The organism is Balneolaceae bacterium, assembly GCA_034521445.1.
Classification (GTDB): Bacteria; Bacteroidota; Rhodothermia; order Balneolales; family Balneolaceae; genus JAXHMM01.
Window position 1 is genome coordinate 338,795 of record JAXHMM010000005.1, and the last position, 57,671, is coordinate 396,465.

The 57,671-nt window shown below is 50.2% G+C and carries 51 protein-coding genes and 1 pseudogene (1 of these 52 cut by a window edge); 25 read left to right on the forward strand and 27 right to left on the reverse strand.

Annotation, left to right across the window (positions count from 1 at the left end; genetic code table 11):
- Positions 1 to 81: 81 nt before the first annotated feature.
- From U5K31_05550 to U5K31_05560, 3 genes are all read left to right on the forward strand, one after another.
- On the forward strand, positions 82 to 471 hold the full coding sequence (locus U5K31_05550; protein MDZ7772192.1) for a helix-turn-helix domain-containing protein: 390 nt from the start codon (positions 82 to 84) through the stop codon (positions 469 to 471).
- A 215-nt stretch (positions 472 to 686) separates the two neighbouring features.
- Positions 687 to 1,289 (forward strand): short chain dehydrogenase, encoded by a 603-nt coding sequence (locus U5K31_05555; GenBank protein ID MDZ7772193.1) that lies wholly within the window; start codon positions 687 to 689, stop codon positions 1,287 to 1,289.
- Between the two features lie 81 nt (positions 1,290 to 1,370).
- Positions 1,371 to 2,375 (forward strand): LLM class flavin-dependent oxidoreductase, encoded by a 1,005-nt coding sequence (locus U5K31_05560; protein MDZ7772194.1) that lies wholly within the window; start codon positions 1,371 to 1,373, stop codon positions 2,373 to 2,375.
- A 90-nt stretch (positions 2,376 to 2,465) separates the two neighbouring features.
- Here U5K31_05560 and U5K31_05565 read toward each other — a convergent pair whose 3' ends face one another.
- Both U5K31_05565 and U5K31_05570 read right to left on the reverse strand, forming a co-directional pair.
- Positions 2,466 to 3,305, reverse strand: coding sequence for an SDR family oxidoreductase (locus U5K31_05565; GenBank protein MDZ7772195.1), 840 nt, complete (start codon positions 3,303 to 3,305; stop codon positions 2,466 to 2,468).
- 160 nt (positions 3,306 to 3,465) lie between these two features.
- Complete coding sequence (locus tag U5K31_05570) at positions 3,466 to 3,636, reverse strand: hypothetical protein (protein ID MDZ7772196.1); 171 nt, start codon at positions 3,634 to 3,636, stop codon at positions 3,466 to 3,468.
- 445 nt (positions 3,637 to 4,081) lie between these two features.
- Here U5K31_05570 and U5K31_05575 point away from each other — a divergent pair, with 445 nt between their 5' ends.
- Complete coding sequence (locus U5K31_05575; protein MDZ7772197.1) at positions 4,082 to 5,137, forward strand: XRE family transcriptional regulator; 1,056 nt, start codon at positions 4,082 to 4,084, stop codon at positions 5,135 to 5,137.
- Positions 5,137 to 5,661, forward strand: coding sequence for a hypothetical protein (locus tag U5K31_05580; GenBank protein MDZ7772198.1), 525 nt, complete (start codon positions 5,137 to 5,139; stop codon positions 5,659 to 5,661). Before U5K31_05575 ends, U5K31_05580 begins: the two co-directional genes overlap by 1 nt.
- A gap of 186 nt (positions 5,662 to 5,847) precedes the next feature.
- Here the strand turns inward: U5K31_05580 and U5K31_05585 are convergent, their stop codons facing one another.
- Positions 5,848 to 6,114: a helix-turn-helix transcriptional regulator gene (locus tag U5K31_05585; GenBank protein MDZ7772199.1), complete on the reverse strand. Its 267-nt coding sequence runs from the start codon at positions 6,112 to 6,114 to the stop codon at positions 5,848 to 5,850.
- 516 nt (positions 6,115 to 6,630) lie between these two features.
- Between U5K31_05585 and U5K31_05590 the strand changes: the two genes are divergently transcribed.
- The 4 genes from U5K31_05590 to U5K31_05605 all read left to right on the forward strand — a co-directional run bounded on the left by U5K31_05590 (position 6,631) and on the right by U5K31_05605 (position 8,732).
- Positions 6,631 to 6,933 carry a HigA family addiction module antitoxin gene (locus tag U5K31_05590; protein ID MDZ7772200.1) on the forward strand — a complete coding sequence of 101 codons (303 nt, stop codon included), beginning with the start codon at positions 6,631 to 6,633 and terminating at the stop codon, positions 6,931 to 6,933.
- A gap of 199 nt (positions 6,934 to 7,132) precedes the next feature.
- Entirely contained in the window at positions 7,133 to 7,513 is a 381-nt protein-coding gene (locus tag U5K31_05595; GenBank protein MDZ7772201.1) for a DUF6088 family protein, read from the forward strand.
- Positions 7,452 to 7,730, forward strand: coding sequence for a DUF6088 family protein (locus tag U5K31_05600; protein MDZ7772202.1), 279 nt, complete (start codon positions 7,452 to 7,454; stop codon positions 7,728 to 7,730). The genes U5K31_05595 and U5K31_05600 overlap by 62 nt, the downstream gene beginning before the upstream one ends.
- A 3-nt stretch (positions 7,731 to 7,733) precedes the next feature.
- Positions 7,734 to 8,732, forward strand: a complete 999-nt coding sequence (locus U5K31_05605) for a nucleotidyl transferase AbiEii/AbiGii toxin family protein (GenBank protein MDZ7772203.1) — start codon at positions 7,734 to 7,736, stop codon at positions 8,730 to 8,732.
- 323 nt (positions 8,733 to 9,055) lie between these two features.
- Here U5K31_05605 and U5K31_05610 read toward each other — a convergent pair whose 3' ends face one another.
- The 5 genes from U5K31_05610 to U5K31_05630 all read right to left on the reverse strand — a co-directional run bounded on the left by U5K31_05610 (position 9,056) and on the right by U5K31_05630 (position 13,153).
- Positions 9,056 to 10,021 (reverse strand): WYL domain-containing protein, encoded by a 966-nt coding sequence (locus U5K31_05610; protein MDZ7772204.1) that lies wholly within the window; start codon positions 10,019 to 10,021, stop codon positions 9,056 to 9,058.
- Positions 10,022 to 10,581: 560 nt separating this feature from the next.
- Positions 10,582 to 10,860, reverse strand: coding sequence for a hypothetical protein (locus U5K31_05615; GenBank protein MDZ7772205.1), 279 nt, complete (start codon positions 10,858 to 10,860; stop codon positions 10,582 to 10,584).
- Positions 10,853 to 12,166 (reverse strand): ATP-binding protein, encoded by a 1,314-nt coding sequence (locus U5K31_05620; protein ID MDZ7772206.1) that lies wholly within the window; start codon positions 12,164 to 12,166, stop codon positions 10,853 to 10,855. The genes U5K31_05615 and U5K31_05620 overlap by 8 nt, the downstream gene beginning before the upstream one ends.
- 207 nt (positions 12,167 to 12,373) lie before the next feature.
- On the reverse strand, positions 12,374 to 12,949 hold the full coding sequence (locus U5K31_05625; protein ID MDZ7772207.1) for a type IV toxin-antitoxin system AbiEi family antitoxin domain-containing protein: 576 nt from the start codon (positions 12,947 to 12,949) through the stop codon (positions 12,374 to 12,376).
- 48 nt (positions 12,950 to 12,997) lie between these two features.
- Positions 12,998 to 13,153 carry a hypothetical protein gene (locus U5K31_05630; protein MDZ7772208.1) on the reverse strand — a complete coding sequence of 52 codons (156 nt, stop codon included), beginning with the start codon at positions 13,151 to 13,153 and terminating at the stop codon, positions 12,998 to 13,000.
- A gap of 82 nt (positions 13,154 to 13,235) precedes the next feature.
- On the opposite strand from U5K31_05630, the gene U5K31_05635 reads away from it, so the two are divergent.
- Positions 13,236 to 14,276: an AAA family ATPase gene (locus U5K31_05635; protein ID MDZ7772209.1), complete on the forward strand. Its 1,041-nt coding sequence runs from the start codon at positions 13,236 to 13,238 to the stop codon at positions 14,274 to 14,276.
- Positions 14,277 to 14,922: 646 nt separating this feature from the next.
- Here U5K31_05635 and U5K31_05640 read toward each other — a convergent pair.
- Positions 14,923 to 15,390 (reverse strand): hypothetical protein, encoded by a 468-nt coding sequence (locus U5K31_05640; protein MDZ7772210.1) that lies wholly within the window; start codon positions 15,388 to 15,390, stop codon positions 14,923 to 14,925.
- A gap of 1,529 nt (positions 15,391 to 16,919) precedes the next feature.
- Between U5K31_05640 and U5K31_05645 the strand changes: the two genes are divergently transcribed.
- The 6 genes and pseudogenes from U5K31_05645 (at position 16,920) to U5K31_05670 (ending at position 25,131) form a co-directional block, all read left to right on the forward strand.
- Positions 16,920 to 17,111: a hypothetical protein gene (locus U5K31_05645; GenBank protein MDZ7772211.1), complete on the forward strand. Its 192-nt coding sequence runs from the start codon at positions 16,920 to 16,922 to the stop codon at positions 17,109 to 17,111.
- Positions 17,112 to 18,819: 1,708 nt separating this feature from the next.
- Positions 18,820 to 19,360 (forward strand): annotated as a pseudogene (locus U5K31_05650) (DUF4007 family protein).
- Positions 19,361 to 22,867: 3,507 nt separating this feature from the next.
- Entirely contained in the window at positions 22,868 to 23,149 is a 282-nt protein-coding gene (locus U5K31_05655) for a phosphoadenosine phosphosulfate reductase family protein (protein ID MDZ7772212.1), read from the forward strand.
- 131 nt (positions 23,150 to 23,280) lie between these two features.
- Positions 23,281 to 23,421, forward strand: coding sequence for a hypothetical protein (locus tag U5K31_05660; GenBank protein ID MDZ7772213.1), 141 nt, complete (start codon positions 23,281 to 23,283; stop codon positions 23,419 to 23,421).
- 254 nt (positions 23,422 to 23,675) lie between these two features.
- On the forward strand, positions 23,676 to 23,978 hold the full coding sequence (locus tag U5K31_05665; protein MDZ7772214.1) for a hypothetical protein: 303 nt from the start codon (positions 23,676 to 23,678) through the stop codon (positions 23,976 to 23,978).
- A gap of 619 nt (positions 23,979 to 24,597) precedes the next feature.
- Positions 24,598 to 25,131: a hypothetical protein gene (locus tag U5K31_05670; GenBank protein MDZ7772215.1), complete on the forward strand. Its 534-nt coding sequence runs from the start codon at positions 24,598 to 24,600 to the stop codon at positions 25,129 to 25,131.
- Here the strand turns inward: U5K31_05670 and U5K31_05675 are convergent.
- Entirely contained in the window at positions 25,029 to 26,318 is a 1,290-nt protein-coding gene (locus U5K31_05675; GenBank protein MDZ7772216.1) for an IS256 family transposase, read from the reverse strand. The two genes, U5K31_05670 and U5K31_05675, sit on opposite strands and share 103 nt — an antisense overlap.
- A 110-nt stretch (positions 26,319 to 26,428) precedes the next feature.
- Between U5K31_05675 and U5K31_05680 the strand changes: the two genes are divergently transcribed.
- From U5K31_05680 to U5K31_05695, 4 genes are all read left to right on the forward strand, one after another.
- Positions 26,429 to 26,749, forward strand: coding sequence for a hypothetical protein (locus tag U5K31_05680; protein MDZ7772217.1), 321 nt, complete (start codon positions 26,429 to 26,431; stop codon positions 26,747 to 26,749).
- Between the two features lie 72 nt (positions 26,750 to 26,821).
- A complete protein-coding gene (locus U5K31_05685; GenBank protein ID MDZ7772218.1) occupies positions 26,822 to 27,517 on the forward strand; it encodes a hypothetical protein in 696 nt (231 codons plus the stop codon).
- Positions 27,518 to 27,549: 32 nt separating this feature from the next.
- Positions 27,550 to 27,792, forward strand: a complete 243-nt coding sequence (locus U5K31_05690; GenBank protein MDZ7772219.1) for an ATP-binding protein — start codon at positions 27,550 to 27,552, stop codon at positions 27,790 to 27,792.
- A complete protein-coding gene (locus U5K31_05695) occupies positions 27,744 to 28,208 on the forward strand; it encodes an ATP-binding protein (GenBank protein MDZ7772220.1) in 465 nt (154 codons plus the stop codon). The genes U5K31_05690 and U5K31_05695 overlap by 49 nt, the downstream gene beginning before the upstream one ends.
- 2,221 nt (positions 28,209 to 30,429) lie before the next feature.
- On the opposite strand, the gene U5K31_05700 is transcribed toward U5K31_05695, so the two are convergent.
- The 11 genes from U5K31_05700 to U5K31_05750 all read right to left on the reverse strand — a co-directional run bounded on the left by U5K31_05700 (position 30,430) and on the right by U5K31_05750 (position 43,344).
- A complete protein-coding gene (locus tag U5K31_05700) occupies positions 30,430 to 30,660 on the reverse strand; it encodes a hypothetical protein (protein MDZ7772221.1) in 231 nt (76 codons plus the stop codon).
- Positions 30,661 to 30,735: 75 nt separating this feature from the next.
- Positions 30,736 to 31,152 carry a hypothetical protein gene (locus tag U5K31_05705; protein MDZ7772222.1) on the reverse strand — a complete coding sequence of 139 codons (417 nt, stop codon included), beginning with the start codon at positions 31,150 to 31,152 and terminating at the stop codon, positions 30,736 to 30,738.
- Positions 31,153 to 33,295: 2,143 nt separating this feature from the next.
- Entirely contained in the window at positions 33,296 to 33,634 is a 339-nt protein-coding gene (locus U5K31_05710; GenBank protein MDZ7772223.1) for a DEAD/DEAH box helicase family protein, read from the reverse strand.
- 229 nt (positions 33,635 to 33,863) lie between these two features.
- Positions 33,864 to 35,462: a hypothetical protein gene (locus U5K31_05715; protein ID MDZ7772224.1), complete on the reverse strand. Its 1,599-nt coding sequence runs from the start codon at positions 35,460 to 35,462 to the stop codon at positions 33,864 to 33,866.
- A gap of 214 nt (positions 35,463 to 35,676) precedes the next feature.
- Complete coding sequence (locus U5K31_05720; protein MDZ7772225.1) at positions 35,677 to 39,108, reverse strand: glycoside hydrolase family 2 TIM barrel-domain containing protein; 3,432 nt, start codon at positions 39,106 to 39,108, stop codon at positions 35,677 to 35,679.
- Positions 39,109 to 39,665: 557 nt separating this feature from the next.
- Positions 39,666 to 40,727 carry a nucleotidyl transferase AbiEii/AbiGii toxin family protein gene (locus U5K31_05725; protein ID MDZ7772226.1) on the reverse strand — a complete coding sequence of 354 codons (1,062 nt, stop codon included), beginning with the start codon at positions 40,725 to 40,727 and terminating at the stop codon, positions 39,666 to 39,668.
- Between the two features lie 15 nt (positions 40,728 to 40,742).
- Positions 40,743 to 41,498: a DUF6577 family protein gene (locus U5K31_05730; GenBank protein ID MDZ7772227.1), complete on the reverse strand. Its 756-nt coding sequence runs from the start codon at positions 41,496 to 41,498 to the stop codon at positions 40,743 to 40,745.
- A 537-nt stretch (positions 41,499 to 42,035) separates the two neighbouring features.
- On the reverse strand, positions 42,036 to 42,377 hold the full coding sequence (locus tag U5K31_05735) for a DUF5615 family PIN-like protein (GenBank protein ID MDZ7772228.1): 342 nt from the start codon (positions 42,375 to 42,377) through the stop codon (positions 42,036 to 42,038).
- Positions 42,374 to 42,598, reverse strand: coding sequence for a DUF433 domain-containing protein (locus U5K31_05740; protein MDZ7772229.1), 225 nt, complete (start codon positions 42,596 to 42,598; stop codon positions 42,374 to 42,376). The genes U5K31_05735 and U5K31_05740 overlap by 4 nt, the downstream gene beginning before the upstream one ends.
- A gap of 117 nt (positions 42,599 to 42,715) precedes the next feature.
- On the reverse strand, positions 42,716 to 43,126 hold the full coding sequence (locus U5K31_05745) for a type II toxin-antitoxin system death-on-curing family toxin (GenBank protein ID MDZ7772230.1): 411 nt from the start codon (positions 43,124 to 43,126) through the stop codon (positions 42,716 to 42,718).
- The gene (locus tag U5K31_05750; GenBank protein MDZ7772231.1) at positions 43,123 to 43,344 is read right to left on the reverse strand and encodes an AbrB/MazE/SpoVT family DNA-binding domain-containing protein; all 222 of its coding nucleotides are present in this window, start codon (positions 43,342 to 43,344) and stop codon (positions 43,123 to 43,125) included. The genes U5K31_05745 and U5K31_05750 overlap by 4 nt, the downstream gene beginning before the upstream one ends.
- 590 nt (positions 43,345 to 43,934) lie before the next feature.
- Between U5K31_05750 and U5K31_05755 the strand changes: the two genes are divergently transcribed.
- The 3 genes from U5K31_05755 to U5K31_05765 all read left to right on the forward strand — a co-directional run bounded on the left by U5K31_05755 (position 43,935) and on the right by U5K31_05765 (position 49,059).
- On the forward strand, positions 43,935 to 45,485 hold the full coding sequence (locus U5K31_05755; protein MDZ7772232.1) for an alpha-L-fucosidase: 1,551 nt from the start codon (positions 43,935 to 43,937) through the stop codon (positions 45,483 to 45,485).
- Between the two features lie 102 nt (positions 45,486 to 45,587).
- A complete protein-coding gene (locus tag U5K31_05760; protein ID MDZ7772233.1) occupies positions 45,588 to 47,288 on the forward strand; it encodes a beta-N-acetylhexosaminidase in 1,701 nt (566 codons plus the stop codon).
- Between the two features lie 22 nt (positions 47,289 to 47,310).
- Positions 47,311 to 49,059, forward strand: a complete 1,749-nt coding sequence (locus U5K31_05765) for a carbon starvation protein A (protein ID MDZ7772234.1) — start codon at positions 47,311 to 47,313, stop codon at positions 49,057 to 49,059.
- Positions 49,060 to 49,129: 70 nt separating this feature from the next.
- Here the strand turns inward: U5K31_05765 and U5K31_05770 are convergent, their stop codons facing one another.
- The 4 genes from U5K31_05770 to rsmA form a co-directional block, all read right to left on the reverse strand.
- On the reverse strand, positions 49,130 to 49,513 hold the full coding sequence (locus tag U5K31_05770) for a DUF488 family protein (GenBank protein ID MDZ7772235.1): 384 nt from the start codon (positions 49,511 to 49,513) through the stop codon (positions 49,130 to 49,132).
- A gap of 596 nt (positions 49,514 to 50,109) precedes the next feature.
- Positions 50,110 to 51,792: a chaperonin GroEL gene (gene groL, locus U5K31_05775; GenBank protein MDZ7772236.1), complete on the reverse strand. Its 1,683-nt coding sequence runs from the start codon at positions 51,790 to 51,792 to the stop codon at positions 50,110 to 50,112.
- A 58-nt stretch (positions 51,793 to 51,850) separates the two neighbouring features.
- Positions 51,851 to 52,144, reverse strand: coding sequence for a co-chaperone GroES (gene groES / locus U5K31_05780; GenBank protein MDZ7772237.1), 294 nt, complete (start codon positions 52,142 to 52,144; stop codon positions 51,851 to 51,853).
- Between the two features lie 269 nt (positions 52,145 to 52,413).
- Entirely contained in the window at positions 52,414 to 53,187 is a 774-nt protein-coding gene (gene rsmA / locus U5K31_05785) for a 16S rRNA (adenine(1518)-N(6)/adenine(1519)-N(6))-dimethyltransferase RsmA (GenBank protein ID MDZ7772238.1), read from the reverse strand.
- A 111-nt stretch (positions 53,188 to 53,298) separates the two neighbouring features.
- Between rsmA and U5K31_05790 the strand changes: the two genes are divergently transcribed.
- Together U5K31_05790 and U5K31_05795 are read left to right on the forward strand one after the other, a co-directional pair.
- Positions 53,299 to 54,513 (forward strand): alanine dehydrogenase, encoded by a 1,215-nt coding sequence (locus tag U5K31_05790; GenBank protein MDZ7772239.1) that lies wholly within the window; start codon positions 53,299 to 53,301, stop codon positions 54,511 to 54,513.
- A 10-nt stretch (positions 54,514 to 54,523) separates the two neighbouring features.
- Positions 54,524 to 54,889 carry a hypothetical protein gene (locus U5K31_05795; GenBank protein MDZ7772240.1) on the forward strand — a complete coding sequence of 122 codons (366 nt, stop codon included), beginning with the start codon at positions 54,524 to 54,526 and terminating at the stop codon, positions 54,887 to 54,889.
- Positions 54,890 to 55,261: 372 nt separating this feature from the next.
- On the opposite strand, the gene acs is transcribed toward U5K31_05795, so the two are convergent.
- Together acs and U5K31_05805 are read right to left on the reverse strand one after the other, a co-directional pair.
- Complete coding sequence (acs, locus tag U5K31_05800) at positions 55,262 to 57,271, reverse strand: acetate--CoA ligase (GenBank protein MDZ7772241.1); 2,010 nt, start codon at positions 57,269 to 57,271, stop codon at positions 55,262 to 55,264.
- Between the two features lie 51 nt (positions 57,272 to 57,322).
- On the reverse strand, positions 57,323 to 57,671 hold the end of the coding sequence (locus U5K31_05805) for a sodium:solute symporter family protein (GenBank protein MDZ7772242.1). Its footprint extends 1,352 nt past the window's final position; only the last 349 of its 1,701 coding nucleotides appear in the window; its start codon lies off the right edge, out of view; the stop codon is at positions 57,323 to 57,325.

Below are 57,671 nucleotides of genomic sequence, written 5' to 3' on the forward strand. Positions count from 1 at the left end.
CAACTTGCGAACTCTATTGCTATCTTTAAGCATTGTGTAACCAGGGGAAACAATATACTATTGAACGTTATTAGCAGCGCCATGGCAACGGATACCCTGAAATATACCGTCATTCAATCTGAAGAGCAGTACGAGGAATATTGCCAGATACTAGAAAAGCTGGTCTTCGGGGAAGAGTATGCAGATCGCCGGGATGAGATTGAACTTCTAACCCTGCTGATTGAAAACTGGGACGAAAAACAACGTCAGTCTCCGGAGCTTGATCCGGTGGAACTTCTGGAGTCTCTTATGGAAGATCACGGATTGAACCAGACAGAACTTGCCAAGATTTCCGGCGTGGGGAAAAGCTATATATCCGAGATTCTGAATTACAAAAAGCGAATGTCGAAGAAGGTAATCAGGAATCTCGCCAATCACTTCAAAATCCGGCAGGAAGCCTTGAATAAAACGTATCCGCTGAAACAGGCCTGAGACAGCATGGCCGGAATCAGAGCGATTCCGGCCTGTGATAAAATCACAAAATGGAGGTATCGATTTCGGAGCCCAATGGGGGATGCCGGCGGACACGCCAAATCGGCAATCCGGCCTCCGATAACCCATCCGAAACGGGCCGCGCGCCACATGCGTTTAACAGGTGCAAGAGGTATTCCTCCCATACATAATATGCTGCATAAGAGATTACGGTTATGAAAATTTTACTTATTGGCGGAACGGGAACGCTTGGCACTACGGTAGCAAAACGACTCGAAAGCGATCACGAACTTATCTCCGTGGGCCATACTTCCGGGGATCTACAAACGGACATCAGCGACCCTGAAGCCATCAAAAATCTATTCGAGGAAGTCGGCAAGGTCGATGCCGTCGTAGTAACTACGGGATCGGCGCCCATGAAACCTTTAAAAGAAATGACAAACGACGACTTCCTGGAGGGGGTAGAGAGCAAGATGATGGGACAAATTAATGTGGCCCTCACCGCTATGGATTATTTGAATAAGGGAGGCAGCATTACGCTTACCAGCGGTATTTTGTCTGACGATCCCATCCCACAGGGGACCATTTTGTCGACCGTAAACAGCGCCGTCAATGGTTTTGTGGCCGGATCCAACGGAGAATTTAACCGCCAAAATATTCGCATCAATGTTGTAAGTCCCGGCTTGGTTGAGGATTCGGCAGAAGCCCTTGGCGACTACTTTCCCGGACATCATCCGGTGGCCATGGAGCGCGTGGCAACAGCCTACGAAAAAAGTGTGTTGGGACTTGTATCCGGTGAAATCATCAAGGTTTGGTAAAAGGGGCAGGAGTCAATCCCGTGGATGCAGCCGCAATGCAGGGTCACCTGGATGGCTTCCGGCAAATCGTAATATTCTCCGATGAAATCTAAAGACATTCGCTATTCGGTACTGGATCTGGCGGTCATCACCGAAGGGCAGTCGCCCGCCGATGCCATCCACAACAGCCGTGACATGGCCCGGCACGCAGAAGAAATGGGGTATACCCGTTTCTGGATGGCCGAACATCACAACATGGAAAATATTGCCAGTTCGGCCACCTCGGTATTGCTGGGATATGTGGCCGAAGCCACCGATTCGATCCGGCTCGGCTCGGGCGGCGTGATGTTGCCGAATCACTCTCCGCTCATTATTGCTGAGCAATTCGGTACGCTGGCCACGCTCTATCCCGACCGGATCGACCTGGGACTTGGCCGAGCCCCCGGCACCGATCCAACGACGGCTAATGCCATCCGTCCCGACCGCATGCAGCAGGTGCGCCAATTTCCACAGAACGTCAGAAAGTTACAGCACTATTTTTCTGCCGATAACCGTTCGGCCGAAGTCCGCGCCATCCCCGGGGAAGGCACTGAAGTTCCGATCTGGATTTTGGGATCGAGCACCGACAGCGCTCACCTGGCCGCCGCACTGGGACTCCCCTACTCTTTTGCGAGCCATTTTTCACCCGGAGAGTTCCATGCGGCCCTGAACGTCTATCGAGAATCGTTTGAACCCTCCACGCAATTGGATGAGCCGTATGTCATGCCGTGCATCAATGTAGTTGCCGCCGATACCGATGAGCAGGCCCAATACCTGGCTACCTCGCTGAAGCAGATGTTTATGGGTGTGGTTACCGGCAATCGCGACCCCATGCCGCCGCCTGTTGACGACATGAACAGGGTTTGGAATCTACGCGAGCGGATGGCGGTGGAGCAGATGCTCAAATACACCTTTATTGGCAGTAAAGAGACGATTAAAGGTGAGCTGAAAGCGTTTTTAGGGGAGTCGGAGGCCGATGAAGTTATGATCGCCTCCTACATTTATGACCACAAGGAGCGCATAAAGTCGCATCGGATATTTGCAGAAATTATGCAGGAGTTGCCATAATACGCTGCGGAAAACCTGAATCTCGCCAATCCCTTCAATATCCGGCAGGTCAAATGAAAACTATGATAATTCACAAAAAATTAGAAATCGTCACGCCTGCCAGACAAAATACCAGCTGATTAGAAGTATATAAGGATTACATCGACCGATGGTGTTCGGCTCGCTTTCGCAGTGCGTCAAACATCTTTTCCACTTTTTATCCATCTCCAGGGGCTCTTCCCTATGCAAATGGATTTCATCCATGCGCTGCTGACCTCCCAGGATCACCTCTATGTCTTTATTGAGCAGGCCTTCTATGGTGGCCGCCGCAACCTCCTCGGGGGTGTCCATATCATCCGGATCCACGTCAGCCGATTCCATCATGGAGGTATCGGTTGAAGTGGGAAAGACGGTCATAACATGAACCGGGTACTGCGCCAGTTCTCTTCGCATCGCTTCCGAAAAATGCTTGACGCCTGCCTTCGTGGCCGCATAGACGCTATAAAACGGCATGGCGAGGTATCCCAAGCCGGAGGAAACATTTATTAGGGCTCCCTCCTGGCTCTCTTTAAGCAAGGGCAGGAAATATTTCGTCATCCAGATCAAACCGGTCAGATTCACATTGATTTGATTGTCAATATCTTCATCCCTGATCTCCTCCAGTAGTCCGGCGCTTACCGCCCCGGCGTTATTGACAAGAATATCCAGGGAGCCCCATTGATTGCCTACCTGTTCCCGGGCTTTTTTAATATCCTCCAGGTTGGAAACATCTCCCTGGATGCTCAAAAATTGCACCGAAGGAAATTCCTCCTCCAGGAGATCCAGCTTTTGGGCGGTTCTCCCCATGACGGCCATATCGGTCACGCCCTTCTTCGACAAGTGGCTGACCAAAGCTTTACCGATGCCCCCACTTCCCCCGGTAATCAGGATTTTTTTGTTTGACAACGTCATAATCTACCTCCGGAGGTACGTTTCCTTTCCAATGCGATCAATCGAGTTAATAAACTAAATATCAAGAATATATGGCTGAACCAAATAGGTACTTACGGCCATTGACTATTCACGGCCGGGCCGGCCAAATGACCTCATCCACCCACTTTGCTTGTAGACGTTAAACAAATCCGGACCCTGTCCCATTTCCCTGAACCAGTATGAGGTATATACCGTAGCTCCTCACCAGGGCCTTCAGCTCGTCGTTGACACGTACGTACAGCCGGACGTTAACCGTCTCCTCTCCCCTTTCGACCACCTCCTGGGACTCGTAGATGAGTTTGGACGGCACGGGATTCCATAACTGGCGCCAGTAATGAACGAACAGGGTACCCTATTTGGCAATTATTTTGTGAGTTTATATTTGTGAATTATTCACAAGAGTGTCGTCAGTCATCCCTCATCAGGCCACGGAAACAGCACCTCCCGTAATTGAATTTGTGAGAAAAACACAATTTTTGGGTCCAGAAATATCGCCCCCAAAGGGGTAAAACGCTTCGAAAGGTGTTTGCGCATTCCGGCAGGAAAGGGACCCCGGGGAGGCGCAGCCATCGTATGCCAATTCACAATCGTTGTGCCCCAGTATCCTCCTATCTATTACCCGAAAATGTGCGGGGGATATGACACCAGTTAATTCACCTACTTCCCAAACAACGGCAAGTAAATACCTGCGCATTTAGTTGACATATATACATTTAAAATAGTATTTTGTAAACCAACCATTAAGTCAGCTAGCCATGCCTCCTATTGCCCAACGAATTAAACACGCACGCCTGATGAGAGGGCTCTCTTTACAGGATCTTTCCGACCACATGGACAACAAGATCAGCCGTCAAGCCCTGCATAAATATGAGAAAGGAAAAGTAGTACCGGACAATGTAATGGTTCAGGAGCTGGCCGATGCCCTGGACTTAAAACCGGATTATTTCTACCGGGATCATGCAGTAGAGATCAAAGAGGTGGCTTTTCGAAAGCTTTCAAAGCTCAGCAAAAAGGAGCAAAACAGGATAATAGAAACTGCCCGGGACTTTCTGGAGCGGTACCTGGAACTGGAACAGATCATCGGCAAGCAGCCCAAGGTCGAAAATCCGTTGATCGATATTTCCATAGATAAGAAAGAGGATGTGGAACAAGCCGCCCAGCAACTTCGACATGCATGGGATCTCGGAACTGACCCACTGTATAATGTCCTCGAATTACTTGAGGACCAGGGCATTAAGATAGTTGAACTGGAGGGAGATGAATCAATTGACGGATTTTCAACCTGGATCAATGATGCCATTCCGGTTATAGGGCTGAACAGTAATAGACGGGAGCATCTTGATCGTTACCGCTTTACTGCACTGCATGAGCTTGGTCATTTGCTGCTGAATCTTGAATCGTTCAAATCCAACGAGCAGGAAAAATTGTGCCACCACTTTGCAGGAGCTTTGCTCCTGGACAAACGCGCGATTGAATCCGAGATCGGACTCAAGCGCAGTCACATCTCTCTGCAGGAGCTGAAATCCCTTAAGAAGCAGTACGGCATTTCCATGCAGGCCATCATGTACCGTTTCAAGGAACTGGGGATCATCAGCCAAGCCGTAATGGCTGAATTCTTCAAATTCATTAATTCCCAGGGGATGAAAAAGGACGAATCAGATATTGCCACTTATGAGGGAGAGGAAGTAACTCTACGATTTGATCAGCTCTTGGGACAGGCGCTTGCAGAAGAGTACATCACCATTTCCAAAGCAGCGGCCTTAAAGAATTTAAGGGTGAGCGAATTCAGAAAATCTTTTCTTCTTGGCTGATGCGCATAGTTGTCACAGACGCCTGCATATTCATCGATCTGCTGGAGTGCAATGCTTGCGAAGCCTTCTTTCACCTCTCCATTGAGGTAGTAACCTCCTACCAGGTATGGATGGAATTGGAGAGTGAGCAGAGAAAAGTGCTATCTGAGTGGGTGGATAGTGACCGTTTGAGAATTATTAAAATCTCCGAGGATTTCGTAGGAGCAGCTAAAGAGAGAAATCTCTCAACCTCCCTGTCCATTGCGGATCTATCGGTTTGGCACCTTGCAGAAAAAAGCAACGATATCTTGCTCACCAGTGATGGCGTACTGCGGAAGATGGCCAAACGCCACGACATCAAGACACACGGACTCCTGTGGATTTTTGATCAAATCTATGAGGAAGAACTCATTAAACCAAAAGACCTCATCTTGAAGCTGCAACACATTTTTGACACCAATTCACACTACCGTTCCAATACCAAGCTATACGAATCCTTTGAGTGGCTAAAAAAGAAATGGAATCCCCAAACCCAAAAAAGGTGACACCTTTCGATCTCAACGTCGGTAAAGGAGAGTATTCTGGAGTCTGAGGTAAAGTTAAACTGATCAAACGAATGATTGACGTCAATTAATTTTCCCCAGCGTATTGCCTCAGGTCCTCTTTTTGGAGGTTTCTCGCCACCTGGGCAGCCAGTTCCACCATCTAAGTGCAAACTACCCAAGCTATTTCTACGCATACTCCAACTCCGAACGCTCATCAAAGCTCAAGGGATCTTCTATTTCCATGGAAAACCTGGCATTAAATACGTCCAGGATTTTTTGAGCCTTTTCGACAGAAATACCATGGTATTCATTATTCTCATCACGGGAAACCTGGGCCTGGGAGACCCCTAATCGATTCGCCAGCTCTTCCTGCGTCCAGCCCTTGGCAATTCGCAGGCCAATCAACCAACGCCCGATACTTGGCAGAGTGATGTAAGGTCCCCAGTTCTCCATCTTTTCATATGCTCGTAGGCTTCTACCTCTTCCTTCAGCTGTTCATGGACAAGAAGCAAGGGCTGCATAGCCCAGTCTAATTCCTCCGGGCTCAATTCCATCTCGAACAAAGTTCTCTTTCTGTTTTTTGATGGTTTCTAAATCATTATCAAGGCGTTCCAAAGCTCTTTTGTATTCTGCGTCAGTCCGTATCATACTTTCTCCAGTGCTTTTTGGAAGCTGAATCCGATCGCTAATATTCGGGATGCTACAAATCCCAACGATATAACATATAACTTATACTTAATATTTATGTTATGTCATACACATACAATTGTCAAAATTATTCGCTTGCATTTATTCCGAGTAATGTATTCAAAGCATTTTTGAATTTAACCCTCCTCCCATCCAATTTACTGAAATCCATTCCTCAGCATGTTATGGAAAACCGTCGGGATGGAGGCTAACGCATTGCATAATTGTTATGCGTTACATAACATGTAACGGCATGAAATTGTTTGAATACACAAATTTCTTATGACGGACAAACCCTACATACCGCCCATTCATCCCGGTGAAATACTGAAAGAGGAATTCCTTGATCCGATGAATATTTCCCAACGGGCCTTTGCCCGAAGCATTGACGTACCAGCCAACCGGGTCAATGAAATCGTGCGCGGGAAGAGAAGTATCACGGGGGACACGGCTATCCGGTTTTCCCTGGCTTTGGAAACAAGCCCGGAAATGTGGCTACGACTTCAGGCCCGGTACGAGCTGGAAAAGGCCCGGGATGAGAGCGACCCCGGCCTGAAAGAAAAAATCAAGCCGGTAGTTGCTTAGCCCGGCATCGCGTCGGTCACTATTATTCCTTTGGCTTGTCTGCTCCATGCGCGGATCGCAAGAACCTAGTGATACGAGACTTCCGTTTTCAGGTGATTTTTCCGGATTCCACGCCAAATATCGAATAGAGAGAAGCTAATATTATGGTTAATTGTTGTCACAAATATTTACTAAATTTGTGACAAATTAATTTCGTTGTATGAGCTCGATTAAAGACCAAATACATGAGAAGCTGAAATCCAGTGGCAAAGGTACAATCTTTTTTCCAGACGATATCATGGAACTGGGATCCAATGAGGCGATCCGTCAGGCATTAGTTCGTCTTGAAAAGGACGGGGTGCTTGAACGTCTGGCGCATGGTATTTATCTGTATCCCGAAAAAGACCCCCAGCTCGGAACACTCCATCCATCCATAGATAGGATTGCCCGAGCTATCGCCAATAGAGACAAGGCGAAAATATTGCCTGCCGGTACGCTGGCGCTGAACAAACTGGGGCTTACCAGCCAGGTACCGATGAATGCCGTCGTACTTAACAGACGGTTCCCCGAGAAGCATTCAGGTCGGCAACCGAAAGATTAAGTTCAAGCGAACTGTTCCCAAAAACCTGGCGGTGAAAGGCAAAATATGCGGTTTGGTTATCCAAGGATTGCGTGAGATCGGTAAGGGAAATGCAACGGATCGCCAGTTAGCTAAAATTGAGGAACTGCTCGAAAAAGAAGATCCTGAAACAGTGAAACACGATGCCAAACTCGCACCGGCATGGATACGAAAGATCATGCTCAATGCAATGGAATAAGCTATGGACAAATGGTTCGATCTGCCAGATGAACGTAAAAAACAGGTATTCGATCAGGTAGCAGCCCGGGAGGGATTGCCCTCGGTAGCCATCGAGAAAGACTGGTGGGTTACATTGACACTCAAGTCTGTTTTTGATCTGCCATTTGCTGATCACTTGGTATTTAAAGGCGGAACTTCGTTAAGCAAGGGATGGAATTTGATCGAACGCTTTTCTGAAGATGTGGATCTTGCCATCGATCGCAGGCAGTTCGGCTTCGAAGGGGAGTTGGGAAGCAGTCAAATTACCAGACTCCGAAAAACCATCCGTTCTTTCGTCAAAGAGAAACTTGCGCCCGATTTATACGAAAAGCTTAACACCTATACAGAGGTAGATGTAAACGTTCAGCCGCATGAACATTCGGACGCCGATCCGTCGCAGATCGAAATCATTTATCCTGCCGTAACGGAAGAACTGGATTATTTGCCCACGAGAGTTCTTGTAGAAGTCAGCGCACGTTCGCTCTTCGAGCCGAAGGAAGAGCAAGAACTTTATCCGTTAATAGGGCCGGAATTGCCAAAGCTGGATATCGAAAACGAGGGTGTCGCTATCCCCTGCGTATTACCCAAAAGAACATTCCTGGAAAAGGTCTTCCTGCTGCATGAAGAGTTTCAGAAAAATCCTGGTGAGCTCAGAGCGGAACGGCTGAGCAGACATCTTTACGATATTGAGAAAATGATGGATTCCGAACATGCGAAACAGGCATTGGATGATGAATCATTGTATCGGGATATCATCAACCACCGGCGCAATCTTATCGGGATGAGGGGAATAAATTATGACAGCCATTGGCCCGGCTCTGTCAATCTCATACCGCCCGAAGCAACAAGAAAAGAGTGGGAACGGGACTACCGGGAAATGCGGGAAAGTATGATTTACGGGGATGCCCTTCCCTTTGATGCTTTACTTGGTCGGATGAAAGAGCTTACAGAGAGAATCAATGAATTGAAATTCAATCCATAAAATAGTTTGTGATGATTGGTGGAGAAGTTGATGAAGTGATTTCACAACTTTGGCTTATATACTACAAACGTGGTGTGCATAAATTTTTCGGAATTGGACCTCCTATTTCGGGCAAATTCCCCTGCCGTAAATTTGTGATTCTGTCACAATTATTGAATTCTCAAATGACCGTAACAGCTTGTAATGACATATGTGGCGGCAAGGAATTGTGAAACTTTCACAAAAATAAGCCCCCAAAAATTAGCCTAAAAGTAGGGGGAGTAGGCATCGCGATTTCCGCGCCCAATGACCAGCCTAATAGACAAAATCTTAGCTGACACATATCAGGACGCCCCCAACCCCTCCGGCCTGACCACCTTCACCCTGTCCCCGTAGCTCCTCACCAGGGCCTTCAGCTCGTAGTTAATCCGCACAAAAAGCCGCACGGTTACCGTATCCTCTCCCCTTTCGACCACCTCCTGGGACTCATGGATGGGTTTCGACAGCACGTACTCCGACTGCGGGTAATAGAACTTCAGCACAATCTCCTCGGGATCGCCCACGAAACGGCTGATCCCGATGGTGTGCCGGAACACCTCCTCGCGGTCCCCCGTGAAATAGCGGAAATCCGCGTCCTCCTCCACCTCCAGCCGCCGGATGCGATCCAGTCCAAATATCCGCTCCTCCCCGGTCAGCTCGTCGTAGGCATAGACGTACCACCGGTCGTCGTACTCCTTCAACAGGTAGGGGTGAATCAACCGCCGCTTCGGGCGGTCGCTGCGGATCGCCCGGTAGGAGATGTCCACCACCTGCCGCAGCTCGATGGCATCAACCAGGGGCTCAATCCACTGCAGCCCCTCAACCGGCGCCGGCTGGTCAAACTGGACGTACCTGGACAGCTCCCCCTGCAGCCGACTTTCAATCCTGGAAAAGGTCAGCGCCTTCTCCACAAAATTCCGGAAGCGGTTCAGGTACGGCAGCGCCCCGCTCTGGTCCAGCAGCGCCAGGGCAAACTCGGCCGCCTCCATCTCCCCGTAGTCCACCGGAAAAGCCTTGATGGTATAGTCCTTATCCTCGTAGTAGTACCCGTTGCGGGCGCGCGAGTATCGGATGGGCGCCCGGAACTCCAGGTCCTCGGAGTACTTCATCTCGTGGATGTCCTTCTGCAGGGTCTCCCTTGAGATGCGCTGATCCAGCAGCCGCTCGATCTCCTCCAGCAGCTTTTCGGTGGAGGGATACGCCATCGACTTTTTGCGCAGGCACTCGTCGATGACCTGGTACCTCAGGTATGCGTTTTTGTTCAGGGGCATATTTTATTTCCAGCCTTCATTGGGATCCCACGTAAATGCAAAGTCCTTACCTTCTCTTAAGGACTTTGTAGCTGGCCATTCGATTCGGGGTCCGGTTGCCGCTGTATCTGCCACGGAGTGGCACCATATGACCGAAATAGCCACACGGATTCCCTATGATCAGTGATCACCCAACAAACAGCGTTCAGTTTACACTCCCCGATTTATTAATAAGTCGTACCGATCCTGAGCTCAAAAAATATCTTTTGTACCGTACTAATAGGATGGGAATCACTATTAGCCTTTTTATAATCTTCAACTGACTTTTCCCCATGTTCCATTGCCTCTTCCAATCTATCTCTCAATGTAGCCATACAAATCATTACGTGGAATGATATTCCTGAGTCTTTCTATATCCCGTAAGTTCATTTCCTAACTCCCTCTCTACTTCGGTGCAGTCCGCAAAATGTTTGGCAGTATATTTAAAATGTAAAAGGAACCAATATTCAAAACAGGGATTACAATAGCACAAAGAGACTTTACCTGCATATTTATTATTTATTTTGGCGATTTCTTCTTTTTTAGATCTTCAATGCATCCTCTTTCCCATCTGACAATATTTTGTCCATGTCAATAACGGCAAATGCCTGATCCACGCCCCTTTCGACCAATTCAATGGCTTTATTGATGGCTTTGTCAAAGCTTCCTGTCGCTTCAGGTAACCTAGGTAAAACATCAATCCATCTTAGTTCATCTTCCTCATGATCCCTCATATTCTGGAAATAATAGTGCTCCACGTATCCATCTCCTACGATGGCGATGGATTTCTTGAGACGTCTCCCCCCTGTTTTCCTAGCCATCGGTAAATGTAACAGGTTTGGTTTTGGGTTTTGCTCCTAACTTTCCCAAATCATAGGCATTGAATATAGAACTGGTTTTTCTGATTTTATCTGATTTAAAATCGGATAAAGAAAACAGATCCGTTGCTCCCTTTTCATTTTTTTCCGTGAACCAGATAGCATCATTCCGAAGAATATCTCTTCGGGTCAGCAGAGATATATTGTGTGTTGTAAATAACAGCTGGGCAAAATCCGAGTTTTCCAGGAAATTGACGACTAACTGCTCAAGAAGATCTGGATGCAGAGAAGTTTCTATCTCATCAATAAACAGGAATGAATTGCTTTTTAAAGCCATCAGAAGGGGACCCACCAACTGGAAATACCTGCGGGTGCCATTCGACTCCTCCTCTTTAGGAAGTGTCATGGTTAATTTTTCTGATCCCTGTCCTTTAAATTCGTGCAGAAACTCCACATCCAGTGATTTCAGTTTCTTTCGTTCCTTTATTTCTCTCTTTGCTTCATCGGGAATAGGCATTTGTTCGATCTTCTCCAACATCTGATCGCTAATAGAAATCTCATCTTCAACGATATTCAGGTCCGTTATATTCAGATCGGCATTCTTTAAAAATTCAACAACCTGTTTCTTTTGTATTACACCTCTATCGATAATTCCGCTGGTCCAGCTAAATAAATTTTCTTTGTCTTCCGGCGAAATAATGGGCAAGAAATTATTGTCAAACCAACCAATCAGTGAATCAAGGATCGGAATAGAAACATTGGTTTTTGAATACGCTCCCATTACCGTCACATTTTTAATAGTATTGGCTTCCAGGTTTCTGGTATCCTGCGCTTGAATATTCTCAAGCGTACTGCCGAATTCGATGGTACTGACCTTGCCATCATACTCCCGCTCGTAGAAAAGGGCTTTCTTATTTTTGGGATAATAGTTCAGGACCTCCCTTCTGATGAATTGATTATTAAACACGATGTCATAGTCATATTTTATCTCGTCGAGATAAAAGGTCAGATTAAAACGGGTATCCTCTTCAACAGCCGTTCCCAACTTATGCTTGTGGTATCTGATAGGATCTGTTTTTTGATCCAGCGGTTTCAGCACCAGATCCCGCAGCATTTGGAGGGCATTGAGTATATTGGTCTTGCCGGAGGCATTAGGACCGTAAATTATTCCCAGTTTTAACACACGGGTCCCGTCCGGCAGTTTGGTGATGTAGTAGCTTCCCAGCGTATCATCGTTCGTTGCTTCAAAAGACAAGGTCACCCTGTCATGGACCGGTCCAAAATTCGAAAAGCTGAATTCCAAAATCATATTTCTGCAATTTTATGTGCTATATTTGCAGTGTGAATGCATAATATAGATAAATTATTTCCATATTGCAGTTTTTATATCCTTATTGGTTGACAGGGCGTTTTGTCTCCCTTGCTCTATTCAACAACCGTTGATGAACAGACTGAGCTACATTTTTCCTATTACGTGTCATGAGCTATGGTTTCCAGATATGGTCGAATTACGCTCTCAACCCGACAAATATCGGCATACTTCAGAATATCGGAGTAGGTGGCCTTTTCCTTCTTTGAGTCCTCTTTTAAGCGCCTCCAGTGCAATTTCCAGCCCGATTTTATTGCGAAATTTAAAACAATCGGCAATGGTTTTAGCCGGATCATATACCTGGATCTCCACCCCATCAATTTCATGATTTTCTATTCCCTCAGTCAGACTCTTTCCTGAAAACCGGTACACTTGTATGGGAGGATAGTCCAGCTTCGGCTTCCAGTGCCTGCGAGGAAGTGCTATATGCACCCGGTGGGGAATCTCAGTAGTCATATCATGAAAATCGAGTGCAGAAATCAGGCAAACTATTGCATCAGGTATCTTGGTGCCAACTACAGCCAGATCGGGATTAGATAGCGGTCCCTTATCTTCAAGCTGATAAACACCGCGTTCAAGTCGGTTGAGATATCCATGGTCTCGCATCCAATACAGCGTGCGACTGTGAATCCCTTCATCCAGCGCCTCCGAGGTACGCATGATTCCCCCATGTTCTTTAAACAGAGCCACGGCTTCCTTGATCTTTTGGTCGGAGACAGACATTCCCGCTTGGATAACTTACTTTACAGTTAATAATAAGTGTAAAGGTTTTTATCCAAATCGGCAAGTTGCGGCAATTGCTGAAGCAAGGTAGAGCCGCTCGATCTCCTCCAGCAGCTTTTCGGTGGAGGGAAACGCCATCGACTTTTTGCGCAGGCACTCGTCGATGACCTGGTACCTCAGGTATGCGTTTTTGTTCAGGGGCATAAGAAAAAAGTAAACCGTATGTAGGGTACGGTTTGAGCCTTTAGATTGCAAACACAGCAATCCGAACCAAGAAGAAAGGCCTATGAAAAGCAGCTATTTGATAGAACTCGGCAGATACCTGGGAGGACCCGGAATATTGTATCACTACTACAAGACCGGCCGGTTCCCCAACGTGATATCCATCTCCGATTACGATTCTGTGGGATGGGAGAAAATCTACCGGTACTGCCGAAACACCTACCACTGGGAGGAGGGCGACGAGATCGAAAAAGAATACATCAGCGCCGACGGGAAAAAGAAAACCTACCTGTTCCTGCACCTGAAGGGGAGCATCACCCTCTGCAATCCCTACGACCGGAAGGCAAAACTGCTCTACGATACGACCACCGATCCCAAACTGCTGGAAGAGATCCAGGAGCGATTTTACCGGATCGCCCCGCAGATCTCCCCTCACAGCATCGGGATCATCAGGCAGGCCAGCGGCCGCCTCGAGGTAAAATCGTTCAACTTCAATCCACCCGAGCAATCCATCATCCGCTACCTGGATGAGGCTACGCAGGAGCTCTATCACCGGATGATCCGGGAACTGCAGCAGAGCAACGGGAGCGGACTCTACCTGCTGCACGGCGAGCCCGGCACCGGCAAAACCACGTTCATCAAGGAAGTGCTGAGCGAAACAGACAAGAAGGCCCTGTTCCTCTCCCCTTCCCTAACCGAGGACCTGACCTCCCCCAACCTGATTTCCCTGCTGATGGACTACCCGGACTCCATCCTGGTGATAGAGGATGCCGAATCGGTCATCATGGAGAGGCAGGCCGACAACTCCAACGCCGTATCCAACCTGCTGAACATGACCGACGGATTCCTGGCCGATTTCCTGAACCTGAAAATCATTTGCACCTTTAACACAGAATTGAGAAATATCGACAAGGCACTCTGCCGGAATGGGAGGCTGAAAGGGATGCATGAATTCACCAAACTGGAGCCGGGGAGAGCAAAGGATGTAGCCGAACTCCTCGGGCGAGAGATCTACCCGGAAAAACCGATGACCATCGCGGAAATTTGTAATTCCGGAGAATTTGCAGGAGAATACCAATCAAAATCCATTGGGTTTGCCAAGTAGATAAATGAGCGTGGTGGAACTTGCCAATGAGATTCTGAGTGAAGCTTCGGCTTATCTAGCATAGTTGGAGCTTGACCACCGACTCAAGGAAAGATAGCGTTCTTCGAGAATCATTCATTCATACGTGACGGAACTCAAGAAAAATTTTCTTCGAAAACTACCGGGCTGCTCAGTATCAGAAAATAGGAGGGGCTCAATTCCATTATTGATAAAATTTTTGAGGCTCAGCGTGAAAAGAAAACTAAATTGAATCAAGGCGAAGGAAATAATAGACAACTCCAATTGCTTTTACTGATATCATATAACACCTCTCTTCTTCAACTCCCAAAAGCATTTAGCAGTCGCCTTAACATCGGATTTTGCATTGGCTCTGTCCAAATCTGATCTGAAGCGTATAATACAATCTCTTCAGTCTTACCATCGTATCCCATCTCCCGGTTGTGATAGAACAATACTCAGTTGATTCTACCATCGTACAAATACCCTCGATTTTTGATAATGGATTTTTGCCAAAGACTCATACTCAGCTCCTAAAACCTTTTTATCAAAATTTAAGTTATGTGCAACCAGACAGTCTGCAATCATAAGACCACTAAAATTCATCAAAACATTTTTTAAATCAATTCCATGAACCTCAGAATATTCATTACTTATGCCATGGCATTGTTGATTCATGTGAAACTTTAAATCCATCAGGTTTCACTATTGAATCTTTTTGATAGATAATTTCTCCTTCAGAATTGCATAAAATCCATGCTAACTGGACTAACCTTGGCCAATTATCAATATCTTCTACATTAGCATCCCATTTTTGGGGTAATCCGTTTGTTTCAACATCAAAAAGAAATAAATATTGATTCTGATTACCCTTAGATGTTTTACCTCTTTTATAAATTTTCTTAGGCTTTTTGTAATTTAACCCAGAAACCTGAAATGAAGGATCTACCTCTATAATTTTATATAAACCTCCGAAAATATGAGTACCAGATTCTATGGGAACATATGGATCTATAAAGGTTACCTTGTTATCATAATATGATACTCGATTAAAGTTACGGTGTGCGGCAATATAATCTTTATTATCATATTCAGTCTTGCTGAACTTGAACCCCATCTGTTAGGTGCCCCATTATTGGTAAATAAAATTTATTAACTGCTGAAGATATATTCTTTTGGAAATCTGGATATTGACGATATTGATTTTGAATTTTTTTAAATTTTTTAAATCCTATCAAGTCTCTTCTTTAGAGTATTTGATTCATCTTCAAGAATACTCAATTTTACAATTGGCATTAGTAAATTCGTACCGGCTACCTCTTCATAAAATCCTATTTCTTCAAATGAGGACATTTATCGTCTTCTTGTTTTTATACTATTATCTTTTTAGCGCTTCCTCAGGATGCATCTAAATTACGTATATTTAGTAAAATAGAATGCAATATTGTAAGAATAAATACAGGGAATTCTTCACTAGCCTACGGCTAAAGATTTACTATTACCTGCAAGCCGTTAGTGGTCAATATTATAAGTACTATAAAAATTTTTTATGGATTTGAACACATAGCTTGCCAGCAAGGGTGCACTTCAACATTCTGACCATACACGGTTATCATGAAGACTGAGGAGTATTCTTTCATGGCTCATGGAAGTGGTTCTCAAAGATTCATTTTAGAAAAATGTTGCCCCCCACAAAGGTAACCATCGGTCCTAAGTATTACCTACTGGAGCAGTTGGTCCAGGTGCGTTTTATACACACCTTTCAGAGAACCTGACTTAAATTTACGTTCACCCTCAGCCGTCAGCCCCCATCGCTATTCCCTAGATTCCCGAAGCAAGGTGGCCCATACCACCTTCGTTGATACCAAAGCCAAGCACAATACCTCGAGTTTAGCGATGCAATCGGTTGCTGACGATCAACGAACGAACTCATCATATTCACCTAATAGTGAGAGGTAGATCATCACTACGTATCCGACGGTGGAAACAGGTGTTAATAGTTTACTTTCTTAAAACGAATGTCATGGAAAAATCGGTAAAATGTTCCGGAAGAGAGCTTAGTTAACCGGACGACTTTCCGCTGAAGTCTACATTATATTCATTGTTCTTATGGATTCAAATATTCTTTTCGTTAAATAAATCAGGAAGTAACAAATGGATAAAATTGAACAACTAAGGTCAGACTGAGAAATTCAACCAAGAGCGCGACTGGGAACAGTTCCATTCGCCTAAAAATATCGCGATGGCTTTATCGGTAGAAGCTGGTGAAGTAACGGAAATCTTTCAGTGGATGAGAGCTGATGATAAGCTTCAAACTAGATAAAGAGACACTGCAAAAGCTGAAGCATTAAATCGTGACGCTCTTCTGTACTTATTACTATTAGCCTCAAAATATGATCTGGACCTGGTTGAAGTAGCAAAGGAAGAAGCTGGAATTAAACGAAGAAAAATATCCGGTAGAGAAGGCAAAGGGGACCTCTAAAAAGTATACCGACCTACGCTTATCGTATACCAGTCTACGAAAGAGGGCTTTACTTCAGACGTTGAAGCGGGTGTCATCGAAGATGAGATTTCCGTCAAGTATGAGGCCAGGCTTAAGCGCAGGGTCCCAAAATCTGAAGAGATCGTGGAAAATTCTCTCCAGACATGTATACCGTACTCAATGATGATGGTATTCCGTGGACTCCGGCATATGTATTGAACTACAGACCACAATCCTCCAAGCGCATCGATTTCATTATTGGCGGACAAAATGAAGAAAAAGTTGACCATGCAATTATCGTAGAGCTGAAGCAAATGGAAACCGCTGAAAAAACCAGGTTGGATATGGAATCGTAAGCACATTTATCGGCGGTGGCAACCGGCATGTTAGCCATCCTTCCTATCAGGCATGGTCATACGCAGCATTGCTTAAAGGATTTAATGAGGCTGTATACGCTGAAAACATTACCCTTAAACCTTGTGCTTATCTCCATAACTACACCGGCGTACATAACCTGGACCATCCCTTTTATCATGATCATTTAGAAAAAGCCACTGTTCAAAGAAGGGATATGGTAAAGCTCCGCGATTTCATTAAGAATCATGTGAAGTACGGAGATCAATCAAAAATCTCTATCGCATTGAGAAGATAAACATTGTTGAAAAGGTTGGCGGACAGTTTACAGTCCACGCTGCGGAACGAACAAATTTATCACTGCGATTGATGAGCAGAAGGTGGCATTTGAGGATGGAGGTCGTTCAAAACCGGTCCGAAGATCAAAAAAGGTGATTATTGTTGAAGGAGGTCCCGTACCGGAGAATCAGTAATCGCCGTAAATCTGCTCGTAAAACTGACTGCTAAAGACTTTGTGACCAGTTATGTCACCAAAAAATTCTGCCCCGAGACGAGTTTATAAATCATATTTAAGCTGGAAGAGATGAAAGATTCCCACATAGATAATCTTTTCAGGAGCTCAGGAGAGTTCATCGATACGTATCCCGAAACGTTCGATGCCTTGATTGTCGATGAAGCGCACCGGTCTACTAACAGTCGGGTTTCTACAAAAACCAAGGCGAAAATCAGATAAAAGAATTGATCAATGCCTCACAGGTTTCTGTCTTCTTTTTAGACGAGGACCAAAGGATCCATATTGACGATATCGGTGAGAAAGAAGTAATCAGAAAATGGCAGACTATTTTGAAGCGCATGTAATCGAAACAGAGCTGGAGTCCCAGTTCCGATTACGGCTCTCGGGGATATCTGGCATGGATTGACGATGCTTTGCAAATCAGAGAAACTGCAAATACCGATCTGACTGACATTGATTATGATTTCCGAGTGTACTCATCACCGACGAAGTTATCGAAACCATTAAGGAAAAAAACAAAATCAATGATAAATCCCGGGTGGTAGCTGCATATTGCTGGCCCTGGAAAAGCAAAAAGAATAAAAATGCGATGGATATTGTGATTCCAGAGCATGGCTTTAGCAAGCAATGGAACTTGGAAGATCATGGACAAGAATGGCTAGATCGAAGATGGATCGATCGAACAAATTGGATGCATTTATACTTGCCAGGGATTGGAGCTGGAGATGGTAGGCGTCATTATTGGCCCAGATTTGATAGTAAGAGACGGAGAAGAAATTACCAACCTCATGCCAGATATAACTATGATTCATCAATACGCGGATTAAAAACTATCAGGAAAGAGAATCCTGAAAAAGCAGCGAAGATTGCTGACAGAATAATTAAAAATACTTACCGAACATTAACGACCAGAGGAATGAAGGGGTGCTAGATTCATTGTAACGGCAGAAAGAAACTGAGGAGTATTTTAGAGATCTTGCTTAGTATAAAAATTCCTGAAAGCCTACATCCTATGAAGTATCTTATAAGTGTTGAGGCTAATTCCTATAATTCTTCTCAAAATTCCAATAGGGGTGACATACTAGTGTCACTCCCTACTCTTAATATCAGTTGTACATAATTAACAATAGAGTACGATTACGGGTAATCCACTGCGCTTTTCCGGCCACGAATCTTTTCAATGCCGAAATTTATGGTTGAAAAAAGGATACGATTTCAGTCTGAATCCTGAATATACATATACTGATGATGAAGCTGTTATCGACTTAGGAGTTGGAAAAATATGGTCAAATCCATTCGGTTCTGGATGCATGCATTTGACCTGTCTGATGATTCAAATGAGCCAAATGATTTAGCTGATTACTTATTTAGTCAAGATGGTAAAGACCGATTCTTGGAAGATCTAGGAACACTTTGGCTATTACACTATCAATTAGTTAAAAAGAAAGGGGATGAGCTCGATATTTATTATTTAGTGTTTAATCAATTTAGGAAACAAAGAATAGAATTCACTAAGTACGCATTCCTCAATTTTTTAGAAGAAATGCGATGACCGATGAATCCCACTCAGAAAACACTATAGAAAAGGATGTAGGCGTATTTTTGAAAAACTATGTTCGCCCCGACTCTAAAGATGGCAACAAAAATATTGAAGACCTTTACTCTTCATTACTAATAGACTTAGATCTTGTCAAGAAATTCAGCAATACAGGAGTAACTGGATGGGTATTGGTATAAGATAAAAATAGTGTCAATCGAGATAACCTTCCGATTGAAATATTTTTCTATTCAATATTAGATAATAAATCATTCGGGAATGTCTATATCGATACACAAATTATTGAATGATGAAGACAGTCCAGGAAATGTATTTGCCCTTCATCCAGATGCCTTGGTCCAATGGTTCAAGGGATTAACCGATGGCCTTTGAAGGAATTGTTTATAAAGAAGATGCTGGAATACGAGAGCTCCAAATTAATAAGGAATATTCGGAAGAGGAGAATCTTAGACCGCTACTATGAAAGGAGTTAATAAGGACATTCCACCCTCAGTTAATATTCAGCAGGGATACATGCAAAGTCTTTTGATTATGTTGTCACTTCAAATACTCGACACATTTATGATCAATTAGTAGGGAATATTAAATCTGGCACCCATTCCTTTACCATAATTGGATCATATGGTACCGGCAAATCTTCATTCTTAATTGCCTTAAGAAAAAACCTAATTGGTGACACGTATTATTTTGAGCCAATAAATGGTCAATTCCCAGAGATTGAGGATTTTGAATTCGATTATATCGTTGGGAAGTACGACTCACTCATCAATGAAGTATCAAATCATTTCGGCTTAGAAACAGATAGCACCGAAAAAGATATTCTAAATTGGATCCATAAAAAGCATGCAGAACTTAAACAGGAAGGAAAGTTTTGGATAATAGCTATCGATGAGTTTGGCAAACATTTAGAATATGCAGCAAAAGAAAATCCCGAAGAGAACTGTACTTCGTACAACTACTTGCAGAGTATGTCAATGAAGCAAGATAAGAACATCTTTTTCATTACTACTCTTCACCAGGCATTTGATTCTTATGCACATGGCCTAGATACCCAACAGCGCCAAGAATGGGATAAGGTAAGGGGTACGACTAAAAGAGTTAAATTTCAATGAACCAGTCGAGCAGTTATTACACATCGCCGGAGAGCATTTAAAAACAGACCGGAATCATGATTGGGATACTTGCATTTACCCAAATTAATTAAAGCAATTGAAGCTTCGCAAGCTTTCCCTCTTAAAAACGAATTAGATAAAAAGCTAGCAAAGGACCTGTATCCTTTAGATCCGCATTTCAGGAGCTATTTTATCCCTAGCCCTTCAAAATTATGGTCAGAATGAAAGATCACTGTTCACCTTTTCTTCAGTCTGAAGAATGTTCTAGGAATTAATAATTATGATCGATCCTCAAATCCATATTATAATTTAGGGTGCGTTTACGACTATTTGATCCACAATCATCATTCATTTCTTTCCTCAAAATACAATCCGCATTATGTTCAATGGAATGCAATTAAAAAAGCAATTGAACGTGTAGAAGTGGGTTTGAAGAAGATATTAACTCTCTAAAAAAGATTGTCAAAATCATTGGCCTATTAAACATTTTTGCGACTGAGGGGGCAACAATTGACCAATGATTTTCATTGAACAATACTCACGTATTGCTTTGGGCATTTATAAGCCAACTAGATTAATTGATCTGCTCGAGAAAAACCAGATTCTGAGGTATAGATCTTTACAAGACAGTTTATTCTATTTGAAGGTACTGACTTCGACATTCGAGTATGAATTTCAGAAAGCAACCAGTAAAGTTGATGCAAGTAAAGACATTGTCACCTATCTGAATAGATACTTCGATTTCCCCTATATACCCGCAAAAAGAGTGTATTATGAAAAAGGGACTCCAAGGTTTTTCGAATTTAAACTATCCGAAGAACCAATTAAGAGAGCTCCTAAACAACCAATTGATGGATTATCAACTTAGTATTCAACCAAAGATGCGAGAGAGGTACTCAAATTTAGCGACGGTCAAAAGAAGCCAATACTTTATGCGGTCTTCAATAATACATCAGAAATTGAAGACCAATTATTTTCAATTGAAAGAACAAAACACGTAATAAACCAAATAGAATCGGATGAGGTAGCCGAACGAGAATTAAACGATTTACTTACTTCTCAAATAGAAGAGCTCAATGATATAATTTTGGGTAACATTTATTCCGGTCGAGGAGATATAGATTGGATATCGAATGGTGAAAAGTGTAAACATCAATAGCAGTAAATTATTGAACTATAAGCTATCGGAAATTTGCAATAGCATTGACCACAAAACACCTACCTTCCATAACGAATTAATCAATAAACAGAAGGTTAGTCCTGCCATATATAAGCCAAGGAAAGTACTTCTGAACAAGCTCATTAATGAATCAGATAAGCATTTACTAGGATTTGAAGAGGATACATTCCCAGCTGAAAAAACAATATATCTTTCTTTACTATCGAATACCGGAATCCATGGGCACAATAATGACAATATCGGCATTTGAACCGCCTGACGAAGATTCAGGACTAGTAGACCTTTGGGAAGAAAGTGAACATTTTTTTAATAGCACAAAATCTGGCAAAAAGCCCCTGAACAGACTTCGTCAACATACTTGAAAGCCCCCCCCTGGGCTTAAAAAGGGATTTATCGAGCTATGGGTACCCATTTATTTAATAATTAAAGAAGATGAATATGCTCTATTTCAAGAAGAGGCCTATATACCTGAGCTAACTCTACGATGTAATTAATCTCGTATACAGAAATCCGAAGTTATTTGAAATAAAAGCTTATCATATAAGTAAGGTAAAGCAGAAAATATTTGCGAAATATCGGCAACAATTAAATCAAGATGAAAATGCTAGCTTTTCGAATAAGAGTTTCGTAGAAACTATACGCCCATTTCTACTAGTATATAATGGATTGAATGAGTATGGACGAAGACTTCTAAAATATCAAGAGCTGCCCAAAACTTGCGCGATGCAATTAAAACTGCAACAGAACCAGAGAAAGCATTTTTCCAAGAGTTTTCCCGTGCTTAGGTTACTCCAGCTTGGATGCGCTAAAATCTGAAAAAGCGATAAAGCAATATGTATATGAACTCGATAAGTGCATAGATGAAATAAAAAATTCCTATGTAGACCTCATTAATCGAGTTGAGAACCGCCTACTAGAATTCAGTTGGAATTGACCAGAATACGAGTTTAAAGAATATCGAAAGCAAATACAAACAAGGTATGAATATTCAAACTTATAAACTAGTCTCTTACCAGAAAAATTATTAGGGGAGAATTATGTCTTCTCTCGAGGATAGAGAAAAATGGATTAGCTCTATAGCTTTCGCAATAATGGACAAGCCACTTAAGAAGCTCGCTGATGATGAAGTGCCATTATTAATGGAAAGACTTAGAAGAATAGAGAGTCTTGACAATTTACGTGAATTAAAAAATTAGTATACCTAAAGAAACAAGAAGCTTTTAAATTTAAACTACAACCATTCAATCGCAAGTCGTTAGATATAAACATTATACTTGGGAAGGATAAACTAGAGTCAGAATTAAATAGAATTAATCAAATTAAACAGATACTAACTAAAGATCGAAAAACGAATCTAGCTCTACTTTTAAAGATAATTGAAGACCTTGGATCTCATGAGTGATGTCAGACATGTACTCGGTATTAGTGGGGGAAAGGATAGTGCAGCCTTAGCTCTTTACATGAGTGAGCATTTCCCTAGCATTGATCTAGATCTTTATTGTTGTGATACAGGTAGGGAATTAGATGAAACCTATGAACTCATTGACAATTTAGAAACTCACCTAGGGAAAGAGGTGGAAATGCTTAAAGCTGTAGAAACCCGAAGGATGGCAAAGCCAAACTTTGAAAAGATGAAGGAAATAACTCCTTTTGACTTACTATTTGAAAGATTATGATGGCTTTCTTCCTTCTTCCTTCGCAAGATGGTGTACGAAAAATTTAAAACTTAAACCATTTGAGGAATATATTGGTGATGATCCTACTATATCATATGTAGCAATTCGAGGAGATGAAGAGCGTGAAGCTTATGTCATCAACCAAAGAAAATGTTCAAACGATATTCCCCTTTAAGAAGAATATCTGGAGTTTTGATGTCATTTCTTTAGTGCTTGATGAGCATAATAAAGGTCAGCTTCGCGATATTATGAGACATAAAAGTAAAGCCTAGCAACTTGCATAGAATTATCGAAGAGGTCGAAAGACCTATTAGCCCAGAACATAACCTCAACCAAAAGACAAAATCACTTATTCGACTTAGATACGACCGCCTTCAACTACGCAGTGTTCTATTTCTTCAAAAAGACTGCCTATCCTCTCGGTCAATTAGAGGAATTTCCTTTACTGGATAAAAGCCATCTCCCACCAGATCAAAGGGTCATAGTACCGAGACCAAGGTTTTTGAGATGCTAGAGGACAGTGTTGGTGTACCTGATTATTATAAAAAAGATGAGTTTGTGGTTGATGGTAAAAAAGGCACGTGATTCTCGAACCCGATCAGGTTGTTTCTTCTGTTTTTATCAGCAAAAAATTGAGTGGGTTTGGTTGTATGAAAATAAAAGAGATAAATTCGAAGAGGCTATGAAATATGAGAAGGAAGGGTTCACTTGGATGGAAGATGAATCCTTGGAGGAGTTGGCCAAACCTGAGCGACAGGAAGGAGATAAAATTACGCCATCTCGAAAACAAAGAGAATGGATCTTCTGGAAAGAAAAACACACTTCTTAAATAATCCTATTAGACGAGGAAGAAAAAGGAGAATACTTTGATAAAGAAGATGAAGACTATGCAGGTTGCACAGTCTGGCTTCATTTGGTTAGTTGCTTGGAGCATGTATTATTTCGAATTTTTTAGAATTTATTCGACAGTTTTTCCTGGATTTCATCGGGAACGTTATTCCAGGCCTTCTACTAATTATTGGCTCATCAATATTATTACATACAAATAATTATCTTGATATATACAATTATTTTAATAACAAATATATATTAATTATATTGATTTTTAGTTTTCACTTTAGGTCATATTATTAGCGAATTAGGTGTGACATATTGTAGCCAGTTTATCTGAGATTTCTATGGATATTTTCAAAAAATAAATTCAGGGATCACTCTAAATTAATTGAAGAAATTAGACAAAGCTCCAACTTCAAGAATTTTTTAAAGGCTTATAATGATGTCAAGGGTCACGAGTATTCCCCACCCCGGGTCAATAGTATTCCCCACCTGAACGAGCTTCATCACCACTTGTCGGAAACGAGCACCGGTTTGTTCTTTTTGGGCTTCATCTACAACAAGATGAACCTTTAAAAACGAAACGTATCATGGGCTATAATCCGCAAGGTATCATGAACATCTACGAAATTGTCCGCCGCTGGCATCAGGGGCAAACCATCAGCGGGATTGCCCGAACGCTGAGGCTGGATCGCAAAACCGTTCGCCGGTATATCCAGTCGGCCCAACAGGCCGGTATTCAGGTCGACACCCCCTTGGGTGAGGAGTCGGAGGTGATGGCTGCTTTGGAGGGGTTGGCCTCTTCCACGGATCGCAGGAAGCCAGCTGCAGATCAATTTGAGCCGTATCGAGAGGAGATCCTGGGGCTGCTGCAAGTATGCCCGGACCCGCTCACGCTCAAGTCGGCATGGCAGGTAATCCGGCATCGTTATCCGGAGATCACAGCCTCCTACAGCAGTCTGAAACGAGCCGCCAGGCGCTGGCGCCCCCAGCATCGCTTCACCTGGCGCCACGAAACCCCGCCGGGGATGCAGACGCAGATCGATTACGCCAAGATGGGGCTGCTGTATGATCCCCTGCAGGCTCGCCGGCGGGTACTTGCCCAAAAAGTGTGTCTGGCGACCTCCCTGCGTAGGATAACAGGATAGTAACTATTCAGAACTCTTTCATGGAGAATTATCCTGCCGGGGGAATAAGGTTTTCGCCTTGTCCATGTAGGGTAGTCTGCGGCCGTAGGCCTGCTGGTTTCGGGCGACTGTTCCAGAAGTACGAGTACGGACTCCTCGTCCGGCATGCTGAGTCTCATCCTGAGCACTCGGCGGAAACTTCCGTTGAGCCGTTCGATCCAATTGGTCGTATAGATCATGGAACGGATCCGGTAGTCGTAGTTCAAATAAGTGAATCCATTCCGGTATCTTGCTTCCGACCGAAGCTTGTTAAAGTAGGAATACTTCTGGCTCCACTCATCGCAGAAGGCCTGCCAGCGTTCCCAGCCGGCCTCGGGGTCGTCGTCGGGATCGTCGGTATGGAACACAGCCCGCAGATCGTCGGCCAGAGCGTCTTTGTCTTCCGATCGGACCCGGGACATCACGTTGCGTTTAATATGGGTTGTGCACCATTGAAGAGGGGTACCCGAGAAGCTTTCTGACAACGCATCTCCCAAACCAGAGATCCCGTCTGCAACCATCAGGCCAATCTTTTGGACGCCTCGCTTTTTGAGCTCTTCAAACTGCAATCCCCAGCCTGTGGCGCTCTCAGAGGGGGCGTGGGCGATGCCAAGCACCTCCCGCCGCCGCTCAGGGGTCACCCCCATGATCACGTAGAAAGCTTCTGTGGACACCGTCTCTCGGCGAACCTTAACGTGGATCGCATCGATGAACACGATCGGGTAGTACGCCTCCAGGGGCCGGGCCAGCCACTCGCCAACTTCCTCTCTCATCCAATCGATCATTCGAGAGATCGACGAGGAACTATAGTGGCGACCGTAGAGCTCATCAAAGACGTCTCCGATCTGGCTCTGGGTGAGTCCCTTCCCATACAGGGCGCTTACCATGCGGTCGGTCTCGGCCTGCTGGGCCCGGAGCATCGTCAGGACCTTCGGATAAAAATTACCGTCCCGGTCCCGGGGGATGCGCAGCTCCAGCAGCTTGCCGTTACCATAAACTTTTCCTGGCCGATAGCCATTTCCCTTGTCCCCGTCATCACCAGCCAGGTGCTCCCGGCGTTCGGCTTTCATGAGAGCGTTCAGGGTCATTTCCAGGACTTCATTCAGCCCGTTCTCGCGTTGGATATGGTTGCCAATGAGCGTCTGCAATTGTACTTTGGTGAAGTTCATAAGATCTCCTTGTGTTAGGTTTTGGGTTGTTTGGAAGCTTCCTGAACCTACACAAGGAGATTCTTATTATCTACCTAAGACACATTCGGTGGGCAAGTACCCGCCGGCGTGTGGTGTATGCCTTTATCGCCACCCTGGCATGGAGCCGATACAAGTTTGTGGAATTTGTCTGGAGTCAAGATCAGAAATGTTTTGTGGGCTCCCATGTGAACATGTTCGACTTTTTCGGCGGAGTCACGGAGTTGCTGCTCATTGACTGCCTGAAAAGCGGGGTGCTTAAAGCCGATCTGTACGATCCGGTGCTCAACCCACTATACCGTCATATGGCCGAGCATTACGGGTGTTTTATCGACCCCGCCGGGCCGGGGAAGCCCAAGGACAAGGGAAAGTGGAACGGGTGGTCCCGCCGGTGCGGGACCGTGTCCTGCTGAAGGCGATGGATCCCCATGGCCGTTGGCCGAGGCCAACAAGCAGGCCCTGCATTGGTGCCGCTTTGAAACGGAATGACCCGACATGGGACCACCGGTGAAAAACCGTGGGAGTGCTTCCAGGCGACCGAACAGGGGGTGCTCGGGGTATTGCCGCAGCAGGCGTTTGAACTGGCCGACTGGAAGGCCGTTCGCGTGCACCCGTATCAGTACGTGCAATTTGAAAAAACCTATTACAGCCTGCCCCAGCGCTATGTGGGCCATCGGCTTTGCTTACGGGCGGACGCCCGGCAGATTGAGCTCTATGATGAGGGCTTCTCCCTGATTAAATGTTTCCCTCGCCAGTCCGGCCGCCGCCGGGTTAGCGACCCGGCCGATTTTCCGGTTCATATCCAGACCATGATGAACAGCTACTCCGTCCGGCAGATACGGGAGCAGGCCCGCGGGGTCGGCCCGGATACGACCCGCTACCTGGAAACCCTGCTCACCCCCCATGCCATGCAGAATCTGCGTAAGGCCATGGGCATCCTTTCGCTGGCCGAGAAGCATTCGCCCCAGCTCGTGGAAACCGCAGCCCGTCAGGCTCTGGCCGCAAGCATCTTTCACTACAAAGGGTTCCGCGCCCTTTTGGAAGCCCCTCAGACCGAACGTCCCATCCCGCTTTCCTCCGAGACCCGCCCGTTTATTCGGTCGGGCGATTACTTCACCCACACCCCTAACTCCTCAGATCCCTTGCTCCATGAAAACACACCATCTGACCAAGCAACTTAAACAGCTCAAACTTTCGGGGATGGCTGAGCACCTTGATCGCCATCTGCTCGCTGCCCGACAAACGCATCCCGGACTACACCGGATTCCTATCCATGCTTCTTAGCGAAGAGCTCGAGGCCCGTGAGGGGCGAAAGGTCGATCGGCTGCTGCGGGCAGCAAGCTTTGGAAATCCTCAATCTCTGGAGGCTTTTGACGTCAGTCTGTCCACCGGGGTAAAACCGACCCGGTGCGGGAACTGGCCACCTGCCGGTTTATTGATCAGCGGCAAGGCGTGATCATCACCGGTCCTCCGGGTACCGGAAAAACCCACCTGCGCGGGACCGGGCCATGCCGCCTGTCGAACACGCGGGCCATCTTTCTGTTTAACCAGTTGTTCCAGCATTCTGAACTGCTCCTGGAGCAAGAAAATATGAGGCGGTGGCGAAAACTCATAAGCCACGACTTGCTGATCATTGATGACTTTGCGTTCCGCCGCATCAGTCAGGCCCAAAGCGAGCAGCTCTATCAACTCGTCGATACCTGTCATGGAAACACCTCCATTATTCTGACCAGTAATCGTGCGTTACCGGATTGGCTTGAAGGTTTTTCCCGATGCCGTGATTGGTGGCGCTATCCTGGATCGTGTTCTCGGTGCCACAACGCTCATCAAATTACGTTGAAAGGAGAATCGATCCGCAAAAAATGGGATTGAAAACTCCGTATTCAATCCAGTAGAAACCGATAAAGAAATGTCCTAAATTAAATCGCTCAACTTCGAAAAGGGTGGGGAATACTGTGACCCTACGTGGGGAATACTCGTGAGCCTTGACATAATGAAAGTGATGGAGAACATTTAAACGAATCTTCCTCCAAAAAATAATGTTCACGACTCGGAGAAATATTGCGTTATCAGTGGCGCCTGAAGGCAATCAATTAGTATACAAATTTCGATTCATTAATTTATTTAATCTTGGTATCGCTACTGTATTGTGGATTATATCACTTTTATGGCCCCTCCTTTTAATTATGAATTTTATATCGACAACGACGCAAGTAGCTAGTAAGTTAGTTCATATTCAGTCCTGGACCATTACTCATGGGGCGGTTTGCTTATTACTTTTTTTTGCCTCGATACGATTTTTAACCAGGGCATTTGCATTTCACAGAAGAACTATGACAGTACCTTTTTCTATTGCACTCAATAAAATTAGTGTTAGGACCGAATGATAGGAAATACGTCAAAAATATTAAGGCCACTAATAAATCAATTTACCTAGCCTGGAGGATTTTACTCAGGGTGGCAAGATGATGTGAAAAATCACACTAACAATAAATTAACTTATCTGACCCGCGAAATAATAATTTGGATGCTCCTGAACCAACAGACCTTCGGATGACGGATATGCTATAAATAAGGCTGATATCATCTTTGCATATATATGAAAAGGACAATCCAGGACTATATGCCCTTTCTTTAGAAATTGGATATGGAAAAGCAAATAACAAATTAATTATATCACAGTCGACGCAGAAATCTTCTTCAAGCGAAGTTGAAAAAAATATTTAGATATGGTAAGAGAAACATCAGATATAGTATTTTTGATGATTTCAAGACCGGCCTGAAATTCCTCCAAAATATTAGCGGAACTATAACTGAAAATAGCACAGTTAAATATTGACAAGGTGGCAAGTTTCTACAACTGAGCATTAGCTTTTTTACCGGTCCACTGAGTAGCTGATCTCACTTCCAGATAAATTAATCACTTATTTAACTTATTAAATTTTACATATTGTAATATTTAGATATACTTAGGTGCATGTTAATATACTGTATATTTACTTTATGATTAATATAAATTACTTAATAAAAAATATTTCCGTGTATTTCGGCTGTTCAATCCCAATATTTATCTGTGAAATATAACAACCATCTCATCAAGGTCTGCCTTAATATCTGTTGGGGTCTTTACTTTTCTTTTTTAAATCTAACTCTTTATCAAGAAGCCTTTTTATCAATTACCGACCTTCTCGGCTTCACTAGATACCTATCTAGCAATTGTATTATTTGGTAATTGAGATAAAGTAAAAATCCGATCCCATGCCTCTGAACTGTTTCTCATTTAGCCCGTTTGGCACTTTGAAATATTTTAAATCTTCTTTTGCAAGGCTTCTGCTGAAGATCATCAGTTAGACGGCTCTCACTACCAATATAATACAAATACAGCTCTTTCGGGATTTCTTGAACTTGGAAACCATTGATCCAAATTGGCATTCGAAAGCTTCTCTGATTGCAGAATCATCAAGTATATAAGATGATGAACATTTGCATTAGTACTCGATTTCCAAAGAAGCCCTCAACTCTTGGATAACACTGTTTACATATTGATAATATTCAAATGTTACCTCGGTACCTCTTATCAAATAATAATGATTCAAAGTTTGCTGTTCTTTCATCCACATTACTTGTATACAACACTTCTACATTAGAGTAATTTGCAGATAACAGCGCTTTATGTGTTAGATTGGCAGAACCTAATATATATGCATTATCAAATCTATAATACAATCAGCATGAAGATTTGAATAGTATCCTCTATTTACTCATTTCTCCTATTAGATACTGAAGTCATAGACTTCAATGTCATTTACTCCTTTTAAGATCTCATCGACATGCCACCTAGTAATGATCGTTAAATTTGTGGAGGGGCTCGATTTATCAGTAAGAGATTCTATTAGTCCAAACTTAATAAATGGGCTAACTAATAATACTTTTCTTTTAGAGCATGAAATATATTTTTCAAGTAAATCATATAATTCAGAATAATAAAAATTTTCTTCTTTATTCATCACGCTCTAAGAATTGGCGAGCAATCCGTCCCCAATCATGGCGGACATCTTCAGCTATTTGCTTTCTATGTCCCTCTAGTTCATCCTCATAGCGTGCCCATGCCATAAACAATAACTGCAATCCTCTCTCTTGCTTTTTCAAGCCTATCTCTAAGTTCCTCTTCATCAGCTCCCTCTGTACTTTCATAGAGTAGTTCAACTAAATTTAAATATGCCGGATGTTCAATATTCAGCTTTACTATCAAAGTGCCTCCTTTAGGCTTGATAGCAAAAAAAGCGGACCCTTCCATATCAGCTTCTACAAAATGATATTTCAAATTATCATTAAAGGTGTTGGCAAATTACACCTCTCGACTACAGAGGAAGACACCTCCCAAGTTTCAAGTTCTTGCCTAATCTGACTTTTCTCTTGCCTCTTGAGGTAAATTTTCGCCTTCATCACTCTCACCATGATATCCCACTTCTTGGCGCTCTCGAGTTAAATCAGTTGCCTTCTTTTCCGCTGTGTGTCGTTTATTTTCATTAGAGGAAGATCTTATTCCTGTTCTCTGTTTCTTAAGATGAGTTCTTATAGTTGATAAATTAGAATCAATAGTCTGATGAATGTCTAGCAAAATTCCATTTGGATCGCCCTCCTCCTTGAGCCTCTCTTTTGCCTCACTTGGAGTTTCTCCGTCTTCTAGAAGATCATCGACATTAATTGCATTAAAATTCCGTGCAAACTGCTTATTGTTTGAAACACCAAATACATTATCTAATGCTGGAGGGAAATGAATTCCAGCAACCCCACCATCTTTCAGTTGGATCATAGCTTGTAACCCATGTATCATTAAGTTCAAGTTCCCTGTTAGCCCCAACGATCTGAAACACCTCGATCCTCCGATGCATGTTTCCCATGAAGGTCTTTCGACCCTGTCGCGTTCCTTCGCTTGCTTTCTCTTTAGCAACTGAAAATTTCAATTGCACCTCTATGTATTTCATTATTGTACTCAATATTGAAACTACGTGGATCGCCATAAGGTTCAAACATTTGTTCATTTTCAAATGGTGGAGGACAAGACGTACGTTTCCATTAAATATATCGGATCATTAGCTCTTGCATATTTTTCATCCCTCGTTATCAATATTTTCTACATCAAAGGTGCACATGCGTATTGAAACTTGGTCATTATTTAAAAGTATCGATACATTCGGCCAATAATATGCTCAGAATTCCTTAATTATAGCTCTTGCAGTCTTCCACATAATTCTATCTAGTTCAGACCAAACTACCAGAGTCCCTGAATCACCAAATATTATTTTGCAATTCTCAATCCATTCTTGAGGCACTTTACGTTTCTTGGGCACGGGTAACTCTCCTCATTTTCCCCTCTCGTTATTTCATTTAGATCCAGGTAGGAATATATAGCATTCCCAATACCATCTTGCCATGTCCAAACGTCTACTCTCTTGCATTGCGAGATAGAGGAACGTAGTGTAATCCCGATCCCAAATTTGCCTATCCCCTCTTGGTCCTCCGAAAACAGGTGTGTCCGATTCCCCAAATTGTAATGCCATTTTTAAAGCATCCTCCATCGATCCTAAAACCGTTATCAATCACACCAATCTCGACGTATTCGATCACTAGTTCTCTGAGACAATTGGACAGTTTTTTGTCCGCAGATAAGTTCTCGACATTATTCTGCACCTGCTTGAATTGAATTACTCGATCAACTCAGCAACGGCATATGCTGCATTTTTATAGCCATTATCTCTCATTGCCTTCACAGCAAGATGAGCAGGTACAATATCACGTTCCTCTTCGAATGAGTATCTTGGTTTACTTTAAGCTCTTGTGTTTCCATAAATCCCTAACATTGTTTTATCGATTAGTCCAAACATCTTCCCAATTAGTAAAAGCATCAGAAACACTTCCAAAGCCGGGGAAGCGATTGGTCTATTACAGTATATATTTCTGCATTTTTATTACCTCCAGCCTTTAGACCGCGTATAGCCCTGCCCACCATTTCGACTATACAATACTAAAGATTTTGTTGGTCGCGCAATCAATGCAGCACTAGTATTCGGGGCGTCAAATCCTGTGGTTAATACCGCATAACGACACAATATCATAGGGATTTCAGAAGATTTTTTAAAATCTTCTATCCACTTTTTCCTATTAATGTCAACTTGTATCGGACGTAATGGAAAATGCATCAATTCCTATTGCTTGCAATACTTTAGCAATTAAATCAGAATGTTTAACATTAGTGGCAAAAAATAAAATACGATTGTGGCGTTTAATTAAATCTTTTAGTGTAGTAATTATTTTCAAATTACGTTTTTCATTTTCAGCCAGTTTTTTAAGAACTGAAATTGGTAAGTCTAATTCAGCTCTCTAATTTATTCAATCCATTTGTTGTAAGTTTAAGATCAGGATCTACTAGTAATTTTTTATAGCTGGCATTACAGCTAAGTACCCTTCATCTATCAAACAGTCTACTGGATCTTGTCAGCAATCATTAATTTCTAAGGTTACTTTTGCATATGTAGAAAGATTCGCGAGTAATTCCAAATCCTCGCTGCAGTATCATTCGTAGATCTACCAGGAGTGGCCGACAAGCCAATCAAACCAGTATCTTGGGAATGTTGAAGAAGTGCATTTAAGACAAATTTATAAGTTGGTGCTATCGCCTGATGAGCCTCATCAAATACAACCAAGTGAGCTTTACTCCCAATTTTACCTAGTGTAAATAGTCCATGGTTTTGTGTGCTGTACATTTTGGAAAGCCCTGATACTAATATACCATCCGACAATGCGTCCAGATCCTATTTCCATGACTCCCCCGAAACCTACGTAACTGATAACCTCTCTATTCCCTGAAGTATAGTCCAGCTATTTTCAAATTCGGTAGCGGCCTGTCCACATAGCTCTCTTCGTTATGTGCTAGCCAAATTATCAGTGAAGGTTCATTATTTCGGAGGTAATCCGAAATAATATTCATTGTAGTTCTCTGTTTTTCCTGAGCCAGTAGGCATATGTAATAAGGTCCGTCTACGATCTCCCTGAAAAACCAATTCCTTTAGCTTTCTTGCAGCTTTCCTCTGATGATCAAAAAGGCCATATTCAGGTTCTTTATATGATATAGTTGGCTTCGATGATTTCTGAATTGTTTTCGGTTCCTGAATCTCAAAAAAATCAAACAGCCTTTTCTCTTTAGATGAATTTTTTCTTATAGAAATTTCATTTAACTCCTGATATGGTTTGTCAGTACTACCTCCTAGAGGGTCAATTAGTTTCTTTGCCTCCACCGGCCCAGTACCGAATAACTCTTGCCGAGTTTTACTTTCTCTAACAATCCAACCCTATCAAATAATTGTATAAGTACTTCCCTTGGTAATCTTTTTTAGGTCGAATTAAAGCGGGCTCAATGGCATGTAAGTAATCTAATAGCATCACGGCCGACTAACTGTTGAAGTGTTTCATCATCTGCACGATTTAAAATCTCATCAAGATGTACCAAAATAACCTCTTCTCTAATCAGTTAAACTTTCTTATCCCAATCAACTTCCTCCAAGCATAATAAAGCCCCCACGACGACCCCACCATCGTAGCCGTAAGCACCCCAGCCAGCACCCACTCCCCATAAATCCAATACCCGGTAGCAAACAACGCACTGTAAATAGCCACGCAGCCCAGCACCATACACAGTATCCCCTGGGGTACGCTCCATTTCTCGCGTTGCAGCATTTCAACTTCTCGTCCCTCTCGATCGGCCTTATCCAGCACCGGCTGCCAGCCGGGCCCGCCGGGCCGGGCAATCCGGCAGAACTCCACCAGCGTATCCTGGGCGGTGGGTCGCGTCAGGTACGTCACCAGCAGCCAGACGGCGGTGGTGAAGGCCACGCCGCAGACCAGCTCCTGCCAGCCGGTGAGGGCCGGCAGGCCGGCGGCTTCGTGGAAAAACTGAAACCAGACGGCCACGGCGAAGGAGATGGCCATGCCGGCGATCTCGCTCCAGGCGTTGATGCGCCACCAGAACCAGCGCAGGATAAACAGCAGGCCGGTCCCTGCTCCAATCTGTAAAAGAATCTGAAAACTGTCCAATGCGTTCTCCATCCACAGCGCCAGCGCGCCGGCGACGATCATGAGCAGCACGGTGGAGAGCCGTCCCACGTTGACCAGCTCGTTCTCCGTGCTCTCGGGCCTGACGAAGCGTTTCCAGAAGTCGTTGACCAGGTAGGAGGAGCCCCAGTTCAGGTGGGTGGAGATGGTGCTCATGTAGGCGGCGGTCAGGGAGGCGACCACCAGCCCGAGCAGTCCCGTGGGCAGGAAGGTGAGCATGGCGGGGTAGCCCATGTCGTGGTCGGCCACGCCGGCCGCGCTGGGGAAGGCTTCCCGGATGGAGGCGATGTCGGGGAAGACCACGATGGAGCAGAGCGCCACGATGATCCAGGGCCAGGGGCGCAGGGCGTAGTGGGCGGCCTGGAAGAAGAAGACGGCCGCGATGGAGTTGGCCTCGTCCTTGGCGGCGAACATCCGCTGGGCCACGTAGCCTCCCCCGCCGGGCTCGGCGCCGGGGTAGTAGACGCTCCACCACTGCACGGCCAGGGGGATGATGAACACCCCGATGGCCTGGGCCGGGTCGGAGAAGTCGGGCAGGATGTTGAGCCGCGGGATCACCGCCTCGTGGGTCAGCAGCCCGCTGAGTCCCCCCACGTCGGGATGCTGCAGGGCCACCCAGGCGGCGGCGATGCCCCCGATGATCGACAGGAAAAACTGGAAGAAGTCGGTCAGCAGCACCCCGCGCAGCCCTCCCAGGGAGGAGTAGATCACCGTGATCACCCCGGCGATGACCACCGTCTCCACGGGCGAGAGTCCCATGAGCACCCCGCTGATCTTGATGGCGGCCAGGGAGACCGTCGCCATGATCACCACGTTGAACAGAAATCCCAGGTAGATGGCCCGGAAGCCGCGCAGGAAGGCGGCCGACTTGCCGCTGTAGCGCAGCTCGTAGAACTCCACGTCGGTCAGCACGCCGGAGCGCTTCCAGAGCTGGGCGTAGACGAACACCGTCAGCATGCCGGTCAGCAGGAAGGCCCACCAGGCCCAGTTGCCGGCCACCCCGTTGGTGCGCACGATGTTGGTGACCAGGTTGGGCGTGTCGGTGCGAGAAGGTGGTGGCCACCATGGAGACGCCCAGCAGCCACCAGGGCATGTTCTTGCCGGCCGCGAAAAACTCGTCGGTGTTCTTGCCCGCCCGGCGCATCACCCACACCCCGATCCCCAGCGAGAAGATCAGGTAGGCGATCACAATGGTCCAGTCGACGGTCTCCAGCAGCATAGGCGGTTCCTAGAAGTCGGTTTCGGGCACGTCTTTTCGGGTGAGGTGGTCCCAGCTCCGGCCCAGCAGCTCCCGCGGGTTGTCGCCGGGGGTCAGGGGACGAAGCCGGAAGGCGTAGCGGTAGGGCTTGACGGGGAGGCGGTACTGCTCATGGGGACGCGCCCCCCAGGAGTTGTCCCCGCCCAGGCCCATCTGCGCCAGGTCGATGTTGAGGGTGACGGCCCCGCCGGACTGCAGCTCGTGCATGTGGCTGGCGGAGGCGAGCTCCTCCATGGTGTAGGGCCAGGCCCCGGCGTAGAGGGTCGTGAGCCCCTCCACCAGCAGGCCCTCGCCCGCCTGGTCGGCCAGCACCATCCAGCGCACCCCGGTGTGGTTGGCGTTTTCCTGGGGACGCACGTAGGTGTAGGCCTGCCCGGCCACGCTCATGCCCCAGACGCCCAGGGCCGCGCCGGTCTTGCGGTCGAAGTACGTTTCGCGGGGACTGCGCCCGAACCAGGCGATCTGGTCGTAGGCGGCCGGCAGGGTGAGCTGCATGCCGAAGCGCGGGATGACCGGCAGCTCGGGGTCTTCGTGACTCAGCTCGGCCTCCACCAGCACGTCCCCGCTGCCCAGCACGGTGTAGGTGGTGGTGTAGGGCAGGCCCTCGCCCACGGGCAGCTCCGACTGCACGTAGATGCGCACCCCGGTGAGGGAATGTTCGGAGCGGATGTCGGTGACCTGGCGACTGGGACCCGCCTGCTTCCAGGCGCCGAGGCGGTCGGGCATGCCGTTGCGCTGGTCGTTGTCGTTGGGCACCCGCCAGAAGTTGGGCGTCAGCGGACCGCGCAGGCGCTCCTCCCCTTCCCACACGAAAGACGACAGGTTGCCCGTGGATTTGTCCACCGTCACCGTGAAATGTTCGCCCTCCACCGTAAAGGCCTCGGGGTCCTCGCTGACGCTCATTTGAGGCATGGCGGAGGGGTCAGCCTTGGGCGCGGGCGGGACGTCCACCGGCGCCTGGTGCTGGTTCCAGGCCACCGTGTGACCCGCCTCGGCCCAGGGAGTGTCTTCGGCCAGGCGGGCGCGCACCATCAGGTGATACTCCGCGCCGGGCCGGGGCTCGAACTCCTCCACCGGCAACGTTATTACCTGCTGGTCCTGCGGGGGAACGCGCAGGCGGGGCAGGGTGCCCGACTGCACCGGGTGGCCGTTTTCGGTGAGCTCCCAGGTAAGGTCCACATAGCCCAGGTCGCGGAAGAAGTTCTGGTTGCGGACCTCCACGCGCCAGCGCTCCAGGTCGGCCGGCACGATTTCGATGTTCTGGTAGACCTTCTTGACCTCCTGCAGCTCCGGCTGGGGCGTGCGGTCGGGATCCACCAGCCCGTTGATGTTGAAATTCTCGTCGTTGGGCACGTCCCCGTAATCCCCGCCGTAGGTGAAGTATTCGCGGCCTTCGGCATCCGTGGCCCGCAGCCCCTGGTCCACCCAGTCCCAGATAAATCCCCCCTGCAGGTGGTCGTGGCCCTCGATGACATCCCAGTAGTCCTGCAGGTTCCCCACGCTGTTGCCCATGGCGTGGGCGTACTCGCAGAGGATGAGCGGGCGGTCGCGCGGGCCGGCCTCGTAGGAGAAGACGCCGTTGGGCCGGTAGCTGCCGTAGACCGAACCCTGCTCCTCGGAGGCGTAATCCACCAGGTTCCACGGGTGGTTGTACATGGGGGTGACCAGGTCGACGTACGAGCGCGTGCCCGCCCGTTCGTACTGGATGGGACGCGTGGGGTCGCGGCGGCGGATCCACTCGGCGGCGGCCTCCAGGTGGGTGCCGTCCCCCGCCTCGTTGCCCAGCGACCAGATGATCACCGAGGGGTGGTTCTTGTCGCGCTCCACCATGCGGCGGACGCGGTCCACGTGCGCCTCCCGCCAGCCGGGCCGGTTCGCCAGGGTCTCCTCCGGGTCGTAGCCCATGCCGTGCGACTCGATGTTGGCCTCATCCACCACGTAGAGCCCGTAGCGGTCCGTCAGCTCATACCAGTCGGGGTGGTTGGGGTAGTGGGAGGTGCGCACGGCGTTGATGTTGTGGCGTTTCATCAGGCGGATGTCCTCGATCATGCGCTCCCGGGAGACCGTCCGTCCCAGGTCCGGGTCGTGCTCGTGGCGGTTCACCCCCTTCAGGTAGACCGGCTGCCCGTTCACCAGCAGGTGTCCCCCGCTCACCTCGACCTCCCGGAAGCCCACCCGGTCGGTGTGCACCTCGAGGAGGTTTTGGTCAGCGTCGTACAGCCGCAGCACCAGCGTGTAGAGGCTGGGCGTCTCGGCGGTCCACTTGTCCGGGTTGGCGATGGTGGTTTGGAGGTCGATGATGCTCTCCTCCCCCGGGGAGACGTAGGCCGTGCCCTGGCCGAGCAGCGGGTCCTGGCCGACGGTGTTGCCCTTCGGGTCCAGCAGCTCGGCCTGGATGCGCAGGTCGCGCGCCGGCTGCTCGCCCAGGTTCTGTATATGGGTGGTCAGGCGGAGGGTGGCGTCGCGGTACTGCGGGTCGAGGTCCGTACGTACGTGGAAATCGCGGATGCGCAGGTCTGCCGTGCTGTAGAGAAAAACGTCGCGGTAGATGCCGGAGAGCCGCCACATGTCCTGGTCCTCCAGGTAGCTGCCGTCCGACCAGCGGTAGACCTCCGCGGCCAGCACGTTCTCGCCCGGCCGCAGGTAGTCGGTGATGTTGAACTCGGCGGGCGTCATGCTGCCCTGGCTGTAGCCCACCTTTTGCCCGTTGATCCAGAGGTAGAAGGCGCTCTTGACGCCGGCGAAATGGAGGAAGGTTTGGCGGCCGTCCCAGTCGTCGGGGATGGTGAAGGTGGTGCGGTAGGAGCCCACCGGGTTGCGCAGGGTGTAGGAGGTGTACTCCTCCGGCGGCTCGCGGGTCACCCGCGGCGGGTCCTTGGCGAAGGGATAGGTGATGTTGCTGTAGATGGGCGTGCCGAAGCCCTGGGTCTGCCAGGAAGAGGGGACGCGGATGGTGGGCCAGTCGGCGGCGTTAAAGTCGGTTTCGTGGAAGTTCTGCGGGCGCTCTTCGGGACGCAGCGCCCAGTGGAATTTCCACTGCCCGTTCAGCGAGCGGTGCCAGGGGGACTCGTAGCGGTGGGTGGCCACGAGGGGCTCGCCCCGGTCAGCCCCCAGGGTGGACTCACTCCGGTGAGCGCCCAGGGCCGCCTCCTCCGAAGGAAAGGGGATCGACGTGGCGCGCCCCGGCTCCTTGTTCCGGGCTATCATCAGCGGATTCTCCCAGTCCGGGTGGGCGGCGGTGTCCGGCGCGGTCGCCTCCCCCACCCTCACACCGGCCGAAGCGGATCCCTGCGCCGCGGCCACAGCCGGCAACAGCATAGCGGTAAGCAGCATAACGGCCAGCAGCAGTTTAACGGCCAGCAGCGCCGCCGGCAGCGTCACAGAAAGGAGCCAATCCCTCATGCATCCCGGTTTCGGTTGGAAAAAGAGCGTTTGATGAATGTATCAAATGGCGCCTTTACTCCAAAACGGGGTATCCAATTCCATGCTGAGGATGCGGTAAGACGTTGTTGTCAGGCATGGGCAAAGGTAGATCCTGCCAAGCCCTGTTGCACGAAATTGCTGAGACTGCGAGCAATGACTCAAAATATTGTTGCATCTGCCGGTACCCCTTACGAGGCCCAGAAATCGAGCCTTATATTTGTGATTTTTTCACAAATATCATTTGACCTGCCTGCCATTCGTGCTTCTGTGGATCGATTGGTCTTCCGGGAGTTGTGATTAATTCACAAATTTCAGCCCCCGAAAAATTGACTAAAAGGGGAGCATCGCCTTCCGATTATTACTTCTCGCCCTACAGCTGAAAACAGCGCTGCCCAGGTTCTGCGACCTAGACATCCCGCTCCCCTTCGCTCGTATCCTCAGAAATCTGGTATCCCTCTTACCCATCCAACGGAGCTTGATGAGTGGTACGTCGTCTGGTGTAAGTATCCAACTGTCCCTTTACTTCTAAACGGGGATCATTCTCGAATTTTGTAAATTTTATACCAATAGAAGAATGCTTCAGGATCGGATTTCTTAAGCTTATTCAGCTTCGTATTCATCGGTGCCTCTATAGTCCAATCAGTCATATCCTCCTCTTCATCGAACTTGACCATTTCTACTTCATCAGATCTAAGGATCGTTGCCAGGTAGGCCGACTTGGATGCATCTGTAATTGCTTTCTCAATATGGTAGGATTCGGAAAATACGTAAGGGTTAATGCGTTGCATTCCCGAATTCAACTCCCTAAAATCTCCTCTCCCATCTGCTCCCCTGGTAGCCACACACAAGGAGGCCATATAGATATTGTCCAAGACATCGCTTCCGGAAATATCACTCCTATCCCGATAGCCCAATTCCAATTCTGCAATACAGTCAAATGTTCTCCTGACAACCTCCAGATCATGAGCCTCATCAAATAAATTTCCAATGTCATATAACTGCTTGATGATTTCCAGACTCATGCTGTCCTCCCCTCTGTAATAAGGAATCCCAGTTGTTTCCGGGGCAAATGCAGTAAGTTTATCTCCAAGCAAGTCTTCAATACTTGCCGTCTTGACTCGAAGATGTTTCTTGCTTATCGGAACAAATCGAGATTGGATGGGCAGCGAAATGACTTTTGAATAGCAATGATCTTCTATCAGTATATCAAGTAATACATTATCCTCATGCATCCCTGTATTGTAAACTGGTTCGTAATATAGTTTGTAATGTTCCTTCTGGATGGTAGAACTGCTTTCCCGATCCTGCCTCTCGCATTTATAAAATCCTTGTGTCTCAACAACTTTTTCGACTACCTCATCCAGATTATTGGTTTTTTCAGGGACAACAATATCAATATCAATCGATAGACGTTTCGTTGAGTCAAAGTGGAGCATAAGGGCCGTGCCTCCCTTAAAAACAAAAGGGAGCTCTTGCTTGACAAGCCCTTCCAACAATAGCAGCGCCCAATTCACCTTTTCGATAAGCTGTGGATCGGCTTCTTCCTTGTCCGCGGTTTCTTGAATCCACTCTCTAGTAAGATTGGATAGATCAATCATCACTATATTTTGGCACTAAATATTAGTTACTGCCAATAATTTGAGTTGCTCCAGATAATTTGCCAGTTCGTTCCTTTTACCCCTTCGCCTTGCATATCGCAGAAGGGTATTTTGATTGATGGTATATTTTGAAAACGCATTCTTAAAAATTTTAGAGCGCTCCGATCCTTGGTAGGCAAAAAATGTTACCTCATCACAAAATATATCCACCAAAACTTTTTCCAGTGTTGCGGTTTGAATACCATTTACTTCCTGGAGAGGAGCTTCGGATATCAGGGATTGTACAATGTACGCCTCCTTGTTACCTGGTAAATAATCCGTGAGCATTTCTTCATCCGGTTCTTTAAACACGACCAGTTTTCTTTCTTTCAGGAATTGAAAAACGGAGTTGACAGCCTCTTCTTCCACTTCGACCAATGTTAGAAAATGCGCCGCCTGGTGAATACTGAACTCATTGAGTATCGATGTATTCCATATACAAATCTGAAGGTAGCGGTAGTTGTCATTCAATCTCTTATTGAGAGATTTTAATTCTTTAGTAATCTGTGGTTTGAATTGCTGTTCCTGGCCCAGTTTGAAGACTCCCCGGCCGATTCGTTGAAGCGCCCCATTTTTGACCAATTTGTACACTCGCCAGTTGATGGTCGAGTTCTTGAGATCCTCATCATATTTTCTGTAAAAATCAGCTATATCCTTGGTTTTAAGGATTTCATCATTGCTGAAATACTCTTGTAAGTCTCCGATATGTAGTTTCTGAGAAGCGATGGGCAAACACCTCTAAGCTGCCTTATTTAACTATATTTCGGCAATAAACATTATTTACTGCCAGTAATTTGAATAATATTGGCCATTTATCCAAATAACCTTCCACTTGGATATCGATCTCCTGCCGGGAAAATGGGAGAATTTGTCTGAGAATGCCGGATATCCTTACCGGTTTATTTTATCCGTGATCATTGTTGTGAAATATTCTCAATTGCTTGCCAATTGTTTGCATCTGCCGGTACCCCTCATAGAGCCCAGAAATCGAGCCTGATTTTTGTGATTTTTTCACAAAAATCATTTGGCCTGCCTGCCATTCGTGCTTCTGTGGGGCGATTGGCCTTCCGGGAGTTGTGATTAATTCACAAATTTTAGCCCCCGAAAAATAGCCCCAAAGGGGGTATCCCGTTCTGACTATAACGGCGTGGCAAATAACCTGCGTGGTGATTTACTTCTCAATTTACAGACAGAATGGGAACCGAAATGGCAGGTCGGTTGAAGGGACTCTACCACGACAGGTTGATTTGCTGGTTAGACCGCCCGTATCTACTTGTCGTTGATCTCTACGACATTTTCACCACTCTCAAGCAATTCAATCACTTTCGAAAGGCTGCTAGACAGGATTTCTCTCATTTTGGCATTCGAGGTATTACCGCACCTGATCCAGATTACTTGCGGCGGGGGACCATGCTTCGTTACCAAGCGTACGAAATCATGGTCTTTGCTCATTACGACTACTTGAGCCTTTTGGGCCCGCTTGAATATTTTTGGATCTTCAGCATCTCTGAGGCCGAGAGCACGGACTTGTGTTGCATCAATATCATCAAAGGTACGATTTATCCAAGCAGCAATGGCGGGAGAGATCTGCGCATCAATCCATAATTTCATGCGGCAATAATGGGATGATCCATGTTACTGCTGGCATACTTCAATGCAGCTTCGATATCTTCTTTTTCCAAATCTGGAAGTTCCGCAAGTACTTGATCCTGGGTCAGGCCAGCAGCAAGAAGGTCGAGTATGTCGATAACACGGATTCGCATACCACGAATGCAGGGACGCCCGCCACATTGATCGGGATTAATTGTTATCCTCTCTTTCCATTCACTCATAGCTGGCTAGGATGGTTTATTGGCTTATTGGTTACTATTCTAATCTACTTAAACAGGGACACTATTCATAGGGGGGGTATGGCGGTCTAACTTCTCGTTATACTGCTGTAAACAGAGCTACTCGAGTTGTGCGACCTGAACATCCCGTTTCGACGAGTGTTTTTCCAGGTATTCTGCCAATTCCTTCTTTTCAACTTTACCGTTGACCAGGTCGATCATGATAGCAAACAGACTTTTCTTTTCAGCCGCCAACCGGTAGGCATTGACAAAAAGAAAGGTGTACATTGCAATAAGAGCTGTTCGTTTGTTGCCATCATAAAACGGATGGTTTTGACAGATATGAAATCCATAGGCCGCTGCCATTTCAAACAGATCCTCGTCGACATACTCGCCCCCAAAACTGGCCTGAGGTTGGGGTAGCGCCGATTCCAACAGTCCTTCATCCCGTATCCCCTGGCTGCCTCCATAGGAGGCTATTTGATCCTGATGAAAGGCAAGGATTGTTTTCTTATCCAGGAATTCTATCACTTGGCCAACTCCTTGAGCACGTCCTTGTAATCGGTATTGGCCTCGCGATAGGCCTCGGCCCACTGTTCAAATTCAGGATCCATCGGCGTTAGTTTCACATTACCATCCTGGGTTTCGATAGTCAGGGTATCTCCCTCTTTCAGATGGAGCTCATCAATCAATTGCTTGGGAAGGGTGACACCCAAACTGTTTCCAATTTTGCGAATTTTGGTTTCCATGGGCATGTATTTGCGGTTCTTTAAGTTATAACAATGTTATTATTATTTACCCAATGATGCAACGCCTCCTGTAAAAAAAACCGTTTATCTAACCTGCATTTACTGCTCGTATTTTGAGTTGATCCAGGTAGTTTGCCAGTTCGTTCCTTTTACCCCTGCGCCTTGCATATCGCAGAAGGGTATTTTGATTGAAGGTATTTTTTAAAATGCTTCCAAAGACTCAAAGTTTTGTTGCATCTGCCGGTACCCCTCATAGAGCCCAGAAATCGAGCCTGATATTTGTGATTTTTTCACAAATATCATTTGGCCTGCCAGTCATTCTTGCTTCTTTGGGCCGATTGGCCTTCCGGGAGTTGTGATTAATTCACAAATTTCAGCCCCCGAAAAATCGCCCAATAGAGGTACCCCACTCCAAAGTACCAAACACCGGACCCGCCTGGGTTGTGACGGTAATACCGGCTACGTGAGGACGGGCATCTCGGCCTGGCGACCCTGCCATCCCATCCTCCGCGCCAACACCCGGTTGCATATGAATCGATAATTAGAGTGATTTAGGATGTTTGGGATGCACCGTAACGAAACAGGGCAAGATGATCAGGGATATGGAACATGCCGGCACCGACAACCGCCTTCCTCGCCGGACCGGGTCTGCCGGAGCTGCGGGGTCTACCTGGGCTGCCGGTTCTACCTGGACTGCCGGGTCTACTTACGCAGCGGCCCTGCTGCTGGCCGCCACCTTCCTGACCGGCTGCGGGGGAGGCGACTACGCGGGCGACCAGCCCGATCCCGTCCATCCCGCCGACCGCCAGGTGGAGTACCAGCGCAAGGAGAAGATCGCCTTCATCCACTTCGGCGTGAACACCTTCAACAACGTGGAGTGGGGTACGGGGGAGGAAAGCCCGGCCGATTTCAACCCCACGGATTTCGCCCCCGAGCAGTGGGCGCGGGTGCTCAGCGAAAACGGCTTCCGGACGCTCATCCTGACCGCCAAGCACCACGACGGTTTCGCCCTCTGGCCCAGCGACTATACCGACCACGACGTGGCTTCCTCCCCGTGGCGCGACGGTGAGGGCGATGTGGTGGGGGCCGTGGCGGAGGCCGCCCGGGCCCACGGCATGGAATTCGGCGTCTACCTGTCGCCGTGGGACATGCACGAGCCCTCCTACGGCACGCCGGCCTACAACCTCTTCTACCAGAACCAGCTCCGCGAGCTGCTCACCGAATACGGCCCCATCGCCGAGGTCTGGTTCGACGGGGCCAAGGGGGAGGACGCCGAGGACATGGCCTACAATTTCGAGGGATGGTGGCAGACCGTCCGCGAGCACCAGCCGGGCGCGGTGATCTTTTCCGACGAGGGACCCGACGTGCGCTGGATCGGCAACGAGCACGGCTTCGCCGGGGAGACCAACTGGTCGAAAGTGAACCGCGACTCCATCACCATCGGCGCGCCGGGGCAGGGCGCCTACCTGAACCGCGGGCAGGCCGACGGGCCCGACTGGGTGACGGGGGAGTGCGACACCTCCATCCGCCCGGGCTGGTTCTACCACCCGGAGCAGGACAGCGCCGTGAAGTCGGTGGACGATCTCATGGAGATCTACTACAAGAGCGTGGGACGCAACTGCACCATGCTGCTGAACATCCCGCCCACGCCGGAGGGCCGGCTGCACGCCACCGACGTGCAGCGGCTGTATGACTTTACCGACCGGGTGAACGCGATATTCAACGAAAACCTGGTGACACGGACCGACTCCGCCGGCAACCGCAGCCTCTCCACCCGCACGGTGCAGGCCAGCGCCCGCTATCCCGCAGGCCACGCCCTGGACGGCGACCCGGACACCTACTGGCTCGGCCAGGACGGTCCCCTCAACCCGGCGCTCGCCATTGAATTCGAAGGACCGGTGGCCTTCGACCACGTGGTGCTGCAGGAGCACATCCCGCTGGGGCAGCGCATCGCCGCCTTTCGCATCGAGGCTTGGCAGGAAGGGGCCTGGCAGGAGATCGCCCGCGGCACGACGGTGGGACACAAGCGCATCCTGCGCACCGGGGCGCCGGTAACGGCCGACCGCCTGCGGCTGGTCATCGAGGAGGCCCGCGGCTACCCGGCCGTCAGCGAGATCGCCCTCTACCTCGCGCCCGGCTGACCGCCTTCGCGGCCTGCCGCGGCAACCGCAGCTTGGCGCGGGCCAAACCCCGCCCCGCCGCACCCCTGCAGAATCAGACTTACAACCAACCCATTCACGCACATGCTTTTTCAACGCCTCGCACTGCCTTTTCTCGGACTGGTCCTGCTGACCGCCGGATGCGCCATGCCGGGGGAGTCCTCCGCCCAGGAACCGGCCACCCTCGAACAGCCCTCCGTCATCCCCAAGCCGGTGTATATGGAGCGCGGGGAGGGACATTTCCGGCTGGCGCGCGGCACGGTCATCCACGCCGACATCACCATGCCCTCCGTGCAGGGCACGGCGGAGTTCCTGAAGCGCAAACTGGACTCGGCCACGGGCTACGACCTGCCCCTGCAGCCGTGGAGCAACCGCAGCGAGGCGGAGGGCAGCATCCTGCTCTCGGTCAACGCGGACACCGCGGCCTTCGGGGGAGCCGAGGGCTATTCCCTGGAGGTTTCGCCCGAGCGCATCGAGATAGAGGCGCCCTCCTCCGCCGGACTCTTCTACGGGGTGCAGACCCTGCTGCAGCTTATGCCCGGGCAGATCTACCGCACCGACTACACCCTGGTGCCGGCCGACACCGAGTGGCGCGTGCCGGCGGTTTCCGTGCGCGACCATCCGCGTTTTGAATACCGCGGCATGCACCTGGACGTGGCGCGGCACTTCTTCCCGGTGGAGTTTGTCAAGCGCTACATCGACCTGTTGGCCATGCACAAGATGAACCGCTTTCACTGGCATTTGACGGAAGACCAGGGCTGGCGCATCGAGATCGAGCAGTACCCGCGGCTCACCTCGGTGGGCGCCTGGCGGGATTCCACGCTGGTGGGACATGCCGGCAGCGGGATATGGGACGGGGAGCGCTACGGCGGCTTCTACACCCAGGAGGAGGTGCGCGAGGTGGTGGAATACGCCCGGGAGCGCCACATCACCGTCATCCCCGAAATCGAGATGCCGGGCCACGCCTCGGCCGCCCTGGCCGCCTACCCCGAGCTGGGCTGCGTGGAGGGAAAGGACTACCAGGTGAAGACCACCTGGGGGGTGTTCGAGGACATCTACTGCCCGAGCGAGCAGACCTTCACCTTCCTGGAAAACGTATTGGACGAGGTGATGGAGCTCTTCCCCAGCGAGTACATCCACATCGGCGGGGACGAGGCGCCCAAGGCGCAGTGGGAGGAGAGCGAGCTGGCCCAGCAGGTGATGGCGCGCGAGGGACTGGAAACCGAGGAGGAGCTGCAGAGTTATTTCATACGGCGTATCGAGCAGTACCTGAACGGCAACGGGCGGCAGATTATCGGCTGGGACGAGATCCTGGAGGGGGGACTAGCCCCGAATGCCACGGTGATGTCGTGGCGGGGCACCGAGGGCGGCATTGCGGCGGCCCGGCAGGGCAACAAGGTGGTGATGACCCCGGTCTCCCACAGCTACCTCGACTACTACCAGGCCCCGCGGGGGTCGGAGCCGCTGGCCATCGGGGGATTCAACACCCTCCGCAACGTCTATTCCTTTGAGCCGGTGCCCGAGGAGCTTACGGAGGAGGAAGCCGGGTACGTGATGGGCGCCCAGGCCAACGTCTGGACGGAGTACATGCACACGGGCGAGAAGGTGGAATACATGGCCTGGCCGCGGGCGGCGGCCATGGCGGAGGTGGTATGGTCGCCCGCCGGGCGGCGCAACTGGACCGACTTCTGGCGGCGCCTGCAGCCCCATTTCGAGCGCTTCGACGTGCTGGGGGTGAACGCCGCCGAGCACTACCGGGGACGCTTGCCGGAGTTCGAGAACTAAATGTAATTCAATACCCTCGCTTATGAACGGCATCTGGCTGGCAACCGCGGCGCTCGTCATCTTTGCGCTGGGATACCGCTTTTACTCGAAATTTCTGGCCGAGAAGATTTACCAGCTCGACCCCGATTTCACCACGCCCGCCCACGAGCGGGAGGACGGGGTGGACTTCGTGCCCACCAACAAGTGGGTGGTGCTGGGGCACCATTTTACCTCTGTGGCGGGGGCGGCGCCCATTGTGGGACCCGCCATCGCCATCTACTGGGGATGGCTGCCCGCCATTCTCTGGGTGGCCCTGGGCACGGTGCTGGCGGCGGGCGTGCACGACTTCGGCACCCTGGTGCTCTCGCTGCGCCACAAGGGACGCTCCATCGGCACCCTGGCCAGCGAACTTATCGGCGAGCGGGGCAGGATTCTCTTTCTCTTTATTATTCTCATCCTGGTGCTGATGGTGAACGCGGTCTTCGCCTGGGTGATCTCCAACCTGTTTATCTCCTTCCCGGCCAGCGTGCTGTCGATTTTCCTGCAGATCCCCCTGGCGGTCTGGATAGGCTATTACACCTACCGCCGGCAGGGCAACATGGTGATGCCCACCATTTTCGTGCTGGTGGTGATGTACGCCTCGGCGGTGGCGGCCACCTACGTGCCCGTCCTGCAGATCGACCTGGTGCGCTACTTCGGCGGAGAGGCCGCGGCGGGGATACTGGGACTGGGCGCCACCTCTTCGGCCTTCCTGATCTGGATCGTGGTGCTGTTCGTGTACGTCTACATCGCCTCGGTGCTGCCGGTCTGGAAACTGCTGCAGCCGCGCGATTTCATCAACGCCGAGCAGCTGATACTGGGGCTGGGCATTCTCTACGCCGGACTGTTTTTCATGGCACCGGAGGTCACCGCGCCGTGGAGCAACCCGCAGGCCACGGACGTAAGCTGGTTCCCCCTGCTTTTCATCACCATCGCCTGCGGGGCGGTCTCCGGCTTCCACGGGCTGGTTTCGTCAGGGACCACCTCCAAGCAGATCCGCAAGGAGACCGACGCGCGGTTCGTGGGCTACCTGGGGGCCATCGGTGAGGGCGCCCTGGCAGTGATCACCATCGTGGCCGTGGCCACCTTTTTCGGAGGCAGCGGGGCTTTTCATGAGACCTACGCCTCCTTTTCGGCGGCCGGCGCCAACGGGCTGAACGCCTTCATCCAGGGGGCCGGGCATCTGGCCACCGGCGTGGGTATTCCAGCGGAGGCCGCCCGCACCATTATCGCGGTGATTGTGGTGAGCTTCGCCGCCACCACGCTGGACACCTCCGTGCGGCTGATGCGCTATATCATATCGGAACTCGGGGAGGTGTACGCGATCAAACCCCTGACCGGCATCCACACCGCCACGGCCCTGGCCGTGCTCTCCAGCGCCGCCCTGGTGCTGCTGCCCGAAGGGCCGCGCGGGATAGGGTCAGGGGGATACCTGCTCTGGCCTTTGTTCGGCACGTCCAACCAGCTGCTGGCCGGCATCAGCTTCCTGCTGGTCACCATCTGGCTGAAACGCCAGGGGCGGCCGGTGATCTACACCCTGGTGCCCATGGTGTTCCTGCTGTTTATGACCCTGTGGGCCATGGTGCAGCAGGTGGTCTTCGACTGGTCAGGCTACGGGGGCGCCGACGCCAACATGCTGCTGTTCGTGCTGGGCGCGTGTATCCTGGGCTTTACCTTGTGGATTCTTTTCGAGGCGGTGGCGCTGCTGCGGAGGGAAAGCAGGGAGGCGGACGAGCCTGCGGCCCAGCAGTAGGTTTGTCGCTTTGCGCTGATTAGTTGACGGCCCGTTGGGCGGATCAGGTGCGCCGCCTATTTATATCTTTTCAAGTGCCTCTCTTTTCAATCACCACGTCCCGGAGCACTTTTGCGTGGGTGCGGGCTGCCCCGGCGCCTTCGGAATCGACGATCTTGGCCGCGAAAAGAAAGGTTACCTTTTCGCGGCCACGCAGTTCATCCAGGGCCTCGCGCATGGCCTCCTCCCTTCCGGCCAGCTCTTCGCGGTAAGCCGTTTTGAACTCCTCCCAGCGCTGCTCCTTGTCTTCATGGTACCATTTACGCAGCTCGTCGGAGGGGGTAAGCTCCTTTAGCCAGCCGTCCAGCTTCGCGGCTTCCTTGCTGACGCCGCGCGGCCAGAGACGATCCACCAGCACGCGGTAGCCGTCGGAGGGTTCGGGATCGTCGTATATGCGCTTGAGTTGGATATGCATGGGTCGGTCGATTTACGAGGCTGTGCGGCATTGCGGGCTAAATGACATTGCGAGCTCCGGCCCTGGGTCCTAGGCCCTAGGTCCTGGGCTCTGAGTCCTGAGTCCTGAACTTTGGGCATTGCCGACCTGGGGCCCCATTAGGCTCTGATAACGTTGCCAAATATTTGTGAAAAAATCACAAAAAATTCTGTGGCCTGACCCGTCTATACGCAGCAGGCGCGATGCAGGCAATTGCTATTTGTGAAAAAATCACAAAATCAGGGGTACCTTTCCGGAGCCAAATGGGCATACCCCCGACCCGCCGCTCAACCCCCAAAAACGACGCCCCAAGCGCCCCAAACGCCCCCACACACCAGGCCCGCTATCCCCTCGCCCGCAGAACATCCCATACCCGCCAATAAAAAAACCCCGCAACACCATAAGGCGCTGCGGGGTTTTTAGAATTTCTGCGGCTCACCTGCCGCGGGTCCGTCGGTCAGCCGACCGGCCGTCCGGGCAAGGCCCGGCATAAGCCTGATCAGCGTCGACCCACACCCCGCGGACAGATACCGCTAGAAGGTTCAGGGAGAGCTCGCGTAGAGCTCAGAAGAGCGGGCTTACATCATGCCGCCCATTCCTCCCATGCCTCCCATGCCGCCCATTCCGCCGGGCATTCCGCCGCCGGGTCCGCCGCCGTCGTCATCGTCGTCGTCGCCTTTGGTAGGCTTCTCGGAGATGATCGCTTCGGTGGTCAGCATGAGGCCGGCCACGGAAGCGGCGTTTTCGAGGGCGGTGCGTGTAACCTTCGTCGGGTCGATCACACCGGCCTTGATCAGGTCTTCGTACTTCTCGGTGCGGGCGTTGTAGCCGAAGGCGTCTTTGCCTTCCTTGACTTTCTGCACCACGATGGAGCCCTCGGCGCCGGCGTTGCTGGCGATGATCCGAAGCGGCTCCTCAAGGGCGCGGCGGACAATGTTGAAGCCGACCTCATGGTCAGGTGCTTCGGCCTCCAGCTTGTCCAGCACGCTTTGGGCGCGCAGCAGCGCGACGCCTCCGCCGGCCACGATGCCTTCTTCAACGGCAGCGCGGGTGGCGTGCAGCGCGTCTTCCACGCGGGCTTTCTTCTCTTTCATCTCCACTTCGGAGGCTGCGCCGATGTTGAGAACCGCAACGCCGCCGCTCAGTTTGGCGAGGCGCTCCTGCAGTTTCTCACGGTCGTAGTCCGAGGTGGTGTTTTCAATTTGACCCTTGATCTGGTTGACGCGGGCTTTGATGTCCTTGTCCTGGCCCTGTCCGCCGACCACGGTCGTGGTGTCCTTGTCGATGTTGATGCGGTCGGCCGTACCCAGGTAATCCAGGGTGGCGTTCTCCAGCTTGTAGCCGCGCTCTTCGCTGATAACGGTACCGCCGGTCAGAATGGCGATATCCTCCAGCATCTGCTTGCGGCGGTCACCGAAGCCGGGCGCCTTGACGGCGGCGATCTTCAGGGAACCGCGCAGCTTGTTGACCACCAGCGTGGCGAGGGCTTCGCCCTCCACGTCTTCGGCGATGATCAGCAGCGGCTTGCCGGTTTGAATGACTTTCTCCAGGATGGGGAGCAGGTCCTTCATGTTGGAGATCTTCTTGTCGAAGATCAGAATGTAGGGTTCCTCCATCTCGGCGACCATCGTTTCGGAGTCGGTCACGAAGTAGGGGGAGAGGTAGCCGCGGTCGAACTGCATACCCTCGACCGTCTCCAGGAAGGTCTCGGTACCCTTGGCTTCCTCAACGGTGATCACACCGTCCTTGCCGACCTTCTCCATGGCGTCGGCGATGTTCCGGCCGATCTCCTCGTCGCCGTTGGCGGAGATGGAAGCCACCTGCTTGATGCTTTCCAGGCTGTCGCCCACAGGCTTGCTCATCTTGCGCAGCTCCTCCACGATGGCTTTCACGGCGGTGTCAATACCGCGCTTCAGTTCCATCGGGTTGGCGCCGGCCGTCACGTTCTTCAGGCCGGTCTGGATGATGGACTGCGCCAGCACGGTAGCGGTGGTCGTTCCGTCACCGGCATTGTCGCTGGTCCGGGAGGCAACCTCCTTGACCATCTGGGCGCCCATGTTCTCGCGCTTGTTGGAGAGCTCGATCTCCTTGGCTACGGTCACGCCGTCTTTGGTGACGGTGGGCGAGCCGAAGGATTTTTCAATTACCACGTTGCGGCCGCGCGGACCCAGGGTGACCTTGACAGCATTGGCAAGCTTGTCAACGCCACGCTTGAGCGCATCGCGCGCCTCCATATCATAGTGAACTAACTTGGCAGACATATGTACTCTTAGGTTTGTTGTTGAAGATTAAATCGTGTTGCTAAAAGATGGGTCAGGTTCAGTCGACGATACCCAGGATGTCGGATTCGCGCATGATCAGGTACTCCTGGCCATCCAGCGTAATTTCCGTGCCGGAGTATTTGCCGTAGAGCACCGTATCTCCTTTCTTGACCGACATTTCAATCTTGGTGCCGTTTTCCACCTTGCCGGGGCCGGCAGCGACAACCTTGCCTTCCTGCGGCTTTTCTTTGGCCGTATCAGGGATAATGATGCCCGACTCGGTTTTGTCTTCGGCAGGTTCGGGCTGAACCAGTACACGATCGCTTAAGGGTTTGATCTTCGTTTTAGCCATAAGTAATGACTCGCTGAGTTTAGGTTTAACGGTTAAATGATTGTAAATCCATAAATCCTTGTTGCAACGGATATCCATGTTGCAACGGTTCCGACGCAACAGGACCCTAAGTGAGCAAGTTCCGTACCAAACTCGCCTGTAAAAGCCCATTGCGGCAAATTTCCCGGGAAAAACCCGGCATTCCCCCGCATATCGCGGCCCATCGCCTTCTAGGGGCCGTTGAGGGCGCCTCCCTCCCCCGTCGCCTTCTCACGCGGCTGGTCGAAATTTCAGGTCAAAATGCCACGTGCCGCCAGTATTGCTGTCAACTTTTCATAAAGGTCCGGCGTCCAGGCCTCCGGCCGCTTGCCGTAGTCGAAGCCTTCGGGCAGCAGCTCCTTGTCAACCAGCGGCTTGAGGGCGTTGCTGAGTTTCTTGCGGCGCTGGTTGAAGGCGGTGCGCACCACCTGCTTGAGGTGGGCGTCGCTGCAGTCCAGCTCCCCCTTGTCGAAGACCAGCCGCACCACGGCGCTCTCCACCTTGGGAGGCGGGTCGAAGCAGTGGCGGGAAACCGTGAACAGTATTTCGGGCGAGCTCATCAGCTGGGTCTGCACGCTAAGGATGCCGTAGTCCTTGGTGCGGATGCCGGATACCAGCCGCTCGGCCACCTCCTTCTGCATCATCAGGGTGGCCGTAGCCAGGTGTTCGCGCGCCTCCAGCAGGGCGAAGAGAATCTGGCTGGTGATGTAGTAGGGGAGGTTGCCCACCACATGGGTGCGTGCCTTGCCCGCCGAAAGCCCCGCCCAGTCGGTGTCGAGCACGTCCTGTTCCACAAGCTCCAGCTCCGGGAAGCGCTCGCGCAGCACCTCCACGGCGCGCTGGTCCAGCTCCACGGCGGCCATGTCGGGATGGCGCTCCAGCAGGGCCTCGGTGAGGGTGCCCGTGCCGGGACCGATCTCGATGAGCCGGTCGCCCTCCCCCGCGGGAAGTGAGTCGGCTATTTTATGGATGATGTTGCCGTCGGTAAGGAAGTGCTGGCCGAGGCTCTTTTTGGGTCGGATCACAAAGGTGTGTCCTGGATGGAGGTGACGCGGGCCCTGTTGTTTGGACTGAATTAATAAATTAAGTTGTCAAAAATATCCACTTAACGCGGCCCAAGCAACCAGCAAACGTATATGGACATCAATCCCCTGGAGACGGAACAGATCGGCATCAAGACCCTCGAGAAGCAGCTGATGAAATCCAAGTCCCGCGTCTCCCTCAAAATCGGCCTGCCCAGGGAGATCTCCAATGACGAGCGGCGCATCTCCCTGACGCCCGGCGGGGTGTCGGTGCTGAAATCCAACGGCCACGAAATCTACATCGAACAGGACGCGGGGGAGGAGGCCAACTTTTCCGACAGCGAATACGCCGACGCGGGCGCCGAGATTGCCTACTCGGCCGAGGAGCTCTACAAACAGAGCGAGATGATTCTGAAAGTGGCGCCCCCCTCCAGGGAGGAGTTCGAGCTGCTGCAGCCGCGCCAGATCCTGCTCTCCGCCCTTCACCTGGGCGGGGCAACGGAGGAATTTCTGGACGTCCTCATCCGGAAGAATATCACCGCCATCGGCTACGAGTTCATACAGAGCGAGGACAAGGAGTTTCCCATCGTGCGGATGATGCACGAGATCACCGGTTCCATGGCCGTGCAGATCGCCGCCCACTACCTGGAGAAGAGCGACGGTGGACCCGGTATCATGCTGGGGGGTATTTCGGGCATCCCGCCGGCCACCGTGGTGATCCTGGGGGCGGGAATCACGGCCGAATACGCCGCCCGCACCGCCCTGGGCTACGGGGCGCAGGTCTTCGTGATGGACAACGACCTGGCCCTCCTTCGCCACCTTGAAAACGCGCTGGACCGGCGCATTATCACCGCCACGGCCAACTACCAGTACCTCAGCTCGGCCCTGAAGTACGCCGACGTGGTCATCGGGGCGGCCATGTTTGAGGGAGAGCGCGCCCCCGTGTGGGTCACCGAGTCGATGGTAGCCAGCATGAAGGCGGGCAGCGTGATCGTGGACACGGTCATGGACCAGGGAGGGTGCATCGCCACCAGCCGCGCCACCTCCCACTCCGAGCCGGTGTTTTCGGAGTACGATGTCATACATTACTGCGTGCCCAACATCCCGTCCAACGTGGCGCGCACGGCCACCTACGCCCTCAACAACGTGCTGGCAAGTTACCTGCTGGCCATAGGCGACGCCGGGGGCATCCAGCAGTGCCTCTGGTCGAACACCGCCCTGCGCAACGGCACCTACATCTACAAAAAACACCTGACCAAGAAGGCGCTGGCCAGCCAGTTCGACATGCCCTACCGCGACATTGAAATGCTCATCGCAAGCCAGATCTGAGCCACCCCGCATGGCCCCTGACGAGCTGAATCCCTCCAACTACCGGCGCATCTCTTATATCAACTGGGTGATCACCCTGCCGCTGGCCATTCTGTTTGCCTGGCCCTATTTGTACCTGGGGAGGCTGGCCGGCATCGAAAGCTGGGCCCTCTATCCCGGCAGCATTTTATTTGCCGCGCCCTTCGTGCTGACCATCCTGCACGGGCACGCCACGCTGGCGCTGGGATCCCTGCACCGGGGCCGCTACTACGAATGGCTGGAGCACAAGCCCCTGACGTTCGGACTGCTTTTTCATCCGGTGCTGGCGAGCACGCGGCTGCGCCTGGCGCTGTTGGTAGTGAGCGTGGTTATTTTCCTGGTGACTTGGGCTATATAAGTCTGCAAAGTCTTAAAGTCAGGAAGTCGGGAAGTCGGGAAGTCGGGAAGTCGGAGGATATAAATTTGCCGGTAGGGGGGTCCCCATTTCGGGCAAATTTCTCCAGTCTATTTTTGTGAAAAAATCACAAACACTTCGCACGCAAACCCCGATTCTTCCCCATAAGCCCCCACGGGTCGATTTGAATTTGTGAAAAAATCACAAATATAAGACACCGAAAAAGGGTCCTGTGGGGGGGGGTGATACTCACGATCAGGTGCAACGAATAGGAAGTGCCCGATGGGAAGTGCCTACGGGGATATGCCTGACGTGATGAAACGAACTGGAAGTGCCGGCTCACCCGAGAGTACTGCCTCACCCGGGAGCCCTACACTAGATCGCCTCCCCCGCAATAATATCCTCGACTACCGTGGGATCGAGCAGCGTGGAGGTGTCGCCCATGTCGTCGGCCTCCCCGGACGCAATCTTGCGCAGCAGGCGGCGCATGATCTTGCCGGAGCGGGTCTTGGGCAGTCCGGCGACCAGCTGAATCTTGTCGGGCTTGGCGATGGGTGAAATGATCTTCGAAACCAGCTCGTTGATCTCCTTCTTGAAGGCCTCCGCGTCGGCCACCTCCTCCTCGCAGATAGCGAAGGCGTAGATACCCTCCCCTTTCACGTCATGGGGATAGCCCACCACGGCCGACTCCACCACTTTGGGGTGCTCGTCGATGGCGTTCTCGATCTCGGCGGTGCCCAGGCGGTGTCCGCTCACGTTCAGCACGTCGTCCACGCGTCCGGTGATGCGGTAGTAGCCGTCGGCGTCGCGCCGGCAGCCGTCGCCGGTAAAGTAGTAGCCGGGATACTTCTCGAAGTAGGTTTCCATGTAGCGCTCCTCCTCGCCCCAGATGCCGCGGGTCACGCCCGGCCACGGATGCTTGATGACCAGGTTGCCCTGCGCCTCGGTCTCGTCAATCTCGTTGCCCTCATCGTCCATCAGCGCGGGCTGCACACCGGGCAGCGGCAGGGTGGCGAAGCCGGGCTTGGTGGGCGTCACGCCGGCCAGTGGCGAAATCATGATCCCGGCGGTCTCGGTCTGCCACCAGGTGTCGACGATGGGACACTCCCCGCCGCCGATCATCTGGTCGTACCAGTGCCAGGCCTCCTCGTTGATGGGCTCGCCCACGGTGCCCAGCACTTTCAGGGAGCTCAGGTCGTATTTCTCGACGTATTCGTCGTCTTCCTTCATGAGGGCGCGGATGGCCGTGGGGGCCGTGTAGAAATGGGTGACGCCGTACTTCTCGCACACCTCCCACAGGCGGCCCGGATCGGGGTAGGTGGGCGTGCCCTCGAAAATAATACCGGTCGCCCCGTTGAGCAGGGGACCGTAGATAATATAGGAGTGTCCGGTGATCCAGCCGGCGTCGGCCGTGCACCAGTAGACGTCCTCCTCTTCCACCTGAAAAACGTTGCGGAAGGTGTAGCTGGTGTAGACCATGTAGCCCCCGCAGGTGTGCACCTGTCCCTTGGGCTTGCCGGTGGAGCCGGAGGTATAGAGAATAAAAAGCGGGTCCTCGGCATCCATCTCCACGGCCTCGTGCTCTTTGGAGGCGTTGCGGATAAGCATATGCCACCACTCGTCGCGCCCCTCCTTCCAGCTGATGTCGCGGTTGGTGCGCTGGCAGACGATGCACGACTCGACGGTGGGACAGCTCTCCAGGGCCTCGTCGGAGATGTCCTTCAGCGGCACGTGCTTGTCGCCGCGCCGCAGGCCGTCGTTGGTGATGAGCATTTTGGCGTCGCAGTCCTGTATGCGTTCGGCGAGCGACTGCGCCGAGAAGCCGGCGAAAACGATGGAGTGCACCGCGCCGACGCGGGCGCAGGCGAGGGCGGCGATGGCCAGCTCGGGCGTCATGGCCATGTAGATGGCCACGCGGTCGCCCTTTTCGATGCCCTTCGACTCCAGCACGTTGGCGAAGCGGCAGACGTCCTCGTGCAGCTGCCGGTAGGTGATGGTGCGCCGGAAGGAGTCGGGGTGATTGGGCTCGAAAATAAAGGCCGTCTTGTTGCCCATGGTGTTCAGGTGGCGGTCCAGGGCGTTCTCGGTGATGTTGAGCTTGCCGCCCTCGAACCACTTCACGTTGCCCTCCTCGAAGGAGCCCGAATGGGTTTTATCCCAGTGCCTGCGCCAGTAGAAGGTGCCCGCCTCGTGCGCCCAGAACTTTTCGGGGTTCCGTACGCTCTCCTGGTAGGCGTCCTCGTACTCGTCGAAATCGTTGATGTTCAGCCACATAATAGGGTTCCTTGCTGGAAAATTTCTGGTTTGGGCCCGCGGCGCGATGGCCTTCGGGGATGCGGACGTGGCAGCGCACTTGCTGCGCCGGTTGACTGCATGGCCGCAGATCTCCGGGCTCCTCCCGCCGCCCTCTTAAATAATCTGTCCTGCCCGTGATAATCAAGTGGGATCCTCGGGCTGTTCAACGGCCTCCGCCGGGTAGCGGATGGTCTCCACCAGCTCGCGGATCTCCTCCGGCGGTCGGGCCGTCATGCGGGAGACGGTCAGGGCCACTGCCAGGTTGACGCACATGGCCACCGTGCCGAAGCCTTCGGGCGAGATGCCCCACCACCAGTCGGCCTCCGTCCCGCCGCCGAAGCCGCCCAGCTTGTACTTGATCATGTAGAAGAGCATGAGCAGGATGCCCACCACCATCCCCGAGATGGCCCCTTCGCGGTTCATGCGCTTGTCAAAGATGCCCAGGATGATGGCCGGGAAGAAGGAGGCGGCCGCCAGTCCGAAAGCCAGG

Bases quoted from the DNA above. Each gene is read 5' to 3' on its own strand.
- U5K31_05600 (MDZ7772202.1), top strand. From the start codon at position 7,452: ATGCCGTCGTACTTAACAGACGGTTCCCCGAGAAGCATTCAGGTCGGC.
- U5K31_05610 (MDZ7772204.1), bottom strand. From the start codon at position 10,021: ATGCCCCTGAACAAAAACGCATACCTGAGGTACCAGGTCATCGACGAG.
- U5K31_05685 (MDZ7772218.1), top strand. From the start codon at position 26,822: ATGACCCGACATGGGACCACCGGTGAAAAACCGTGGGAGTGCTTCCAG.
- U5K31_05645 (MDZ7772211.1), top strand. From the start codon at position 16,920: ATGTATACCGTACTCAATGATGATGGTATTCCGTGGACTCCGGCATAT.
- U5K31_05640 (MDZ7772210.1), bottom strand. From the start codon at position 15,390: ATGGGGTTCAAGTTCAGCAAGACTGAATATGATAATAAAGATTATATT.
- U5K31_05760 (MDZ7772233.1), top strand. From the start codon at position 45,588: ATGCTTTTTCAACGCCTCGCACTGCCTTTTCTCGGACTGGTCCTGCTG.
- U5K31_05655 (MDZ7772212.1), top strand. From the start codon at position 22,868: ATGAGTGATGTCAGACATGTACTCGGTATTAGTGGGGGAAAGGATAGT.
- U5K31_05750 (MDZ7772231.1), bottom strand. From the start codon at position 43,344: ATGGAAACCAAAATTCGCAAAATTGGAAACAGTTTGGGTGTCACCCTT.
- U5K31_05580 (MDZ7772198.1), top strand. From the start codon at position 5,137: ATGCGCATAGTTGTCACAGACGCCTGCATATTCATCGATCTGCTGGAG.
- U5K31_05595 (MDZ7772201.1), top strand. From the start codon at position 7,133: ATGAGCTCGATTAAAGACCAAATACATGAGAAGCTGAAATCCAGTGGC.
- U5K31_05795 (MDZ7772240.1), top strand. From the start codon at position 54,524: ATGGCCCCTGACGAGCTGAATCCCTCCAACTACCGGCGCATCTCTTAT.
- groL (MDZ7772236.1), bottom strand. From the start codon at position 51,792: ATGTCTGCCAAGTTAGTTCACTATGATATGGAGGCGCGCGATGCGCTC.
- U5K31_05635 (MDZ7772209.1), top strand. From the start codon at position 13,236: ATGAAAAGCAGCTATTTGATAGAACTCGGCAGATACCTGGGAGGACCC.
- U5K31_05675 (MDZ7772216.1), bottom strand. From the start codon at position 26,318: ATGAACTTCACCAAAGTACAATTGCAGACGCTCATTGGCAACCATATC.
- U5K31_05720 (MDZ7772225.1), bottom strand. From the start codon at position 39,108: ATGAGGGATTGGCTCCTTTCTGTGACGCTGCCGGCGGCGCTGCTGGCC.
- U5K31_05705 (MDZ7772222.1), bottom strand. From the start codon at position 31,152: ATGATCCAACTGAAAGATGGTGGGGTTGCTGGAATTCATTTCCCTCCA.
- U5K31_05765 (MDZ7772234.1), top strand. From the start codon at position 47,311: ATGAACGGCATCTGGCTGGCAACCGCGGCGCTCGTCATCTTTGCGCTG.
- U5K31_05790 (MDZ7772239.1), top strand. From the start codon at position 53,299: ATGGACATCAATCCCCTGGAGACGGAACAGATCGGCATCAAGACCCTC.
- U5K31_05605 (MDZ7772203.1), top strand. From the start codon at position 7,734: ATGGACAAATGGTTCGATCTGCCAGATGAACGTAAAAAACAGGTATTC.
- U5K31_05625 (MDZ7772207.1), bottom strand. From the start codon at position 12,949: ATGTCTGTCTCCGACCAAAAGATCAAGGAAGCCGTGGCTCTGTTTAAA.
- groES (MDZ7772237.1), bottom strand. From the start codon at position 52,144: ATGGCTAAAACGAAGATCAAACCCTTAAGCGATCGTGTACTGGTTCAG.
- U5K31_05725 (MDZ7772226.1), bottom strand. From the start codon at position 40,727: ATGATTGATCTATCCAATCTTACTAGAGAGTGGATTCAAGAAACCGCG.
- U5K31_05740 (MDZ7772229.1), bottom strand. From the start codon at position 42,598: ATGAGTGAATGGAAAGAGAGGATAACAATTAATCCCGATCAATGTGGC.
- U5K31_05670 (MDZ7772215.1), top strand. From the start codon at position 24,598: ATGAACATCTACGAAATTGTCCGCCGCTGGCATCAGGGGCAAACCATC.
- U5K31_05770 (MDZ7772235.1), bottom strand. From the start codon at position 49,513: ATGCATATCCAACTCAAGCGCATATACGACGATCCCGAACCCTCCGAC.
- U5K31_05585 (MDZ7772199.1), bottom strand. From the start codon at position 6,114: ATGGAGAACTGGGGACCTTACATCACTCTGCCAAGTATCGGGCGTTGG.
- U5K31_05575 (MDZ7772197.1), top strand. From the start codon at position 4,082: ATGCCTCCTATTGCCCAACGAATTAAACACGCACGCCTGATGAGAGGG.
- U5K31_05755 (MDZ7772232.1), top strand. From the start codon at position 43,935: ATGATCAGGGATATGGAACATGCCGGCACCGACAACCGCCTTCCTCGC.
- U5K31_05560 (MDZ7772194.1), top strand. From the start codon at position 1,371: ATGAAATCTAAAGACATTCGCTATTCGGTACTGGATCTGGCGGTCATC.
- U5K31_05660 (MDZ7772213.1), top strand. From the start codon at position 23,281: ATGTCATCAACCAAAGAAAATGTTCAAACGATATTCCCCTTTAAGAAG.
- U5K31_05615 (MDZ7772205.1), bottom strand. From the start codon at position 10,860: ATGGCTAGGAAAACAGGGGGGAGACGTCTCAAGAAATCCATCGCCATC.
- U5K31_05630 (MDZ7772208.1), bottom strand. From the start codon at position 13,153: ATGCCCCTGAACAAAAACGCATACCTGAGGTACCAGGTCATCGACGAG.
- U5K31_05565 (MDZ7772195.1), bottom strand. From the start codon at position 3,305: ATGACGTTGTCAAACAAAAAAATCCTGATTACCGGGGGAAGTGGGGGC.
- U5K31_05735 (MDZ7772228.1), bottom strand. From the start codon at position 42,377: ATGAAATTATGGATTGATGCGCAGATCTCTCCCGCCATTGCTGCTTGG.
- U5K31_05550 (MDZ7772192.1), top strand. From the start codon at position 82: ATGGCAACGGATACCCTGAAATATACCGTCATTCAATCTGAAGAGCAG.
- U5K31_05555 (MDZ7772193.1), top strand. From the start codon at position 687: ATGAAAATTTTACTTATTGGCGGAACGGGAACGCTTGGCACTACGGTA.
- U5K31_05590 (MDZ7772200.1), top strand. From the start codon at position 6,631: ATGACGGACAAACCCTACATACCGCCCATTCATCCCGGTGAAATACTG.
- U5K31_05620 (MDZ7772206.1), bottom strand. From the start codon at position 12,166: ATGATTTTGGAATTCAGCTTTTCGAATTTTGGACCGGTCCATGACAGG.